This window comes from Bradyrhizobium sp. ma5 (assembly GCF_042258955.1).
Lineage (GTDB): Bacteria > Pseudomonadota > Alphaproteobacteria > Rhizobiales > Xanthobacteraceae > Bradyrhizobium.
In genome coordinates this window covers 3702840-3760510 of the sequence record NZ_CP170156.1, presented here as the reverse complement: position 1 = coordinate 3760510, position 57671 = coordinate 3702840, and the positions used below count along the sequence as shown (strand labels likewise).

Genomic DNA, 57671 nt, shown 5'->3' with positions numbered 1-57671 from the left:
GAACTGGGCGTCGCTCTGGTCGAACAGCCGGTGTCGGCACAGCAACTGGAAACCATGGCGCGTGTCGCGGCGCGCACCTCCATCCCGCTGCTTGTCGACGAAGCGGCCTTCACCAAGGAGGAAATCGCCCGCGTCGCGACGATGGGTTGCGGCAGCGTCTATTCGCTGAAGCTCGTGAAGAGTGGCGGCCTGTTTGAAATGAAGCGTGCCGCCGCGGTCGCCGGCGCGCACGGCCTCGAGCTCTATGGCGGCTGTCTGCTGGAGAGCAGCATCGGCGCGGCCGCGCATCTCGCCGCATTCGCCACCCTGCCCAGGCTCGAATGGGGCACCGAGCACTTCGGTCCGCGGATCCTGGTGGAGGACCTCGTGGTCAACCCGATCAGGTTCGACGAGTTCGAGATCTGCCTCCCCGATGGCCCGGGCCTCGGCGTCGAGGTCGACGAGGACAAGATCCGTGCCTTCGCCCGGAAGGATTAGCGAGATGGCGTCGGCCAGGCGGATAATTGACAATCCAGGGACGCCCGCCCAGTCTTCGCGCCGGAACCACTGTCTCGATCATGCGCCGATGACCACGCGATATCAAACCCGGCAGGCCTTTCGCGCAGCTTCCGCGGAAGCGCGCGGACCAACGTCCGGCTGACCGTGACCGATCGCGACGACGTCATGGATCTGAGGCGGCTGGTCTACTTCGTGGCCGTCGCCGAGGAATTGCATTTCGGCCGTGCCGCATCGCGGCTCGCGATCGCCCAGCCGCCGCTCAGCCGGCAGATTGCGCAGCTGGAGAGCGATCTCGGCGTCGTGCTCATCGACCGGAGCCGGAGCCAGATCCGGCTGACCCAGGCCGGCAGCGTTCTGCTGGAACGTGCGCGCGATGTGCTGGAGCGGCTTGACCGCACGCATCGCGAGATCAAGCGGATCGGGGAAGGCTTTTCGGGGCACCTGCGTGTCGCCTTCGTAGGATCCGCGACCTATGGCGTGCTGCCCAACGTGATCAAGGCGTTTCGCTCGGCCTATCCTGATGTCGAGCTCGCGCTGTCGGCGATGAACAACGCCGAGCAGAAGCGCGCGGTGATCCAGCGCGAGATCGATATCGCGGTCGCCCGCCCCTCGCTCGACGACGAGGAATTGAAGTCGGAGCCGCTGCTGCAGGAGCCGTTGATCCTCGCGCTATCCGACACCTCGCCGCTGCTCGAGCAGAAGGTCACGCTTCTGGCGGCGCTCAAGGCCGAGACATTCGTGCTCTATCCGCGCAAGCCGCGCCCGAGCTTCGCCGACCACATCCTCAATATCTGCCTCGAAGAGGGTTTCATTCCGAAATCGCAGGTGCTGGCCCAGGATTACCAGACCGCGATCAGCCTGGTATCGGTCGGCGTCGGCATCTCGCTGGTGCCGCAATCCGTCTCGCAGGCGGACCGCCCCGGCGTCGCCTACCGCGCCTATGAGGGGCATAATCCCGGCACCGCGCTGTCGCTGAACTACCGGCGCGACAACCGGATGCCCCACCTCTTCAACTTCCTGAAGATTGCGCACGACGTCACGCGGCGGCAGCGCAAGCAGTAACCGCGGTCTCAGGCCGCGACCGCCGCAGGCGCGCGGTCGTCAACGCGCGCGATCGCGTCGCGCAGCACGTCGATCCCGGCGCCCGGCCGAACGCCGTTCTCCGCAAGATGCCTGCGAAATGCGCGCGCACCGGGCACGCCATGGAAGGCGCCGACGAAGTGGCGCGTGATCGAATGCAGCCGCGTGCCTTCAGCCAGTTGCCGCTCGATATAGGGCAGCATCGCCGCGAAGACGTCCTTCATCGCGGGGTACGGCGGCGTTTCACCGAACAGCTCGGAATCAACTGACAGCAGCCGCCACGGCTCCTGATAGGCCGCCCGCCCCAGCATCACGCCATCGACATGCGCCAGATGCTGCTTCGCTTCCGCGATACTCGTGATGCCGCCGTTGATGATGATGGGCACGTCCGGCAGCGCCGCCTTGAGGCGATAGACGCGATCGTAGTCGAGCGGCGGGATGTCGCGGTTCTCCTTCGGCGACAATCCGTTGAGCCAGGCCTTGCGCGCATGCACGACGAGCGCATCCGCGCCGGCTGCAGTCACGCCGCGCGCCAGCGCATCGAGCGCGACTTCCGGATCCTGGTCGTCGATGCCGATCCGGCACTTCACCGTCACGGGAATCTTCACCGCGCGCTTCATCGCCGCAACGCCTTCGGCGACCAGCGCGGGCTCTGCCATCAGGCAGGCGCCGAACCGGCCGTCCTTCACCCGATCGGACGGACAGCCGACATTGAGATTGATCTCGTCATAGCCGAAATCCTCGCCGATCCGCGCCGCGGTCGCGAGATCGCGCGGATCGGAACCGCCGAGCTGCAGCGCCACCGGATGCTCGCTGGCATCGAAGCCGAGCAGCCGCGCCCGGTCGCCATGGATCACAGCACCCGTGGTCAGCATCTCCGTATAAAGCCGCGCCCGCCGCGACATCAGGCGATGGAAGACCCGGCAATGCTTATCCGTCCAGTCCATCATGGGTGCCACGGAAAAGCGATAGTCTTGCGATTTCAATTGATTACCGTAAGCTCTCAATGGGATGTGCCAAGAACGAACCACCTTCAAACTTGCCGAATTTGCACACGTTTGTACCCGTTTTGACCTCTCAACACACACATATCGCACACGATCTGGGGAATGCACACGGCCATGGCCAGCTTTACTCAGTTGCCGTCTGGGAACTGGCGCGTCCAAGTTCGCCGCAAGAAGCGATATGTGGCAGAGACTTTTCGACGCCGCAAGGACGGCGAGGAATGGGCGCTCGACATGGAGCGCAATATTGATCGCAGCGGGTCACCCAAACCGCGCGCTGCCGTGAAAGCCAAAACCTTTGGCGACATCATCGATCTTCACATCCAGGACATGCATGAAGTCGGCCGCCCACCCCGCCGATCTAAGGCAGCTGTGTTGGAGGCTCTCAAAGAGGATCTCGGATCCACTAAGCTGCCTCGGCTCGACCGTGAACGACTGATCGAATATGGCAGAAAGCGAGCGAAGGAAGGCGCCGGCCCGGCCACGCTGGTAATCGACATGTCATTCATCAGAACACTCGCAACGCACGCCGCGGCGATCCATGGCATTGAGGTTTCGGCCCGGCCGCCAGCGCTATCCTCGCTCATGCCTTGAGATACAAAAAGCTCGACCGCGAAACTGCGGTTGGGTCAGCGATGCAATCAAGTCAACGTTCATGCCCGACATCCAGCGAGGGCGTAGTCTGGTCCCTACTGCAGCCCTGTCCTCGTCGAGGTGACCAATCGTTTCGCGAGGTTGCGATGATGATAACCATGCTGCCGAACATCGTCCCGAATACTGTGGCTGACAGACCGCACGACGCGCTTCTGCTTGCGCCACCTTCCGGCGATTGCGGGAGGTATCGAGTCGCCTCGAGCAACAACCAGGAGCTCGTTGCTCCTGTTCAAATAAATATCGTACATAAGATATCCCACCTTGTGTCCGAACGCGCAGAAGTTCGGATCGGGTTTGACGGGGGGAAGCAGACCCGGCCTGGCGCAATTAGGCCGGGCGGCGTTCCAGCAATACGTGCAGCGCCTTTCGCGCAACGTACTCGAGAGCTCCGAGCGTCTTCCTCCCTTGCCGGGCCGCCCGCAGCAGCCTTCGCGCAACGAATTTCCTGGTTTCGTGGTCGCCACTACCGTTCGGAAGATCACGGCAAACGTCATCCAGAACAACGTCGAGGTTAGCAGTCGTCCGGTCGTCAAATTTCTTCATGGAAATACCCACCACGAAAACAAGAAAGACAAAACTGGCAAGGACCCGATGGCCTCAACCTGGAGGCGGCGTGGCCGAATTCCGATAGCAAGTCCGGGAAGATGACGCTTGCGGCGTCCAGCGAACCAGTTCGGAGCGTGACTTTTCCCCGCTTTCCCCGCCGTTCCCGCACATCGAAGCGTTTGATATTGTCTGCCAATGAGTTCGCCGGACCCGGCGCGGGACAGCGACAATGCCCCACCGCGCAAGATCATCCATATCGATATGGACGCGTTCTACGCGTCGGTGGAGCAACGGGACAATCCCGCCTTGCGTGGCAAGCCGCTCGCCGTGGGCGGCTCCGCAGAACGCGGCGTCGTTGCTGCCGCGAGCTATGAGGCCCGCAAGTTCGGAGTTCGCTCGGCGATGCCCTCAGTCACGGCAAGGCGTCAGTGTCCAGAGCTGATTTTCGTCAAACCTCGCTTCGAGGCCAACAAGGCCGTCAGCCGGCAGATCCGGGACATTTTCGCGGAGCACACGGAAATCATCGAGCCGCTGTCGCTGGATGAGGCATATCTCGATGTCACTGAGAACTTCCAGAAAATCGCGCTCGCAACGGAGATCGCTACCGCCATCAGGGCCAAAATCCTCTCGGAAACCGGCCTCACGGCTTCTGCCGGGATCTCCTACAACAAGTTCCTGGCGAAGCTCGCGTCCGACCATCGCAAGCCCAACGGTCAGTTCGTTATCACACCGAGGATGGGGCCCGCCTTCGTGGAGAATCTCCCCGTCGATAGATTCCACGGCATCGGCCCGGCGACGACAGCCAGGTTCAACGGCCTCGGTATCTTCACCGGGCTAGACATCCGCAATCAGACGCTCGAATTCATGAACGCCAGTTTCGGCAAATCGGGTGCCTACTACTACTGGATCTCGCGCGGCGTCGACGAGCGTCCGGTCAGAGCAAACCGGATACGAAAGTCCATCGGCGCAGAGAATACATTTTCGACCGATTTGACGACGTTCGACGCCCTGGCAGTCGAGCTCCAACCGCTCATCGACAAAGTCTGGCGGCATTGCGACAGCACCGGCAACCGCGGGCGCACCGTAACGTTAAAGTTCAAGTTCTTCGATTTCGAGGTCATTACGCGCAGCAAATCGGTCTCGACCCCGATATCTAACCGGGCTCACCTCGAGCATTTGGTTATCGACCTGTTACGGCACGAGATGCCCCTGCCGAAATCGGTTCGTTTGCTAGGCATCTCGTTGTCCGCGCTCCATGACCAGGGCCGTGAGGAACCTCAACTCGATCTGCCGATCTAGGCGTCCCCTGATAGATGCAACCTTCAAAATCGCGCCGGGTTGCGCAGGCGGTCGCCGGTGAACTGACAGAAGCGGGAACTGCCCTTGCGGAACGGGTTTGTCATGGATAGGAAATTCCAGCAGGTTCCGCGCTCAAGCCATCGAACGACCTGCGCTTGCCACGGAACCACTTCGAGCGCTTCCAATTCTTTTCCCGCTGGACACCGGGCAGGAATTGGGCCGATTCTGGCGATGATGAGAAGTCACCATCCCCAGTTCGGCCAATGGACATGAAAACGCAAAAGCTCGCGGCCCTTGGTATTCTCGCGATGTTCACCGCAATCCCGGCAGCGTCCGCTCTTACCTCGGATGATATCAAGGCAAGGCTTGAGGCCGCCGGCTATTCGCAAATACGCGAAGTGCCATCCGGCAAGATCAAGACGTTCAAGGGAACACGGGCTGGGAAGGAACGATCCATCCTCGTCGACAGCACCGGCCATATCCAGGAAATGCAATAGAGCTCCTGAGGCGGGCGTCATCGCAGGCATCACACGCGCAGCAGCAACGAGATCTCTGTACTCGTAAATGTCCTCTCTGGCGTCAGGACGACCATGTCTGCGACAGTCATCGAGCCCGGGTGGCTATACACATACTTGACGTGCCAAAGCGGCCCGATGTCGGGCGAGATAGTAAAATCTCCGGATTCGAGCGCGCGGGCAATCGCCCGAACTGCGGCGCTATTCTTGATCGGCAGCGAGAGTACGGCATCGACAAGCGCCGCAAGGGTCACGCCATCGGCCAGAAAGATGCGAGCGACCTCATCCCCGTGCGCCTCCCGGAGGGCCGACACGATTGCGGCGACGGCTTCCGGGTCCTTCACTCTGCGTGCCTTGTTGAGTCATGAGACGGTCAAAGCCACCCGGACTTAGCCGGAGACCTGATGGTCTTATAGGCCAAGACTGTTCTCGTTGGTAACGCAAGGCTAATCAATCTCAGTCCGTCCCGCGTACGGACTTTTTGCCTGATTCTGGAATGGCCCTTGTTCTGGAATGGCCCTTGCCGGCCGCAGCGTTCGTAAGCATCTATCATCCCCAGGCAACTCACTATCCTGGCGGTAACAAGATGGACCTGACCGAAATCGAGGACTACGCGATACAGGCAAGGATGGCTCTCATGGTCGGCGCGGCAACATTTGACCGAGTGTTTACTGGCATCCGCTTTGCGGAGGTCGACGGGTGCCTTCTGTATGTCTACGTAAGTGACGAGTCGACCGCAGCGGAGATCGAGGACAAGTTCGCCCTTCAAATCGCGATCGTCGCTTCGCAAATTATTCGGCCGGGAAATTGATGTCGTTGTCGTGTTGCCGAAGGTCCTTCAATGACGATGCCCCGCCGGGTGCCCGCTAATGCGCGTCGCCGCGGTGGTCAGAGGGCAGCATGAACGGCCCGCTGCATGTCGCAGATTCGCGGCCTCGACGGCCTGAACACCGTATTGATCCGGATTTCGGGAGAGACAGGACGGTCACAATATAATCCCTGCCGATGTTACCGTGACTTGCGAAGCATTTTTCACCGTTGAGTTTTTGCAGGCCTATTGCAGCCGGCGGAAAAGGACCGCTCTTCGGACGGTCCTTTTCGATTCCAAAGCCCGATTCAACGGTCATTGCGGGGACTCGCTTTTGACGAAGGAGCAACTTGCTCGAGATGCCTCAGAGATATTTCGACTGCTGCGAGCATTCCGCTCGATCAGAGACCGGGCAACGCGGCAGCACGTTATCGAGGTTGTCGAGGCAATGGCCGATGGCCGCACAACCGACGAGGGTCCCGACAAGGACGGAAAGGACAGGGGCCGAACGCCGTCACGAACCTGAGAACCGACCTCATTTTGAGATGGTGCGCCACGACGTCATTCCCGCTCATGTACAGTTTCAGAATGCTATCGTCGAGCGATGAAGACCTTTCAGCCTCGTGAGCCAGGTTTCAAGCTTACCGATTTGGGCGTTGGCCTGCCTGAGGGAAGCCGTGTGACACTAGAGCTTCTGGATTTCGGCCGGTGGCCGGCCGGCCCGCAGGCCTTCCCGAGCTGAGGCTGTCTTCATGACGGTGGAGAAGCTTTTGCGCTCGTCAGCCAGGCCTTCGGCCAACGGACGGTCGAGAGCAGACCGGGTAAGGCGCTTGGCGAAGGCCAGGCCCTCGGCACCTCGGCTCGACAGCTCAGCCCCGATCTCAAGGGAACGCGCGAGCGGATCGGCGACGACCTCATGCACAATTCCGATTTCGTGCGCCCGCGGTCCCGTCACGGTCAGGCCACAGAGGATCATCTCGAGCGCCCTCGCCTCTCCGACAATCCTGGGCAAGCGCTGTGTACCGCCACCACCAGGAAAGATACCGATGCGCGTCTCCGGTAGCCCGATCGCCGTGACGGTGCTTCCGGCGATACGCAGGTCGCATGCCAGCGAAAGCTCGAAGCCTCCCCCCATGCACAGGCCATTTATAGCCGCAATGACCGGCTTGTCGACGGCTGCAATCGCATCCGTCAGCGCGTGGAAACCAGGTGGTCGAGGACCAGGCGACGGCGGGGCGCGAGGCGCGAGGCGCTCAATCGCATCTGCGGCCTCAGAGAGCTCTTCAACGTCGTAGTGACGGATGAAGATGCCAGGTAAGCCCCCTGTAATGACAATGACTCGTACCGATGGGGCTATCCCTGCAGCGGTGACCGCATCGAACATCTCGGCCGCCCCGGCGGCCGTCATGGTGCCGAACGGGGCGTTGGCATAGGTGATAACACGGACCGCGCCGCGATCCTCGCTGGAAACAAGAGACATGGCCTACCCTCACCACGACGGCTCGCCGGACAGTCACGCATCGGCGGCGTACCGCCCAGGATGCGCTCGGGCTCCGGACCGATCAAGACTTGGAGCGCCAATATTACCATTGCAGCCGAGCTGATTAGCCCCAGACTCCTGCTTCCCGGCATGCGTTTTTCCGACGCGCGGGAGTTTCTGGAAATCGGACAACAGGCTCGCATTCTCGTAAGACCCGACGAAGAGTGCTTCGTTCTGGTCGAGGATCTTCAGCGGCTCGAGGCAAAATAAGGTCACCTGCCCATTGATCGACATCGACCCGGCAGATGATCCCGGATCGGCATTCGTATGGATGACCGCGAGCAATGCGCGGCCATCCTTCATGTTTCCCCTACTTCACCTCGTCCCAACTGGTGCCGTTGAACTTCTGCAGTACCACGTATGTCACCACGCGATAGTCCGTCGGGCTTGTGTTGATCAGGCTGCCGGGCAGCAGTAAGCCAAGGCGGAAGTTCTTCAGGTTCGCGGCCTGCTTCATGATGTTCTCCCGGGTCAGGTCGTCGCCGCACTGGCGCAGCACCTGCTCCAATGTTTGAGCTACGGCATAGCCGGCCACGGTCAAGCTGTCGTTGGTATCGGTGCCAGGCATGTTCTCCTTCATCCAGGCCCTCCACGCAACGATATCAGGATCGTTGGCCCAACGGGGATCGGTGGCATCCTTGATAAACCCCGCGGTCATGATGCCCACCGATTTATCGATCCCAGCGGGCTTGAAAGTCGCTCCGATTGAAGCGGCTCCAAGATGCAGGAAAGTCTCCGGCTTCCACTTCAGATCCCACATCTTGCTGATCGCCTGCGCCGCCTGCTTCGCGTACGTGAAGAGAAAAAGGGCATCGGCGCCCGCGTTCTGCAGGATCACCATCTGACTGTCGATGGTTGGATCAGTCGGCTGAAAACCCTGGACGCTGACAATCATCTTGTCGGCGTCCGGCCCAAGCCCGTCCTTGAGGCCGGCGATCAAGTCCTTGCCGAAATCGTCGTTCTGATAGAGGATTCCGATTTTCGGATGGGGGTTATGGGCTAGCAGGCTGCTGGCATAGAATTTCGCTTCGTCGTGGAGGTTGGGCTGCCACCCCATCGTCCAGTGAAAATGCTCGGGGTCGTTGAGCGCCGACGAGCCTGCGGCCGGAAACAGTTGCGGCACGCCCTGCTTATTGAGATAAGGACGGATCGCCATGTTCAACGGCGTGCCGAGGACGCCGAAGATCAACGCGACCTCGTCACCCTCGACCAGGCTCCGAACGTTCTCGACCGCTTTCGGCGGCGAATAGCCGTCGTCCCGGCTGATGAAAGTGATCTTGCGGCCGTTGATACCGCCCTTGGTGTCGTTCAACCACTTGAAGTAGGCCGCTTCGGTCTTGCCGAGCACCCCATAGGCCGAGGCGGGTCCGCTGTAGGCGATCGTCTGCCCAACCTTGATCTCGCTATCGCTGACACCGGGACCATACTTTTTCTCAGCCAGAGCCTGCTGAGCAAACAAAACGAACGCCGCGCCGATCAGCGCGGTGACGCGAATGGACATTGGCTTCCTCCCGATTTTCTTTGTTTTAGCGCAGCAATTTTGACCGAACGCCACCGGCTTGGCAATGACCGCGCAGGCTCACATCGCCCCAGAGCGACAGCTAGTCTTTCGCGAATCTTGAACCGGCCTCAAGCCAACCGGAAGCATCTAAGCGGTCGTCGGAAAACAACTGGAGTAGTGCAAGATTGGTTGGTGAGCAGCGGATGAGCTTCCCCCGCCGACCGCGTCTCATTGGAAACCAAGTACCACGACCGCGACGGCGATGCGTACTTCGCGATGATGTTCAGGGTCGAAGATACCTGCGGAACGGATGCGGACGCGATAGCGAACTCGAACGTCGGCATGGATCGTCTCACGTTCAAATCGCGAAGCCGCCCCCCGCTCCGGCCTCAAGCGGCTTGGGCTATGCATGCTGTGCAAGATACGTCCTACGGCTTGCACGGCGACTGGTTTATTGGACAAGCAGTGGAGCGGAGAGAGTGTGTCAATCCCCATTGAAAGATAACGGACTTTTCGACCTACCGGACCAAGGCCTACCATTGGACCAACGGCCAAATGCGGAGGTTTCGGCTCCAACAACAGCCAATTTGATCTTGAGCCGGGCGAGGACGGCCGGAGAGGCCTCAAGATGTGGCTTGGGTCCTGTCCAATTAGCCTGCAACAAGAAAATGGCCTCAGCGTATATGCTGACTCGGTCTCGGTGCGTCATCGAGACGGCACGAATGCCATCGCCTCGATCTCCACGCGCGTACCGATACCGAGGAGCGACCCGGCTCCGATGGCGGTGCTGGCCGGCGGCTCCCTGGCGTCCATGAATATTTCGACGCGAGCCCGGTTGAAGCCGTCATAGTCGGCGAGATCGGCCAGAAAGGCCGTGGTCTTCACGACATCCGACAGCGAGGCGCCATACTTGCCCAGCACGCGCGCGATGCGCTCGAAGATCCTGCGGGTCTGGAGCTCGATGTTATCGCGTGCGTCCTCATCGACGCAAAGGCTTCCCGACAAGAACAGCAGATCTCCACTCGGTCCGAGCGGGACGCGGCGGGCTGGTGAAAATCGCGGTCTGTTTTCCTGTGACGTCGACATGAGACTGAACCTTCCTTTGATGTCGTCTACTTTTCAGCTGCTGTGGCGTTGGCAAAGGCCGGAGGCCGCCGTTCAGCGAAGGCACGAAGCCCCTCTTCCGCATCGGCCGTTTGAAGCAGTTGCCTTTGCAGAGCGCCTTCCAGAACCAACCCTTCCTCCAGCGAGCCGTCCAATCCGTACTGGACGGCTCGCTTCGCGGCCTTGACTGCGAGCGGCCCGTTCGCCGCGATGCGCTTGGCTACCGCAAAGGCGCTATCGAGTAGCGCGTCGGCAGTGACCACGCGGTTCACGAGGCCGATCCGCTCGGCGCGCTGCGCATCGATCGGCTCACCGGTCAGGATCATCTCCAGGGCGCAGCCCATGGGGACGAGCCGCGGCAACCGCTGGGTACCGCCGCCGCCCGGCAGCACACCCCACCGCACCTCCGCCAGGCCAAACCGCGAGTCCGGTGTGCAGACGCGAATGTCGCACGCCATCGCCAGCTCTAGCCCGCCGGCGATGCAATGGCCCTGGATCGCAGCGATGACCGGCTTGGTGATCTCGCCAGCGAGCGTCATGCCGCCGAAACTGATGGTGCTTTCCGTGCCATGCAGGGCGTGCTCGCGGCGCCACGGCATATACGTCTTCAGATCGCCGCCGGAACAGAAGGCACGGCCGCCCGCGCCGGTCAGGACAGCAACCAGCAAATTCGGGTCCGCCTCGAACTCCTTCCAGACCTCGGCGAGCGCACGATCGTGCTCGACATCGAGGGCGTTCATGGCGTCAGGCCGGTTGATCGTGACGAGGGCGACAGCGCCCCTTCGCTCAAAGTCGATGGACATGATCTGTTTCCCTTAGGACCGCCCCTGAGGCATCAAGGCCCAGGATTCGAACGCGGCAAGCACCGCGTTGATGATGAAGCCGAACGAGCCGACGACCGCCAGCAGGCCGAAGACCTCGGCCGCGTTGAAATTGCGCTGCGCCATCAGCAGCAGCGCGCCGAGCCCCGGCATCAGTGTCAGCATCTCCGCGAGCAGCGATACGATGATCGCCAGCGGCGCGGCGACGCGCACGCCCGTCAGGATCGACGGCAGCAGCGCCGGCAGGAAAATCTTGGTCACCTGCGCGATCGCACCGAGCTGGAGCGATCGCGCAACCTCGAGCAAGGTCGGATGCAGCGACCGCACGCCGGAGGTGGTATTGAGCAGAACCGGCCAGAGCGCCGCGAATACGATCACGAACAGCTTCATCTCTTGATTGACGCCGATGAGCAAGGCCGCCACCGGCACGATGGTGGGCGGCGGCAACGTGCGCAAGAATTCCAGCGTCGGCCCGAGACAGCGCTCCAGAGCCGGTGAGGCGCCGATCAGCCCGCCGATGCCGACGCCCAGTCCCGTGGCAAGAACGAGGGCCGCGACGACCGACTGGAACGTCGCCAGCACCGCGGGAGCAAGATCTCCCGCGGTGGTCCGGTCAATCAGGGCGGCCGCCCACGTCGACGGCGGCGGAAAATACGGTGAACGCGGATCGCCCAGCACCTGCCAGAGCAACAGCAAGACGATCAGCGGCAGCAACCCTTGCAGGGCCGACCATGTGTTGGCCGCCGCATGGATAGCCCATCGGCGTCCCCTGCCAGCGGCAATGGCTTGTGCGGGCGCGTTGGTTGCGATCATGATTGCTGAAGCTCCCGAATGCCGGGAAACAGCCGCGCGAAGGTCAGTCGCAGGCACGCGTTGAGGAGAACGCCGAGCGTGCCCGTCGCAACCAGATAGCCAAACATCAGGCCCGGCTGGAGGGCCTCCTGCGCGGTCACCAGCCCCCAGCCAAGCCCGGCCGGATTGCCGACCATCTCCGCGATAACAGCGACGACGAGTGCGAGCCCGAGCGCGACGCGCGCGCCGACCATGGTCGCCGGCAATACTGCGGGAAGGATGACCTTGCCGAGCCGCTGTGTTCGCGACAGATGCAGCGTCGCGGCCGTATCGAGCAGCCTCGGGTGAATCGCCTTCGCCCCGGCGACGGCGTTGACGATGACCGGCCACACGCTCGCGAAGACGATCACGGCGATTTCCGTGGTGACGGTGAAACCGAACAGCAGAACCGCAACCGGAACGAACGCCACGGCCGGCAAGGGCCGGAGCAGCTCGAGCGATGCGCCGAAGAAGCGATGGACGATCGGCGAGAACGCGAGTGCGAAGCCTATGGCCGCGCCAAGCACGCTCGCGATCGCCCATCCGGCCAGCGCGCAGGCGACGGTGTGCACGGAATCGGCGATGATCTGGCCGGATCGGATCGCGCTGTAGAGCGCCTGGGCGATCTCCGTCGGCGCCGGCAGGAATTCGAACCGGGTCGCGGCAGCCCTGACGCCGACTTCCCAAGCCGCGAGAAGAACCAAAGCGGTCGCGAGCGCAGACGGGTTGAGCGCGCCCCTTGAGCGTCTAAGCATGGATCTCATGGCGAAACGCCTCGTAGAGCTGATGACGCAGCCGGAGATATTGGGGAAGCTCCTTGGTCTCGATCTGGTCGCGCGGCCGCGGCAGGTCGACGCGGATGCGCCGCGCGATGTGGGCCGGACTGCCTCTCAGGAGAATGATCGTATCGCTGAGATAGATCGCCTCCTCGATATCATGGGTTACGAACAGCACGGTCGCGCCGGTTTCGGCCTGGACCGCCAGAAGCTGGTTCTGGAGCGAGGCCTTCGTCATCGCGTCCAGCGCGCCGAACGGCTCGTCCATCAACAGCGCGCTCGGCTCCATGGCAAGCGCCCGGGCGATCTGCACCCGCTGCTGCATGCCACCCGACAGCCGCCACGGGTATTCATCCTTGAACCGGTCGAGGCCGACCATGCGGATGGCATTCTGAACCTTGTTATCGAGCTCAGCGTCGCGCAGGCGCCCTTCCACGCCGAGCGCGACGTTTCTTCGCACGGTTCGCCACATCAACAGGGCGTGCCCGTAGTCCTGGAACACCATGGCCATGCCGGGCACCGGTGATCGGACCTCCCGTCCCTCGTAAGCGGCACGACCGGAGCTGTAGGGCGTCAGCCCGGCCAGCGTCCGCAAAAGGGTGGTCTTTCCAGTGCCGGAGCCGCCGAGGATCGAGACGAACTCGCCTCGTCTGACCACTAGATCGAGATCCTCAATGATGCGGCGAACACCCGGCGCACCGGGCAGATCGATGCAAAGGCTCTCGCACTGAAAACTGGGTTGGGTTGTCATGATCGCCGCCAGCCGTCCGGGGTCACTTCAGCACGAGGCTGGATGGGTTCAATTCTGCGGAGAGTTGCCCGGTCTCCCGCATCGCCTCGATCCACGCCGAGATGTGCGTTGCCGTCAGAGCTGTGCTGTACGTCGGCAGCACGATGCTCTCAATCACGTCCTTCGGCAGCCGGGTCCATTTGGCGAGGACCTCGCGCGCTTCGACTTCGTGAGCTGCGATATATGCTCTCGCCTCTTCGAGGGCGGCGACATACCGCGCGATCGCTTCGGGATTGGCCCGCGCCCAGGTGCCGTTCGCCATCCAACTGGTCAGCGTAACGGGATCGCCGACCTGTAGCATCGGATCGCCAAGGTCGACGTGGCCCGCCTTGTTGAGCGCGCTGACGAACGGCTCAACCTCTTCGACTGCGTCGATACGTTGCGCCTTGAGCTGGTCCACCATGTTCGGGAACATCATCTCGATGAAGCGAACGCCTTTCGCATCCACCCCGCCGCGCTTGAGCGCAAGCAGAGTTGCGATGTGGACGACGCCGTTGATCGACGGCGTCCCGATCGTCTTGCCGATCAGCTGGCCGATCGAGGTGACGCCGGATTGTTTGCCGGCGATGAGGCGCATCTGCCGGTTGGCGGCGGTCTCAAGCGTATTGCCACACACGCCGACGACATCGAGGCCGCTGGCTGCCGCCTTCACGATATCGATTGCGGTGGCGCCCGAAATGTCCAGCTGGCGGCCGAGCGCACCGATCGTCGTGGAGAGGTTCTGGACCGACATGATTTCGACGTCGAGCCCCTTTTCCAGAAAGATGCCCTTGTCCTTCGCAACCCAGAGCGGAAGCCAGGCCGACGAGATCACCGAAGCGAGGCGGATCTTGATCGGTGCTGCGCCACCTTGCGCGAAGACACGCGATGGTTGGACTGCGGCCGTGCCGAGCAAGCCGAATATCATGGAGCGCCGCGTGGGCATCATGCTTTCCTCCGTGTTGTGCGTTATTGCTGTCGAGTGCGCCTGCCATTCAGGCCGAAGCAAGCGCGACGGCTTCGATCTCCACCAGCAATCCGAAATGAAGGGACGCCACGCCGGCAACCACCCTCGCGGGCCGGATGTCGCCGATCCAATCGGCATAGATCTGGTTGAACGCCGGCCAGGAGTTCATGTCGGTCACGTAGATGCGCACCTGGACGAGCCGGCTTCGATTGGTCGCGGCAGCTTCCAGGCAGGCATCGAGATTGGCGAGCACCTGCTCGGCTTGCTGCGCGAACGGCCGGTCGGTCATTGGCCTGCCATTCACGTCGACCGGAAGCTGCCCGGACACGAACACGAGGCCGGCGGCCGTGCAGGTGTGGGAATAATGACCAGCGGGCGGACGCAGCCGCTCACTGTTTGCGAATACGATACTCTGCTGCATGGTGCTGCCTTCGATGTCGGTCTTCAGTTCAGTAGAACTGCATCAGGACCTTGTTGTCCGCCAATGCTTCGGGACTGGTCTCGTGGATGATCGCGCCGGAGCGCATCACCAGCACGCGATCCGATATCTTGAACGCTTCTTTCACATTCTGCTCTACTAGCAGGATCGACAGCCCGAGCTGCTGCTGAAGTTGCCGGATGGGCTGGAGCAGGTCCTGGAACAGCTTCGGCGCCAGTCCGATCGACGGCTCGTCCATCAGGAGGCAGCGGGGACGGCTCAGCAGGGCGCGCGCGATGCTGACCATCTGCTGCTGTCCACCCGACAACGTGCCCGCGCGGCGGGCGTGGAATGTCTTGATGCGGGGCAGGATCGACATCACCCACTCGATCCGCTCGGGCCGTTCCCGCTGCGGCACGCCGGTTGCCCACATCGCGAGCTGGAAGATTTCATCGACGGTGAGGCCCGGAAAAATTCCGCGGCCTTCGGGCACAAGGCCAATGCCCAGGGCCGCCATCTTCTTCGGTTCCGGTTGATGCAGGCGCTGGCCGTCCACCGAGATCTCGCCGCCCTGGCGTGTGACCACGCCGAACAGCGCATTCATCAAGGTCGACTTGCCGGCGCCGTTGTGACCGACCAGGCAAAGCACCTCGTTCTTTCGGATCTGAAGGCTGATATCGTCGAGGACGACGCGGCCGCCGTAGCCGACGCGGAGATTGTCAACGCTGATGAGAGCATCGGTCATGAGTTGCGCTCGCCGAAATAGATGGATGACAACTCCGGATTTCCGAGAATCTCCTCGGGTTCGCCGTCGGCGAGAAGCCGCCCCTGATCTAGGAAGCTGATCCGGTCGGAGATGCTGACGACGATCTCGAGGTTGTGCTCGATGATGCAGATCGTGATGCCGCGGCGAACCTCGCCGCGCAGCAGCGTCACGAAGCGCTCGTAGGATCTCGGATCGAGCCCGGATGCCGGTTCGTCGAGAAGCCACATTTTGGCCTTCGTGGCCATGATCCGCGCCATGCTGAGGAACTTGCGCTCCGCATAGGCGAGATCGTTCGCGCGCACGCCGGCGTTGTGCTGCAAGCCGGTCGCCTCGAGGATCTCGTGGACGCGCTGGTGGCGCTCCGCGCCGCTGCCGGCCTCGGATTGCCAGAACCAGGCGCTCTTCTCCATCACCGTAAGCACGTTCTCGAACACCGTCATGTGCGAGAACAGGCGCAGATCCTGGAAGGTCCGGGCGACGCCGAGGCGCGCGATCTTCCACGGTGCGGTACCTACGATCGATTCGTCCTGCCAGCGGATGTCGCCCGAGGTCGGTCGCAGATGTCCGGTGATCAGGTTGAAGAGCGTGGTCTTGCCTGCCCCGTTCGGGCCGACCAGCGTGGTGATGATCCCTTCGCGCAGACGCAGCGAGACATCCTCGACCGCCTTCACGCCGTCGAAACTCTTGGTGAGATTGGCGATCTCGAGAAGCGTCGCCGGGGAGCCTGGAGCTTTCGACACTTGCAGCACCTCAGACCTCCCCTCGCTTTGCGCCCATGAGGCCGTCCGGCTTGAAGATCATCAGCAGGACCATCGCCAGCCCATAGACCATCTGCTGCACGGATCCGATTTCGGTGCTGGGGAGGAACGGCAGATAGGTCAAGGCGGCTGGCAGCAACGTGAGAAGAACCGCGCCGACGATCGGTCCCCACACGGTTCCGATGCCGCCCACGATCACCATCGCCAGGAACAGCGTCGAGGCATCGATGGTGAAGCTCTCGACATTGATGAAGCTGAGATAGTCGGCATACAAAACGCCCGCCACGGCGCAGACCGCGGTCGAGTAGAACACTGAGAGCGTCTTGATCAGCGCGACATTCTTGCCGAACGCCAGCGCGGCCGATTCGCTGTCCCTGATGGCCTTGAGGCTGCGACCGAAGCTCGAACGGACGATCGCCCTGGTCAGCACGACCACCAGGGCCAATGTCACGCCGGCAAGGCCGAGGAACTGGACGGGATCGCTGAACGCGTGTCCTGCGATACTCGCTGGCGGGATGCCGACCAGGCCGCCGATACCGCCCGTGACGGACTTCCACTCCGAGAACACCGTTGCGGCGAGAACCTGGAAACCGAGCGAGGCCGCCACGAAGTAGTCGCCCCGCACCCTCAGGGCAGGCAGGGCAAGCGCCGCCGAGATCGTTCCAGCGATGAGCATCGCGGCCGGCAGTTGAAGCAGCAGCGCGTCCGTCCACTGCAAGGCAATGAATGCCGCGACATACGCGCCGACGCCAAAAAACACCGCATGGGCCAGCGAGAAGATACCTGCATATCCCATGATGAAATTCAGAGTGATCGCCAGAATGGCGTTGATGCAGACCAGCGTTGCAAGGTTTACGAGATAAGCGATCACGACACAGATCCTTCAGCTAGTCACGACGCGGCCGAAGAAGCCCGACGGACGCAGCACGATGAACGCGAACAGGATGAGGAACGTGACCGCCTCGCTCCACTGCGGATCGAACCGCCACAGCGCCAGGTTCTCCGCAATGCCCAGCAACAGCCCCGCGCAGGCTGCTCCGCGCAGGCTGCCGACGCCGCCAACGATGGTCGCGGCGACACTGATCAGCATCACGCGGCCGCCGATTGCCGCATTCAGCCCCGAGGTCATGCTGGTGAGCACCGCGGCGGGAACCACGAGCAGCGAGCCGAGCGCGAACGCGCATGTCGACACCGCCTTCGGATTCAACCCAAACGTCCGCACCAGCGCGGGGCTCTCGGACAGAGCCCGAAGCGCGATCCCGATATTGGTTCTGCCGAGAAAGAGCTGGAGCGCGACGAAACACACCACCGCGGTGACGACGGCAATCCCTGCAGTCGGCGCCACGTAGAGCCCAGGCAATGTCTCGACGCTCCTGCTCAATGCCGAAGGCACCGAAATGAAGCCGCGCCCGAATACGGTCCCGATCAGGTTCTGAATGACGACGGCGACGCCGAAGGAGCCGACGAAGATCGTGAAGAACGATCCGTCGGTGCTCTGGATCGGCCCGTAGACATAGCGGTCCAGAACAACTCCGAACAGCACGACCAGGATGCAGGCCGCAAGGATCGCGAACGGCCACCAGACCAGGAGAACCGCGAAGAGATAATAGAATACGTAGGCACTGATCGCGAAACTCGCGCCGTGAGCAAAGTGGAAGATCTTCGTGGCCCCGAAGATCAGCGAGAAGCCGACCGCGGTCAGGCCGTAAAGCGCCCCGACCTGAATCCCGTTGATGATGAGTTGGAGTAGCAGCATGGGTCCTCGCACCGGCGCCAGAGCTAGTGAACCGCAACGGTCTCGACGACGGCCGGCTCGCCAGCCACTTCGTTGATCTGCATAGCCGATCGGATCGTGCCGTCCTTCTCGAAGGTGACACGCCCGCCGACCAGATCGAACGCGCCGATCTCGCGCCGCTTCGTCAGGAGATTTTCGCCCGTGATCGGCAAGCCAGCCTTCTGCAAGGCCGACGCCAAGGTCCCGTAGAGGAGCACGGCATTGTAGTAGTTCGCGGCGTAGGCGGTCGGCGCCCGGCTGGTCCTGGCCTGGTACTCCCGCGTGAAGCGCCTTGTCACCGGATCGTCGGAATTCCAGTCGATCCGCTGCGTCGTGAACAGCGCCCCTTTCGCTTCGGGAAGGCTGGCGATGGCAGGGATCGCAAACCCCGAGTAGCTGGCGAGCTGTTGCGTGACGCCGTTGTCGCGCAATTGCTTGATGATCTGCGATTGCTGCGCGCCGAACGAGGCGACGTAGACGACGTCCGGCTTGGCATCGCGCACCCGCGCCGCCACTCCGCTGAATTGTTGGGCATTGGACGACACCGACAGCGCCTCGGCCAAGGTTGCGCCGAGCGAAGGCAGGCTGGATTCGAGTTCGCGCTTGATCGATTGGCCAAGCGGGTCGTCGACATAGACGAGGACAAACCGCTTCAATCCCCGCTTCCGCACCAAATAGGGCGCCATTGCCCGCACCTCGAAATTGGCGAGCGGGATGACGTTCCAGAAATACTCACCAAGCTCGGCAAGGTCGGGGCCGACCCCGCCGCCATTGACGGCAACCGTACGGCTCCGCGTCGCGGTGGTCGAGATCGCCTTGGACACGCCTGTGAACGCCGAGAGCACGTAGCTCACCTTCTCGACGTTCACGAGCTTGTTCATGGCGATCACGCCCTGCTGCGGGAGCGCCTGGCTGTCCTCGTAGGCGATCGATAGCCTCCCGCCGAGGGCTTTTGTGTCGTTGAGATGCGAGACCGCAAGCTCAGTCGCCCCCATGTAGAGATCGCCGTAATCGGCGTTTGCGCCGCTCAGGGGGAAGATCGCCCCGATGCGAAGATCCTGGGCTGAGGCCCGTCCGGCGAGCGCAACAAGCATCGAAAACGCAAGAACCGCGACTTTCCGCAGAGGCCACATCGCAAACTCCCGATTTACGAAAACGATTTCGTAAACTAGTTCGCAGCAACCCGGCTTGTCAAGCGACAGATGTCAGCTTTCAGATTTCGCCGGCCGCGACCAGTTGGCTGCCGTGAGACGAGCGCAGAATCAGCTCGGGCGACCAGATTTCCTGCAATTCCTTGGCCGAACGGCCGTCCATGAGGGCCAGAAGCAGATCGACCATGCGGCGCCCTGCCTCGAATGTCGGCGCGGAGAACGTGGTCAGGGGCGGGTTCAGATAGGGCCCGAGCGGGTGGTTGTCGCAACCGATCACCGGAATATCGACGCCTGGGCGCCTGCCCGTCTCCGCGATCGCTTGCATCGCGCCGGTGGCGATCAGGTCGTGACCGCACATGATCGCCGTCGGCGGATCGCTCAGCGCAAGGAGCCGACGGGCGCCGTTCAGCCCCCCCTCCTCGCTGGTGCCAGTCTCGACAACGAGATCGGCATCGAACGGCAGCTTCGCCGCCTTCAAGGCCGCGCGATAGCCTTCCTGCAGCAGATGGCTGATCATGAGGTATCCCGGCGTGCTCAACAGCCCGATCCGGCGATGTCCAAACCCTATGAAACGCGCCGTTCCATTGCGGCCGGCGACCGTTCGGTCGATATCCACGAAGGGAAACGGCTTGCCGGTCTCGCTGCGGCCCAGCGCGACAAACGGCACGTTGCGCTCCTGGAGATAGCGGATCCGGGGGTCGTCGCGACGCGTGCGGCCGAACATCACGCCATCGACCCGCTGCCGCTCGACCAGGCGGCGGAAGCTATCGAGCTCCGTCTCCAGCGTTCGACCTGCGACGATGATGAGCTGAAACGGGGTCTGACTGAGATTCTGGTCGATCCCCATCAGCAGATCCAGGAAGAACGGATGCGCAAAATGGGTCTGCGGCGGCGACAGCACGAAGCCGATCGTCTCGGACGTTTGCGTGCGAAGCCGCCGCCCCGCCGGATCCGGAGAAAAGCCAAACTTCTCCGCCGCTTCCAGCACGCGCCGCTTCGTCGCATCGCTCACGTCGCCGCGGTCATTGATGGCCTTGGAGACCGTCGACACGGCCAGCCCCAAGTGCCGGGCAAGTTCTACGATGTTGATCCGCTGCTTCATTCCAGCCTCTTGCTGCCAACACTTGACACAGGAGCTCGCCGGCGTCTAGGTTGTTTACGAAATCGTTTTCGGAGCTTTCCATGATCGACCTTGCCTCGCATGAGATGACGATGCTCCGCCAGACGGTGCGAGGATTTGTCCGCGACCGTCTGGAGCCGCTCGAACAGCAGATTGAGACCGACGACAACGTGTCTCCGGACTTGCTGGCCAAGCTGCGCAGCGAGGCCGCAGAGCTCGGGATCTATGGCTTCAACCTCCCGCCCGAGCTCGGCGGTTACGGCCTTCCGGTCGCGGCACAGGTCGGAATCCTGGAAGAGGTCACCCACACCTCCGTTCCGCTGTCCGAGGTGGTCGGGTTCCTGCCGCTCTCGCTGATCCACCTCAATGAGGAGCAGCGCGCCCGCATCCTTCCCGATCTCGCGTCCGGTCGCGTGACGATGACGTACGCCCTCACCGAGCCGGATGCCGGGTCGGATTTGAGCAGCATTCGAACCAGGGCGGTGAAGGTCGATGGCGGCTGGCGCCTCGAGGGGGCCAAGCAGTTCATCTCCAACGTCGAGACTTGCGACTACGTGATCGTGCTGGCGGTCAGCGATCACACCGCTTCCCTCAAAGGGCGCCTGACCACGTTCATCGTCAAGCGCAGCAATCCGGGGCTCGTCGGCATGACGCGCTACAAGAAGATGGGGTGGCACGGCTATCATCTGAACGGCTTCTCGCTCGAGGACTGTTTCGTTCCGGATGCGGACGTTCTCGGGTGTCCCGGCGACGGCTTCATGGTCATGATGGCCTCGATCAACCACGACAGGATCCTTTCTGCCTGCCGGTCGCTGGGACTGGCGCAACGCGCGCATGACATGTCGATCGCCTATGCGAAGGAGCGTCGCGCCTTCGGCTCGCAGCTTGCGAGCCATCAGGCCATCCAGTTCATGATCGCGGACAATGACGTCGAGATCGAAGCGACACGGGCACTGATCTATCGTGCCGCCGCCTTGTGCGACCAGGAAGATTCGTCGTCGCGGATCGCCGTGTCCAGGGCCAAATTATACGCCAGCGAGATGGGATGCCGCGTCGTCGATCGCTGCCTCCAGATCTTCGGCGGGATGGGTTACATGTGCGAGCTCCCCATCGAGCGATTCTATCGGGATGCCCGCGCATTCCGCCTGGGCGAAGGCACATCCGAGATGCAGCGAATTCAGATCGCTCGCCAGGCTCTCTCAAACTGACACGCAGGGGATTACAATGATTGGCGCGCCAAGCCCGTTTTTCGGGCTGCTCGATAACGATGTCGAAGCGCCGGCGATTTATCTCGGCGAATATGTCGCTACGCGCCGGGAACTGGCCGAGGCGTCGAAGCGCGCCGCAGCGTTTCTGCATAGCCTCGGCTTGACGCGCGGCGACGTGATCGCGCTGTGGCTCCCTGATGGCCCGACCTGGTTGCAATTCCTGTTTGCCGCCGCGCATCAGGGGATTCTGGTGGTTCCGATCAGCACGAGATACCGTCGTGCCGAGGCGCTCCATGTGATTGCATTGTCCCGTGCGAAGGCGGTCGTGGCTGCGAGCAGCTTCCTCGATGTGGCCTTCGCGCAGATCGTGCGTGATATCCAGGGCGAGGTCCCTACGCTCGCCCACGTCATCGAGATAGCCGACCCGGGCCGTTTCCATCCGGGTGCCGATGGCCATGTGGAAGCGGGGGGCCGGCCGCAAGACCTGCTGTGCACGTTCAGCACCTCCGGAACCACCGGTGCGCCGAAGCTCGCCGTTCACGACCAGCATAGCTGCCGCAACCACGCGCATATCGTCGCTTCCGCATTCAACATCCATTCCGGCGACACGACGCTGTGCGCATTGCCGCTCTATGGCGTGCTGGGATTCGTCCAGGCCATCGCCACGCTGGCGGGTGGCGGCGCCTGCGTTCTGCTTCCGGTCTTCAAGGCCGCCGAAGCCGCCTCGGCGATCGAGCGACATGCGGCAACCCATGTGTTCGGCTCCGACGGGCTGCTGGATGCCGTCTTCAACGTGCCCGCGGCGAAACTCTCGACGCTGCGCGCCGGAGGTTTTGCCGATTTTGCCGGCCTGACCGACCGCGTGATGAGGACCGCCGAAGACAAATGGGGATTGCGCCTCGTCAGCGTCTACGGCTCGTCCGAAGGCTTTGCTCTCATGGCCGCGCGCTCGCCCTCCGAACCGATCGAGGTCAGGTCGCTGCCCGGCGGCCGTTTGCTGTCCGGCGAGATGGCTTTGCGCATCGTCGAGCCTGAGACGGCAACGCCGGTGGCATCCGGCGCAACCGGCGAATTGCAGATCCGCGGCTACAATGTGATGCCCTGCTATCTGAACAACGAGGCCGCAACCGCGCAGGCGTTCACCTCCGACGGCTGGTATCGAACCGGCGATTTCGCCTATGCGGACGAGGACGCTTTCGTTTTCCTGTCGCGCATCGGCGACGGCCTCCGCCTGCGCGGCTATCTGGTCGATCCCGGCGAGATCGAGAGCTTTCTCTGCCGGCATCCGGAGGTGTCCGCCGCGCAGGTCGTCGGCGTGCGCCTCGAGGGCGAAGGCGACGTTGCGGTCGCCTTTATTCGCTCCGACCGTGAACTCGGCGAGACCGAGCTGCTCGCCTACTGCCGCGAAGGCATCGCCAACTACAAGGTCCCGCGTCGCATCGTTCAGGTCGACGCGTTTCCGGTCATCGACGGCCCGAACGGCACCAAGATCCGCAAGGCGGCGCTGAGGGAGCACGCCTCCCGGCTGCTCAGCTCCGCTCCCATCACCTGACGAGGTTGACATGAAACGCCACGAGATCAAATCCGACATCGCCTGGGCGACTCCCACGCAGATCAAGGTCCACGGGCTCGATCTCTGCTCCGAGATCGTCGGTGTCGTCGATTTTGGCCAGATGGCCTTCCTCGAGATCTTCGCCCGACTTCCGGACGCGAATGAAGCGCGCATGTTCAATGCCATGATGGTGATCCTGGTCGAGCATGGAATCACACCCTCCTCCCTCGCCACACGCATGACCTATTGCGGGGCGCCGGAAGCCGTGCAGGCCTCGGTCGCCGCTGGACTGTTGGGGCTCGGCTCCGTGTTCGTCGGCTCGCTGGATAACGCGGCGAAGATGCTCCAGGAGGCCTTGCCCGACCCGCAGGCGTTCGTCAACCTGAAGCAATTGGCGGTCGACATCGTCAGCGCCCACAGGAGCCGGCGCGAGATCATTCCGGGGGTCGGCCACCCCTTCCACAAGCCGATCGATCCACGCACGCCGGCCCTGTTCAAGGTCGCGCACGAAACCGGCTTTGCGGGCCGCTATGTGGAGCTGATGGAGAACATCGGCGCGGAGGCAAGCCGGCAATATGGCCGACCACTGCCCCTCAACGTCACCGGCGCGATGGCAGCCATCGCTTCGGAGTTCAAGCTGCCCTGGAAGATGTGTCGCGGCCTCGCCGTGGCAGCTCGCGCAGTCGGGCTCGTCGGGCACATCATCGAAGAAATGCGTCAGCCGATGGCCGAGGAGATCTATTACCGGATCGAGCACGAGGCCACCGAACACTCCCGCCCGCGCGAGTGAGGAGTGACCGATGCACGAGGACCCGGTTTCACGCCCCCCTTCAACGCCACGGCTCACGCCGGAGCACTTCCGGTTCTGGAGTCTGGAAAAGCTGCGCAATGCCGACACCGATCAGTTCCGGCACGTCAACAACGCGGCGATCGCCAGCTTCCTCGAAGGCGGCCGCATGGAGCTGTTCGCGGAGCCCGCGATCAGCCGCCTCATGGACGGCCTCAACGTCGTGGTCGGACGGCTGACCATCGAATTCCACAGTGAGGTCTTCTATCCGGGTGAGGTCAACATCGGCTCGACGGTCACCTCTGTCGGCCGCTCCTCCTTCGAGGTCCTGCAAGGCGTCTTCCGCGCCGGGGCATGCGTAGCCTCTGCTACGGCCTCCTGCGTGCTGCTCCAGGCCGGGAAGCCGCATGCCATTCCGGACGACATCCGCCGGCACCTCCTCGGCGACTCCTCCAAATCCGCAAGAGCCTGACCATGCCGGTGCTCTACAGCCGCAACGGCGACGTCGCCATTCTCACCCTGAACGAGCCGCAGCGACGCAACGCCCTGTCCAGGGCTTCGGTCGCGATGCTGCTCGAGCTGATCGCGCGGGCACGCGCCGAGAAGGCGCGGGCCATCGTGATCGCGGCGAACGGTCCGGTGTTCTGCGCGGGCGCCAACATCGACGATCTGAAGGCCGGATGGATGAGCGGCGCTTCCGATCCGACCGATCCTGCCCTGCTGTTTCGCGCCCTGGCCGAGGAGAAGCGTCCGACCATCGCGGCGGTACAAGGCGGCGCGCTCGGCGGCGGATTCGAGCTGACGCTCTGCTGTGATCTCGTCGTCACGGGAACGGAGAGCTATTTCGCTCTGCCGGAATTGGGCCACGGCGTCATCCCCAACACCGCGCTGGCGCGTCTCCACCGCGTGGTGGGTACGAGGCGTGCGGCCGAACTGATACTGACGCGCCGCCGGCTGAGTGCGGCGCAGGCCGTCGACTGGGGGCTGGCCAATCGCCTGGTGCCGACGGGCGACGTCGTTTCAGGCGCGATCGATCTCGCGCTTGGTATCGTGCAGTCGGCACCACCGGGCGCCATCGCTGCCGCGAAACGTAACCTCACCCATCACGGTGAGACGGATTGGGCGCGCGTCCTGCTTTCGCCCGCGGATGTTCCGCCGGCCGAGTGGCGCGAAGGATTGCGATCCTTCGACGAGCGGCGCAAGCCGAGCTACGATCAATTCTGGCAGGACGTGTGAACCATGGAGCCCACGGCAACCCGCGCCGCGTCGCGGGACATCCACTTCTACGAGCCGTCGAAGGGGCACGGGCTGAAGCACGATCCCTTCAACGCCATCGTCGCGCCGCGACCGATCGGCTGGATTTCCTCGCGTGACGCAAAGGGCAACGTCAACCTCGCGCCGTACAGCTTCTTCAACGCCTTTTGCTACACCCCGGCGCTCATTGGCTTCTCTTCGACCGGCTGGAAAGACACCGTCGCGAACGCCCAGGACACCGGGGAGTTCTGCTGGAACCTCACAACCATGGATCTGGCACGGCGGATGAATGCTACGGCGCTCCATGTCAGCCGGGAGGTCGACGAGTTCGCGATTGCCGGACTGACGCGAGCGCCGAGCAAGTTCGTCAGCGTACCGCGCGTGGCCGAAAGCCCGGTGTCGTTCGAGTGCAGGGTCACGGACATCATCCGGCTCAAGGGGACGACGGGTGAACCGGCGGAGGCCTGGCTGACGCTCGGCGAAGTCGTCGCTGTCCACATCGACAAGGCCTTCATCAGGGACGGCGTCTATCTCACCGAACTCGCGCGCCCGATCGCGCGCGCCGGCCGGCGCGGCGATTATTTCGAGATGACCGCCGACACCATGTTCGAAGTGGTCCGGCCGGACTAGCAGTCGCCACAGGATTCGCTCTCACCATCAACCCGCCGAGTTGTCTATCCGGCGGGATCACCTGGAGTTTGATATGTCTACCTCCGCCCTCCTGCCCGACGCGCGATCGTTTCCCGCGGCCGGTCCAGACGCACGCCCGGCGCTGGTGCTGCCGCCCGCGCCTGACAGCCTCGCGCCCTTCGAGGTCCATGTTCCGCAAGCCGCCATCGACGATCTGCGGTTGCGGCTCACCCTCATCAGATGGCCCGATCGGGAGACCGTGCGTGACTGGTCGCAAGGTGTGCCGCTCTCTGCAGCAAAGTCGCTGATCGATTACTGGCTGCATGACTACGACTGGCGACAATTCGAGGCGCGCCTCAATCGCTTTCCGCAGTTCCGCACGCGCATCGACGGCGTCGGCATCCATTTCATTGATGCCCGCTCGCCGCATCCGCAGGCCCTTCCGATCGTTCTCACTCATGGATGGCCGGGCTCGGTTGTGGAATTTCTCGATGTCATCGACCGCCTGACCGACCCGACACGGTTCGGCGGACGCGCCGAGGACGCGTTCCACGTGGTCGTGCCGTCGATCCCTGGCTACGGCTTCTCCGACAAACCCACCGAGCCGGGCTGGAATCCGGGTCGCATCGCGCGAACCTGGGCGGTGCTGATGCGCGAGCGGCTCGGATATGAGCGCTGGGTCGCGCAGGGAGGAGACTGGGGCTCGGCCATCACCCACGCCATGGCCAGCCAACGCCCTCCGGGTCTACTCGCCGCCCATGTCAACTTGCCGCTGGTGGTGCCGAAGTCGGCACCGGTGCGGCCGACCAGGGAAGAACAGCAAGCACTGGACAACATCGAGCACTATCTTAATCAGATGGCTGGCTACGCCGACCAGATGAACACGCGGCCGCAGACGATCGGCTATGCGCTGCACGATTCGCCGCTGGCGCTGGCGATGTGGATGTACGAAAAATTCTGGGAGTGGACAGACAATCGCGGCCTTCCGGAGGACGCCCTCACCCGCGATCAGATGCTCGACGACATCTCCCTGTACTGGTTCACTGGCACCGGTACATCGAGTGCGCGTCTCTACTGGGAAGGCGTCGGAAGCACGATCCGGGAGAATAGCTTCTTCTCGAACTCGCGTGCGTCGTCAGAACCAATCGACCTTCCGATGGGAGCAACCATCTTCCCGGGCGAGACCTTTCTCGCTCCGCGCTCCTGGGCGGAGGCCGCCTGGTCCAGGTTGTTCTACTGGAACGAGGCAGACAAAGGCGGACACTTCGCCGCGTTCGAGCAGCCCGAGGTTTTTGCGCGGGAGATGTGGCAGGCCTTCGCAACGTTCCGAGGCTAAGTCGCGTACTGACGAAACCATCTTCGAAGCCAACCCGCTCCGCAGACCGCCCACTCGGCTCCTCCGCCAACCTGAGTGGTCAAGGCCTGCTCGTGCTAGCGGTGATAGGATTTTTCTTGAACTACCGGTGCACACATCGTGCACACGCTGCCTTCTTATCAATTGAAAAACTGAACTCTCGCTCCAAATCCATCATAAGCCCGTTTGAGCTAATTTGAGGAAGTGTCGCCGAGCAAGATCAAATAGCAGCACGAATTCAATTCGCGTGAGACGGCAACGCCCAGGTTCAAATCACGGAGGTGCAAGCACCGGTCCCGACATTCGCTGCAAATTGAAATTTGACCGACCTGGCTCTCGGGGCCCGCATCCTAGTTGCTGTCAAAAGCGATTCCGATCGCTGCCGTAGTCTCCCGATTGGATACGCTGGGTCGCCTCCACGCTCGATCACAGAGCGGCGTCGAATAGCCATGGCTACCGGCCGCATGGATGCCCAGGACAGCGCCGCAGACTTGCCGATGCTGCGCCGCACCAGTCAAACGAGCACTTGCCCGGATTCTTGGATAGACCGAGCCAGCCGCCCCCCCGGTAAGTCGATCGCTGTAGCGGAGCACATATCTGAACCCGCTACTTGACCGGTTCCATCGCGGCATATCAAAACTTCGAACCGCCACCTTTGCTAGAACTATTCAAAAAGTATACGCTAGGCTCGTGAACGGGCTCGAGAGAAGAGCCCGGAACGTTGGGGAATGGCAAGCCGAAGGGGTTGTTTGATCGCGCGGCGCATCCGGCTTCGCAGCGGGTGCGACGGGCATGGGATCGATGCGGGCGGCCATTCGAGCAGCCTGGACCGGCTCAGCCGTTGCGCCTTGCATGATCGAAACGGCAGTTGCGACAAGCAGTCCCCGCACACAGGTGATTGATCGAATGGCCCGTCACGACCGCGGCTGGCCGCTTTTCAGCTCGGAGAAGCTGGGATGGACCAACGAGAAGTGCTGGCGGCGTGGGAGAAGTTCGTTGAGCGCGGAGCGTTGTCGTCCGATTTGAGATCTTCGGTCGCAGCTTCGTGGCAGAGATCCAGGAACCATCATGTCACCATCGACCGTGCGCGTGCGCCACTCGTCGGCGACGCCGAATTGTTTCGCCATCGCTCCAAACACGCCTCGCTCCGTCATGCGGCCCGGTGCGCGCTTGAGAATTCGAAGACATTCCTGCGTGACGCAAATTCAATCATGATCCTCACCGATCCCGGTGGGCTGATCATCGACACGCAGGGCGACGATAGGGTCATCGACGCCGGCCGTGCAGTTCATCTCGAACACGGAGGATGTTGGAGTGAGGCCGACATCGGCACCAACGCGATCGGCGCCGCGATAGCGGAATCGAAACCGGTGCAGATCCGCGGTGCGGAGCATTTCTGTTCGCAGGTCCAGCGGTGGACCTGCGCTGCCGTTCCGGTTCACGATCCGAGCGACGGCGAACTGCTTGGCGTGGTGGACATTTCGGGCCCCGCGAGCACCTTTAATCCGCAAAGTCTCGCTTTAGCTGTCGCGGTCGGCCATCATGTGGAAAGCGTTCTGGCGCAATCAGTGCGGCAAGAACATGAGGAATTGTTGTGCCACTTTCTCGCCAAGAGATCGCAATGGTTCAACGACGAGTGCATCTTGCTCGACCGCCGAGGCACGATCCTCCACGCCACCGAACGCGCCTTGAAAGCCCTTCGGCGTGACCACCACAGCGTTCAAGGCGACGCGCCAACCCGTTTTCTGAAGACGGTTCCCTTCGCCGAATGGCCAAGCAAGTTGAAGGAGTTGCTTCCAAACGCGAGCTTCAATTTCGTTGAGAACGAGCGCAGCGGCATCGGCGCTATCGTGGTTCTGCATGCGCGACAGCGCCAACTCATCACGCCTCGCGACGCTTCGAAATCGAGACCGGATCCCGAACACCGCACGCCCGGGAGCTTGCCGTCCGCCGTAGGCGATTTGCAGCCGGCGCCGCGGTACCTTCACGGCACCGCTACCGGCTTCGTCGCCCGCGATCCCGTTGTAAGCGCCATCGTCCGTCAGGTTGAGACCGCAGCGGCACGCAAGATGCCAATCCTGATCCGCGGTGAGACCGGAACCGGCAAGGAACAGCTTGCCCGCCACGCGCATCGGGCAAGTGGGCGGGCTGGCGCATTCGTTCCCGTTAATTGCGCCGCCCTCCCCGAAAGCCTGATCGAGACCGAGCTGTTCGGCTATGCCGAGGGTGCGTTCACCGGGGCGCGGCGCGGCGGTGCCGTCGGGCTGGTCAAGGAGGCCGACGGCGGCACACTGTTCCTCGACGAGATCGGCGACATGCCAGTGGCTCTGCAGGCCGTGCTTCTGCGGCTGCTTGACGACTGGACCGTGCGCCCGGTCGGCGGCGTCAGATCCAAGGTCGACGTGTTCCTCATCTCCGCAACGAACGCCAGGCTCGACAAGGCCATCGCCGAAGGCGGATTCCGATCCGACTTGCTCTACCGGCTCAACACGCTCGAGGTGACGCTGCCGCGACTGCGCGATCGCGACGACTTTGACGCCATCGTTCGCCATCTGCTCGATACGATCGATCCGACCTGCGAAATCACATCGGCGGACGTTGCGCGTCTCGCCGGGCGTCCCTGGCCCGGCAATATCCGCGAGCTCCGCAACGTGCTGGCACGCTTCACCCTCGCGGCTGCGAACGGTCTCACCAACGACGGCGGCGCCGCCGCTGTCGCTCAACGTCACGGGAACGAGGTCGGATCGCTCCACGACATTCATCGGACGCGGATCCTCGAGGTGTATGCCGAGACTTCCGGCAACGTCAGCGAAACTGCACGGCGCCTTGGCGTCTCCAGAAATACCATCTACCGCGCGCTCGGACAGAAGAAGCCCGAATGACACTTTTGGTGTGCTGACTCCGCAGATGCTGCGCACCTCGCCGTATCCGCCGTCTCCAAACGAACGCCGGTCACAATGGACCGGCAATCCGCTCCGATCAAAGCAGCTCGGCGCCGCCGCCTCGCGCCGGCCCCGCGGTCGGGTCGTAGTCATCCGGCTTTTTGGCGATCAAGGTCTGCGTCGTCAGAATCAAACCGGCCACCGACGCCGCATTGCGAACCGCGCTGTAGCAAACCTTGACGGGATCAATGATCCCGGCTTCGACGAGATCAACCTGCGAGCCGTTGCGTGCGTCGAGTCCGTGGCCATTGCTTGCCGTGGTGATTTTCGCGACCTCCGCCTCGCCGTTCAGGCCCGCATTCGCCGCAATGTAGAAGAGCGGCCGGCTGAGCGCGCGCTGCAGGAGCTCCGCGCCCTGCCTGGCGCCACCGTCCAGACGATGGACCAGCTCATCGAGCCGCGCAGCGATCCGCAGCAGCGCCACGCCGCCGCCCGGCACGATGCCCTCTTCGATCGCCGCCCTCGTCGCATTGATTGCATCCTCGATCAGCTGGGTCCGGCGCTTCTGCTCGACTGGCGTCGCGCCGCCCGCGAGAATCATCGCGGTGCCGCCCGACAGTTTCGCGATGCGTTCCTGGAACTTGTCCCGTTCGATATTTTCGGGCGCGGCATCATATTGGCGCAACACCTGCTCGCGTCGCGCCGCGATGGTCCTCTGGTCGCCGGCGCCTGCCGTAATCAGGGTCTTCGAGGCCGAGATCCGCACCTGGCGCGCGGATCCGAGGTCGTGCAGCTCCGCCTTCTCCAGCCTGCCGCCGAGATCGGCGGCGATGACGCGCCCCCCCGTCGTGATCGCGATGTCCTCGAGCATCGCCTTGCGCCAATGTCCGAACTCCGGCGGATGGATCGCTGCGACCTTGAAATTGGCCTTCTCCCGGCGCGCCAGCAACTGCATGATGACGGCGGGCATCACCTCCTCTGCGATGATCAGCAAAGGCCTTCCGCTTCTCTCGATGAGCGAGATCACACCGGCCAATTGTTCGCCGGTCTGGATCTTGAGATCGGTCATCAGGATGAAGGGGTTGTCGAGCACCACCTGCATTTTCTCGACATCGGTCACCATGTGATGCGAAAGATAGCCGCGGTCGAACGCCATGCCTTCGACGATTTCCAACGTCGTCTCGACGGTGCTGCCATATTCCACCGCCACGATCCCGTGATTGCCGGCACGCTCGAAGGCCTCGGCGACCATGTCGCCGAGCGCAGAGTCGTTGGCAGCGATCCCGGCGACGGCACGCAGGCCGGCGGAGCCCTGGAGGGGCTTCGCCGACCGCCGCAATGCCGTGATGGTCTCGCCAACCGCCAGCTCCAGCCCCTCGACCAGTTCAACCGGGTTGGCGCCCGCCGCGAGACACTTCAGGCCTTCCTGTACCAAGACGTCGGCGAGCACCGTGGCCGTGGTGGTTCCATCCCCTGCCACCTCATTGGTGCGCGCCGAAACCTCCCGTAGCACCTGCGCGCCCATGTTCTCAAACGGGCATTCGAGCTCGATCTCGCTGGCAATACTGACGCCATCGCGCGACACGATCGGCGTACCGATCGGTCGGTCCATGATCGCGTTCATGCCCTTCGGACCAAGCGTTCCGCGCACCGCCTTCGCGAGCTTGGCGACACCCCGGCCCAATGCGGCCCGCGCCGCTTCATCGTGCATCATGATCTTCGGCATCTCAACTCCCCGACATAGCCTTGAGGTGGTCTGATTTGGACTCGGTCTTGTCGCTGCGCTTGCACATCACGGCACCGGACCTGCACCTGGCGATGCAGCCCTCGTCTTCGATCTCGGCACGAACGGCGTTTCGAGATCGAAACGCGCCGCAAGCAGGCCACGGCACAACGCGCCGTTGAATTCGGCGTTGACGCAGACCCGCCGCAGCCTCGAGACGTAACCGGGCACGCCATCGGCCTCCAGCCGCGCTCCCCCGGCATCGACAAAGGCCGGCGTATTTGCGTGGACCGGGCCGACGACAGCGCGGCGTTCGAGATAGCGCCTAACCAGCTTCGCACCGGCATCATCCAGCGGCATGTTGCCGAGTTCCGCCAATGTCAGGCTAACGATCTCTCGCGGGGTCTGCCCCAACGCCATGAGATGACTGAGCAGCGCGACCTGCCGCCGCTGGAAGGCTTTGACCAGGAAGGTCTGACGCAGTTCGTCCAGATTGCCGTCGGCCTCGGCGCCGAACGTCTCCTGGAACGAACGCCCCTCGGCGAGGCCCGCATTGATCTTGTCGGCATACATGTGCTCGCCAAGTACCACGTGGACGCCCTTGACCCAATCGAGCTGGCTGACCGCCTGGCGCATGTCATCCGCCATCAGGAAGGAAAAATTGGCGGCGCACCAATAGGTCGGCAAGCGAAACTCGATGTGAATCCGGTCCTTAGAATCCACGTCGGCCCTGGTCACGAAATTCAGCTCGACCACGGACTCGTCGAGCTCGGGATCCATCACGGTCTGCAGGCAGGCCCATATCTGGGCCTGCCTGTCATCCGACGAACGGCGTACCGGCCGCACCGCGTCGTCATCACCACCCGTCATGGCCATCACCTTGGCGCATGAACGGCTTCGGGCAGATGCGCGTAACCGCCGCCGGCCCGGATCTTCTTCTTCTGCGCCTCGACATCGATGCCATAGATGCGCGCCGCGTTGAGGCCGAGGATCTTGGTCTTGGCCTCCATCGACAGTACCGAGCCGGTCTCCTTGGTGACGTCGTCCGGAATTTCGAACGCCATGAACTTGTCAATCAGCCATTTCGGGGTCCAGATGCCGTAATCGCTGCCGTACAGGATCTTGTCCGGACCGAGCCAGAACAACAGCTCGGAGATAACGTGGGCAAAATATCCCGGCCGCGAATGGATGAACGGTAAGGCGACCGCGAGACCGGCATAGACGTTGGTTTCCTGGGTAGCGATCCAGCAGAAATCATCCAGCCGCGGCAGGCCGCAGTGCTCGACGATGAAGTTCAGATCCTGGAACGAGGTGGCGACATCGTCGATGTCGGCAACATCGAACGCATCCCGGTTCAACGGGATGATGGTCGGGCCCTTGTGGACGTGGATGTTCTTGATCCCGAGCTTCTGCGCCGCCTCGAGATACTGGTAGGACGCCTTGTCGGTCAGCTTGTAGCCCTTGGATTCACCACGCCATTCCGCGGTGTAGAGCTTGACGCCCTTGAGCTTGTGCTTATCCGACAGCGCGTGAAGCTCCTCGATGCCCCTGCTGCCGTCCCGCGGATCGAACGCGCCGTTCAGGATGAAACGATCCGGGTGGCTCTTCTTCATCGCCGAATTTCGCTCGGTGGTGTTGAAGCCGTTCTTGTAGAAATCGGTGAGATAGGTCGGCTGCAGGATCGCCATGTCGTCATAGCCGGTGACGAACAGGTCGTCGAACATCGTCTTGGCGTCGTATTTCTCGAACTTCTCCTTGTCCCACTTCTCCGAGGGCGGGCTCAGATTCGAGTGATAGGCATAGAAGCACTCGATGAACTGCTTGCCGTGGATGTTCTTCTGGTTTGCCGGACTTCCGTCCCAGAAATGGGTGTGTCCGTCGATGACGAAAATCTCTTCACCCTTGGCCGTCCTGTACATGGCGTTCCTCCCGATCCGGCTGGATTTGTCTGTTGTTATGACGCGCGGTGATTGATGCCGTCTGATGGCCCTGGCCGGCTTCGCGCCGACCGGGGCCTGGTCACAGGCAGCCGTCAGACGATGTATTTCATCATCTCGTTCATGTCGCCGAACAGCATGACGGTGTTGTCGTCGGTCATGACCATGCGGCCGTAATGCGTCGAGGTCGAGATCTCGAACAGATGCGGGGTCATGACCCGGCCGAGCTCTTCGGAAATCTCGTCCATCTTGAATTCCATCTTGCCGTCGCCATCGATACGGATCATCGCCGGCATGTAGGTCACCTTGATATGCTCGTGACGGCCCATGACTTCGGCGATGGCGCGCGCCTCGACGCTGTCATTCATGGTGACGCCGCATTGATGGGACACCGTGTCGTCGAACGTGATGTCTTTCATCGATTTGAAGATGTTGTCATTCTCGTGCAGCATGTCGATCTCCTGAAGGAATGGGTTGTGACTGACGTTTAACGTGCCGGTTACGAGGCGATGTTGACCGGCACGGTCAGGCCGAGCTCGCCAGCGATCCCCTTGATGCGGTTCTTGGCGTGGGCAAGGGCATCGGCGTATGCCGCGACCTTGACACGTGGCTGCGACCAGATCGGCTGCAGATGGTTGGCGGCGTCGAGCGCGAGATCGGCGTGCTTGACCAGCCACCTGTTGAACAGCGCGACGTTCTGCGCCGCATAGGTCGGATCGGTGCCGAGGATGTGGAACAGCTCGACGGTGTTGGCGAGGTTGCGTTCGTAGTCGGCCTCAGCCGCGGACACGACGGCCGGCGTGATGAAGTCGTTTTGCGCGGAGGCCGCCTGCATCAGGAAGCCCGAGCGGAACAATTCGCCGACCAGCGGCTCGAACACCACGTTGGTAGCAAAATATTGCTCTAGATAGTCGTTCGAGCCCATCACGGATTCGACCGACTTGCGCACACCCTGCCAGATCGGATCTTCGAGCCAGTGTTTCTTGCCTGCGGTGATGTCGAAGCCGGGAAGATCGAGGCCGACCTCGCTCAGATAGAGCGTGATGTCTTGGGCGAAACGGAGCTTGTAGGACGAGTTGGTCAGGATCGCGTTGTTGACCATCTGCGTATAGCCGTAGCGCTGCGCCTGCATGGTCGACGTCCCGAGGCCGAACTCGGCATGCTTGTAGGCGCCAAGGTGGTTCTGCAGGATCTTGACCCAGGCGGGGTCGAAGCGAGTCGGCGCGCCGGACTTCCGGCCGTTCTCGATGGTGTTCTGCACCATGCCGCAGATCGTCGACTGCCGCTGGTAGTGCGTACGCTCCCATTCCTGGTCGACGGCTCTGAACTTGTGCCAGTTCGAGCTCTTGGCGGCTGTCCAGTCCTTGGAATAGGTCGGCGTTCCGTCGGGGAAGGAGATGATCCAATCCTGCAGCAGATAGCGCTCCGGATCGGGCTGCACGTCGACCGTCATATCCTCGTAATGGGTGGCTTTGCGACCCTTGGGCTCGAAGTAGTTGTACTTGCGGCTATCGGAACCCGGGAAGACCGCTGCCCCCGCTGCGCCGGATTTGGCGATCGCGACGGGTTTGGCTGCTGCTGCTCTGCTTGTCTGTGCGCTCATGTCTCACTCCCTTTTGCCATTCTGTTCTGCGACGAACTTTTGAACGCCGTCATCGCACCGCCGGCGTAAACTTGTCGAAGTAGATGTGCTCCGGTTCGACGCCATTCATTTGCAGGATGGGTAGTACCGCGTCGATCATCGGCGTCGGCCCGCACGCATATGCGTCGATGGCACCGCTCAATTTCTCCTGGCGCAGATGGCGCTGCACGACCTCGTGAATCAGCCCGGTCTCGCCGTCCCAGCCATCGCTCGCCTCGGCATGCGATAGCGCCGGCACGAATTTGAAGTCGTCGAGCCGCGCGGCAATCGCCGCGAGCTCCTCGAGATAGAACAGGTCGGCACGGGTGCGCGCGCCGTAGAAGAACCGCACCGGCCGCTGCTCGCCGCTGCCGATGTGATCGGCCAGGATCGACCACAGCGGCGACATGCCCGAACCGCCGCCGATCAGCAGCATCGGTCCCGGCCGCTCCTCGCGCCGGAAGCAAGTGCCGTAAGGTCCCTTGGCGGTCACCGCATCCCCGACGCCGAGCTTCCCGTCGAGCTGGGCCGAGAACGCGCCGTTCGGGTATTTCTTGATGATAAAGCGGAGACGGGTTGCTTCAGACGGCGGGTTCGCCATCGAGAAGGCGCGCGTGATGGTGCCATCCTTCAGCGTCAGATCGACATACTGGCCGGCCCAGAACTTCATCGGTTTGTCGATGTCGATCTCCAGTAGCCTGATGTCGGACGTCAGCGCCGCCACATCGGCCACGCGGCCGTCAAACGCCTTCACCGCGATCGAGCGGCTGAGCAGGTCCTCGTCGTAGTTGAGCAGCTCGACGCTGATGTCGCTGTAGACATGAGTCCGGCACAGCAGCACGTGGCCGGTCTCGCTTTCGTAATCCGGCAAGGCAAAGGTCGAATATTTCAGCAACTCGATGTCGCCGTCGACCAGCCTGGACTTGCAGCTCCCGCACTGGCCTTCCTTGCAGCCATGCATCAGCGAGATGCCCTGGCGAAACGCCGCGTCGAGCACCGTCTCGCCCTCTTCCACTTCCATCTCGATGCCTACCGGCTCGAAGCGAACCTTATGAACCACCACGTCGGTCATCGTCCCCGCCTTGTCGTCACGGCAATTGAACAGAACGGCCGGACCTTCGCCGGCCGCCGGCAGGAGGGACCGCGAAACGCGGCCCCTCCCGTCGTCACGTTTAGTGGCAGGGGTTGATCTTGAAGCCCTTGCGATACTCGGTCGTCGCGACCTCGCGTTCGGCCGGCGAGAGCGCCCGGAAGCCGCGCAACGGACTGCCGAGCGTGTGGCCGCGCACGTGATCGAGCGTCCACATGTCCTTGGCGTCGAAGCGCAGATGCGGCTGTGCGATCATGGTCTTGCCGTCAGGCCTGACAAAGCCGAGATCCTTGATCGCGTCGGCGACATCCCAGCCGTGGTAGCAATCTTCCCATTCGCGGCGGCCGCTGAAGCGGCCCATCGCCGGCGTCGCCCGCCCCTCATATTCGGCGGCGAATGCCACCTTGTGGGTCCAGCGGCACCCTTCCGAGCAATAAGTGTAGATCTTGCCATCGACCTCGTCGCAAACGAAGTCTTCGCGGATCAGGCACGGCACCATGCAGCTCCAGCACCGGTGCGGGTACACGTAGCCCACATCGCTGTTGAACAGGATGTTGGTCTCGCCGGGCACGCTGAGCTTGGCGTGCCACTTCCAGAAGTCGCCGAATTCGGCGTACCAACCCGGATATTTGTGCTCGAACCACTCGAAGTCACGCTCGGTCTGGGCCTCGATGCGCCAGAAGTTCACCGACCAGCCGACCGTGAAGAACTGCGCGGTCTTGTGAACGTAGTTCTTCTTGACGATCCGGTCCCAGGCGGCCGCGACGTCGTCGTGGTGGATCTTGATGCCGTACTTCTCGAGCGGCAACATGTAGGTCCGGTAGTAGTCCTCGTAGATCCAGCGATGCCAGAGCTCCGCGTAGGACTCCTTGTTCTTGTCGCGGTTGGTCGTGCCGTACTCGATGAAGGTGCCGATCGCGGCGTCGACGATCGCATGGTTCTGCCAGAAGGCGTATTTCAGGTCACGTTCCAGCAATTGATGGTTCGACGGATCGTTGATCATCGCCATCAGCATCGAGTGGCCGTTGCCGATATGGCGGGATTCGTCCGACTGAACCGACAGGAACACGGTCGGCAGCGCGTAGTCACCGTTACGCGCGGCTTCCGAGGGCATCGCCACGAACAGGGTGTTGGTGAAGGCGGTCTCCGCGACCACGGTCAGGTAGACGTTGGCGGCGGTGATCGCGTCACCGGTCAGGAAGCCTTCGGCAAACTGGCGGCCGATCGTGGTCGCATAGCACTTGCCGAACGCAGCTTCGGTGATATCGAACCCGGCGGGATCGATATAGTTCTCCATGTACCACTTTTTGAGGTTCATCTGGATCGTCGAGTGGCGGAACTCGTCGACCATCTGCATGGTGAAGCCGGTGCGGAGTTCCTCGCCGGGCGCCAGCCGCCCGACCATCGCCATCGAGCGCGCCGCCGAGATCTCCGGGAACGGGATGATCGCCAGGAACAGTTTCATCCACTCGACCCAGCGCGGCTCGACGTTGCGGAACATGTCGCCGCGCAATGCGGCATCCAGCGCGCCGTAGACGCGGTTGTCCTTCTCCTCCTGCATCGGAAAGTAGGACCGCAGCACCTGCTTCATCGGGTCACGCGGCGTCTTCGAGATCTTGTAGTCGGTCGGGAAGGTCATCGCCTCCTGCACGTAGCTTGGCGTCCAGCCAAGGTCCGCGACGCGGTTGGCCGCTTCAGCGATGCTGATGCCCTTCTGCGCGGTTATCTTGTTCAGTGTCAGACTTGCAGTCATTTCCAGCTCCTTTGAACGTTGCGTTGCTTCCGGCATTCTCGCTTTTGATCAGAGGTCAAAACCTCTGGTTCGTTCCGTGAAATCCTCGGCGGCAAAACTCACTTTGAGTCCGTTAAATGGATTGATCGATCTGCTGACTTCGTCGTTCCTCGTCACCCTCCGCTGGCCGGTTTGATGAGAGGTTTTCCTTCGGCGACGAATTTCGCCGAGAGAACCAGTGCGCCCGTGGCGAAATCCTTGCCGTGAGCGGCGATCATCGCCTCCGCGATCTCGGCAAGCTGGATGAAGAAGGCGTCCTTCGACCTGTCTTCCTCGCTCATGACCGGTTGCGGAGACGGCATTTGCCTCTGGTCTTCTGATGCAATCATGGTCGCCTCGCTTGTCATGCGTGCCCCGAACGTTCGTGTTCGCCGGGCGACGGACCGTCGTCGATCTCGCGCAGCGACGTGTTGAGCCACTCGCGCTCGGCCAGCAGGCGCCGATGCTCCTCCCGGAGCACCTCCAGCCGTGCGATCGCCCGTTCCAGCTCCTCATGCGCTTCAGGCCCGGCTTCGGCCCGCGCCGCGCCACGCACGGCGCAGGCGAGCTCGATTTCGGCACCGCCGCGGGCGTGTTCGTTGGTGATCTGCCGCTCGTTGTTGTCGACCATCTCATCGATCACCTTGTCCCGAGCGATCATCCGATCGCGGGCGCGCCGCAGTTCGGCCGCTTCCCCGGCGGTGATCTGCGGCCCTGGCGGGCTGTCGTCTGTCACTCGCGCCACTTTCGCTCCACGATCCGGACTGATGTTCTGCATCTCGCGGCACATGCCCTAGGGGATCAGCACCGCGCGGCCATGGATGCGTCCATGATGCAGATCATGAAGCGCCTCGTTGGCCTGGCTGAGCCGATATTCCCTGGTGTGGAGTTCTACGAGGCCGCGATCCGCGAGCGCCATCAGCTCGACCAGTTCGGCATAGGTGCCTACCAGATTGCCGACGATCGTCTTCTCCGAGGTGATCATGTCGATGGTCGGGATATCGATCTTCCCGCCATAGCCTACGATGTAGTAAGAGCCGGCGTTCGCCGTCATCGACAGGCCTCTGGCGACGGCCTCACCCTCCCCGACGAAGTCGATCACGGCTTCTGCGCCACGCCCACCCGTCAGCGCCAGAACGGCCTCAACCTCGTTGCCGTCGGCCTTCACGAGATGATGCGCGGCGCACTTCTTGGCGAGCTCGAGCGAGTCTGCGGCGCGATCGATCACGATGATCTCTGCCGCGCAGAGCGCAGCCAGAACCTGGATGCCGATATGGCCTAGCCCGCCCGCGCCGATCACGGCGACATATTCGCCCGGCAGCAGATGTCGGGATGCCTTCTTGGCGGCGCGATAGGCCGTGAGGCCGGCGTCGGTGTAGGGAGCAACATCCTTTGGCGCGAGCGACTTCGGCAGCTTGATCAGGGAGCGCTGACCGGTCAGCAGATATTGCGCATAGCCGCCATTGGCGTTGATACCGGGGAACGAGCTGTCCAGCGCGTGCATGTCGTCGCCGCGGCGGCATGCCAGACAATGCCCGCTGGTCACGAGCGGATGGCAGATCACGCTGTCGCCAACCTTGACCCCTTCGACCCCCGGCCCGATCGCTTCGACCCAGCCGGCGTTCTCGTGACCCATGATGTAAGGCAGCTTGACGTCGACCTTGCTGCGCCAGATGCCTTCGACGATATGCAGGTCCGTGCGGCAGACGCCGGCGCCGCCGATGCGCACGATCACGTCCATCGGGCGCGAGATCTTCGGATCGGTCACGTCTTCGAACCTGACGAACTCCTTCGCCGTCAGCTTCTCGTCGAACTCATGAAGCACCGCCGCTTTCATTGAAAACGCCTCCCCGAAAATTTTTTATTCTGTCGATCGGATGCGATCGCCATCCCGCCGAAGAAGTCAGCAAGGGCTGTGCCAAGCGAACAAAGGCCTGATCTTCCTATCGTTCTTGCGATCGCCGGCGCGCGCGCGCCGATCCGCCTCGGAGCAAGCTTTGCGTGCAACTGTTCCGAGTCGGAACAGTTCGATGAGCGCGATGACGACTGCACCGAAATTTGGATTTTCAACTGCTTGATCTATGATCGTCAAAACTGCGTCGCGCGAACGGCACGAGCCGAGCGACGCAACCAAGAGGAAATCGCCAAGCCGCACTCCGGGAGGAGCCAGAATGCTGACATCCGGCCGACGCATGGACAGTGCTTGGATGACGCTTGAGCGGCGCGGCGCGCTGCCGGCCGAACTTCTGTCCGCCGACATCTACGACAGTTGGATGCGCTGTATTTCGCTAGGACTTGATACCTTGCGTCCTCCGTCTCCCGAACTCGTGAGCAGCGCCGTGCTGCGCCAGGAGCAGCAGCGCTGCTCACTGATCCGCGGCCTGGCGCTCGCGGAAATGCACACCCTGCATCAGCAGATCGCCGGCTCGAACTTCATGATCGCGTTTGCGAACGCCGACGGACTGCTGCTCGACATCATCTCGGATTCGAGTTTCAGCGACACCTCCGACGCCGCCAGTATCCGGCCTGGCACGGTGTGGAGCGAGGCCAGCTGCGGCACCAACGGCCTCGGAACGGCGGCCTATCTCAAGCGGGCTATCGTCGTTCATGGGCGCGAGCACTTCTTCCCGCGCTACAGCAACCTCACATGCATCGCAGCTCCGATCTTCGCGCCCGACGGTGAACTCGCAGGGATCCTGGATGCGTCATCGGACTGCATGTCGCGCCAGGCTCACACCCAGGCGCTGGTGGCGATGGCGGCGACCCAGATCGAGAACGGCCTGTTCCGCGAATATCACCGCGGCAACATCCTGATTGCCTTCCACAACCGCGGCGAATATCTCCACACCCTGAGCGCGGGCCTGCTCGCAGTCGACAACGAGGGCCGCATCCTTGCGGCGAACCGCGCCGCAAGTGTCCTGCTGCATGGCCTGCCCGCGTCGCCGGGGCGGCGCTTCGCCGACGTGTTTCGCACCAAGTTCAGCGTCTTTGTCGATGAAGGGCGGCATAAGGAACGCCAGCGCCTGCAAGACGAGGTCGGCAGCCAGTTTGTCGCAACGATCGAGAATGCGCGTCAGTTCTCGATGATTCAGGCCGTCTCGCGGCCCCGGCCGCCGGCACCCAAGGGCGTCGCAACGCAATTCGTGTCCGCCGATCCCGCGATCGCCTCCGTGGTCCAGCAGGTCGGCATCGCGGCCGTCCGGAAGATGCCGATCCTGATCCGCGGCGAAACCGGCACCGGCAAGGAGCAGCTCGCCCGCCACGCCCATGTCGCCAGCGGCCGCAGCGGCGCCTTCGTTCCGGTCAATTGCGCCGCGCTTCCCGACAGCCTGGTCGAGGCCGAGCTGTTTGGCTATGCCGAGGGTGCGTTCACGGGCGCCAAGAAGGGCGGAGCCACCGGGCTATTCAAGGAGGCGGATGGCGGCACGCTGTTCCTCGATGAGATCGGCGATATGCCGGTCACGTTACAAGCCGTGCTCCTGCGCTTTCTCGACGATTGGACGGTGCGTCCGGTCGGCGGCACCAAACGCCAGGTCGACGTTCTTCTGGTATCGGCCACGAATGCCAATCTCGACGACTCAATCGCCAAAGGCCGATTCCGGTCCGATCTGCTGTTTCGGCTCAATATGCTGGAGGTGACGTTGCCGCCGTTACGCGAGCGCTCCGACTTCGCCGAAATTGCCCGCCACCTGATCCAGCAAATCGACCCCTTGATGGATCTGACCGATGGGGCGATCGAACGTTTGGCCGAGCTGGACTGGGACGGAAACATCCGCGAACTGCGCAATATCCTTTCCCGATTGTCCCTCGCCGAACCGGGCGACTTGATCGACGAGGCCTCGGTCGAGTCGGTTCTCGTGCATTCGGGCGGCGAGCGCCTGGCTGGCAAAGGAACCGGCAGCGGCAATCTCAAGCCCAATTTGCACGAGATACAGCGCTCGCATGTGCTGACGGCCTACGCCGAAACAGGCAACAACATCAGCAAGACCGCGCGCCGCCTCGGCGTTTCGCGCAATACGATCTATCGAGCCCTGCGCGGCAAACAGGATTAGTACAATCGCCGCGAGGGCTCCAGGATGCCGGCGCGATCTGGCTTTAAATGAACGCGATGGCGTCCTGTCCCTCTTCGCGTTCAATTGGGAGAATCGTGATGTTTGAACCGGACAACAGTCTCGAAGCCCTTATGCAAGCCGCGGCACGCGATGCCGGCATTATTCCGGCATTCTATCGCACATTGCTGGAGACCGAACTTTATGTTCTGACGCCGGAAGCACCTATGAAGCCCGGACGGCGCCGTTCGCTGAAGTTTCAAGAAGAGATCAATATTGCAACGGTCGACTTTCAGAATATGAGATGGCTTCCTGCCTTTACCTCGAAGAAGCGAATTTACGACTACATAAAGGAGCCCGAAGTGTGCCTTGGCGCCGCCGCGCGCAATCTATTCGAGATGTTGCCTGACTCCAATTTCTGGCTCAATCCGTTGTCGGAATGCCAAAAGCCGCTGCCGGCTACCGAGATCGCTCTACTGATGAGTGGCAAGATCTTTGACCTATCGATGAAGATCGCGCGATAGGCACAGTGGCGGTCGCAATGATCGTAATGACTACGTTGTCAGGTCACGAACTGCCCCCCGAACATGTGGTTAGGCATCCGGATGATCTCGATTCGCCAGCCGCACCGCGTGGTGCAATCATAGGTGTCACCTACCTCGCAATCACCCTGCGCATCGCCGCTTTCTCAGAGTAGTTTGAATCGCCGCTCCAATTCATCATGAGCAAGCTTAAGCTAGCTCCAGCAATCGATGCCCGATTGGAGCTATCCGGAAAACGGTTCGTCCAACCAAAGACAGTGCAAGAGGCCGTCTTTCACCCTGCTCCGCGACTACGCCGCGCAGCTCACGTTGGCTGTGGTCAGATTTTCTTGATTTCCCGGTGCGCACGACGTGCACACGCCGCCAGCTAGCTGACTGAAAACGTTGAATTCTCGTTCCGATCCATCATGAAAAACTTTGGAGCTGTTTCAAGCCAAGATGCGAAGGGTGGGTCAAAGGACGTCAGCATGCGCCATGAGGTACCGTGGGGCTGATACCATCAACCGCTGTTGCGCAGGAATACGTAGTCCGCCGAATAGGGCGCGCTACGGTAATCCCCGACTCTCTCGCACGAGCCCCGCGCGACCCCGCCCTCGGTGTTGATGCGCTGGACAACGGTCGCGGCCGACAGCACACCGTTACCGCGCCGATCGACCACTTCGAGCTCGAGCGACGGAATGTCGTTCGAGGTCGCGCCGGGCGCGCTGGCGACGACCTTACCCTTCACGGCGCTACCGTCCGTGAGCTCCCAACTCGGTCCGCCGTAATGCCGTCCAATCGACTTTCCGTCCAGCATGAGCGTCGCAATCGGCTCGCGCAATTGCCAAGTCAGCGCGCGAACTCTCGATTGGGATTTCCCGACGTCCAGCTTGCATTCGTAGACCTGCGCGCCCTCGGCATGGAGGGTAGTGATAACGGTCCTGTCGCGCACCGCAATTGCCAACGGCTCTTGCGCCGCCGCCCTGCCGATGAGGGCGGCAAAAGAAACGGCGCTAACGAACGCTGTCGGAATCTTCATCGGTTTTCCTCGACTTGGTTGCAGCTGTAACGTGTGGGCTGACGGCGGCGAAGCCGGAAAGCTCGCCAGGTCTAGCGCTCGCGCAAAACTTCCTGGCGGTAGCGCAGCAATGGCGAAAGCAGATAGCTCAGGACCGTCCGCGATCCCGTCTTGATCTCCACGGTCACCGCCATGCCGGGCGACAGGTTAACGACTCTGTCGTCGATCTGCATTTTTGCGCGATCGAGCGAAATGCGCGCGCTGTAGTTCAGTTCCTGGCCCTTCGGCTCGCTGGTTTCGCTCTGCGTCCCCAGAGTGCGATCGCTGGAGCGATCCTGCTGGCGATCGCGGATCACGGCGTCCTGCGAAACCAAAAGCACCTGACCATGCAGTAGCCCGTAGCGGGTAAAATTGAAGGTATCGATCTTGATCTCGGCTTGCTGTCCGGCATGGACAAAGCCGATGTCGTGATTCGACACCATGGCTTCGATTTCCAGCCGGCTGTCGCTCGGCACGACCACCAGCAGCGACTGCGCCGGCGTAACCACGCCGCCGACGGTGTGGATCGCGAGCTGCTGCACCACGCCGTCGACGGGGGCCGTCAGCTGCTGAAGCCTGGTCCTCTGCTCGGCCTTGATCAGGTCCTGCGCGAGCCCGTTCGCCTTCTGCTCGGACTTGGCCAGTTCGTCGGAAAGCGTATGCCGATACTCCGCCACCGCTTGCCCGCGGGTCTCGCGGATCGCTGCGATCGCCGCCTCGGTCTCATGCAGATGGCTGTTCTGCACGTTGTATTCTTCCTGTTGCTCGACCAGCAGCTGGAGCACCTCGAAATAGCCGAGCTTCGAACCCAGCTCCTTCTCGACCAGCGTCTTACGAATGTCGACGCGCGACTGGATTACCGGAATAATCGTCTCGAGCTTGTGGATTGTCGCCGATGCGGTGGCTTGTTCGGCCTCCTTCTGCGCTTGCTGGCGCAGGAGTGCCGCGATCTTGGCGCGATGCTCGGTCACCTGGTTCAGCAACAACTGACGCTGGGCCGCAACCAGTTCCGGGTCGGCCCCGGCGGGCGGCATGAAGTCGGCAGCGGGATCCTCGCTACCGGTGAGCGCCGCGCGCACGCGCGCGATGTTGAGCCGCTCGGCCAGCAGATCGTTGCGCAAATGATCGCGCTCCGCCGCGTTCACGGTCGGGTCAAGTTCGATCAGCACATCGCCGGCCCTCACCGCCTGCCCGTCCTGTACCCGGATCGACCGCACGACGCCGGTCTCGAACGGCTGCACCACCTTGGTGCCGTCGCCCGGCAGGATTTTTCCGGTCGCCGAAGCCACGATATCGATGGTACCCCACCAGGCCCAGAGCAAGGCCGCGCAAAACATCAGGGCGATGCTGGCCGCGGTCGCCCGGCCGACCGGCGACGGTGGCGTCTCCACGATCTCGAGCGCCGCCGGTAGAAACGCCAGCTCCTCAGTGCTCTTGCGTTGCGCAGGGAGGAACGAGATCACGCGTGGCGCGGATCCGGCGGCAACAGCCGCTTCAGACGACTTCATGGAATCCTCCTTGCAACCGGTGCAGCGACGCGTAGCGGCCGCCGGTCTTGATCAGCGTGTCGTGGCTGCCGTCCTCGACCAGGCGACCGCGATCGAGCGTGACGATGCGGTCCGCCGTGCGGACGGTCGAGAGCCGGTGTGCGATCACCAACACCGTCCGCCCCTTGGCGATGTCCTTCATGTTCTGCTGAACGATGCGTTCGCTCTCGTAGTCCAGCGCGCTGGTCGCCTCGTCGAAGATCAGGATGCGTGGATCGCCCACCAACGCACGCGCAATGGCGATGCGCTGCCGCTGGCCGCCCGAAAGCGTCGAACCGCGCTCGCCGACCACGGTGTCGTAACCCTCGGCAAGCTCGAGGATGAAGTCGTGCGCTCCCGCGAGCCGAGCCGCCGCAACGATGCGTTCCATCGGCATGGTCGGATCGGCGAGCGCAATATTGTCGCGCACCGAACGGTTGAACAGCACGTTCTCCTGCAACACGACGCCGATCTGACGGCGCAGCCAGGCCGGATCGGCCATCGCGAGGTCCATACCGTCCACCAGCACGCGCCCGCGCTCCGGGACATAGAGCCGCTGCACCAGCTTGGCGAACGTGCTCTTGCCCGAGCCCGAGGGCCCGACGATACCGACGGTCTGGCCGGCCGGCACATCGAACGAGACATCGTGCAGCACCTCCTGTCCGTCAACGCGGTAGCGGAACGAGACATGGTCGAACCTGATGTCGCCGCGGATGGCCGGCAGCCGCGCCCGCCCGGCCGAATAGGTCGGCTCGGCGGTGGTGTTGAGGATGTCGCCGAGCCGCGCGATCGACAGCCGCGCCTGATGAAAATCCTGCCAAATCTGCGCCAGGCGCAGCACCGGCGCGCTCACCCTGCCGGCCAGGATGTTGAAGGCGACGAGCTCGCCGACCGAAAGATCGCCGTCGATGACGAGCCTGGCGCCGCAGTACAGGATGCTCGCCGTGACGATCTTGCTGACCAGCTGCACCGTCTGGCTCGCGCTGTTGCCGAGACTGAGGACGCGGAAGCTCGCCGCAACATAGCCGGCCAGTTGCTCTTCCCAGCGGCGCTGCATCTGCGGCTCGACCGCCATCGCCTTGAGCGTCTCGATGCCGGTGACGCTCTCGACCAAAAACGCCTGGTTCTCGGCACCGCGGCGGAATTTCTCGTCGAGCCGTCGCCGGAACAGCGGCGTCGCTCCTGCCGATATCACGATGTAGAAGGGAAACGAGCCGATCACGATCCACGTCAGCAGCGGTGAATAGAAGAACATCACGCCCAAGAAGACGAACGTGAAGAACAGGTCGATCAGCAGGGTCAGCGCTGAGCTGGTGAGAAAATTGCGGATGTTCTCCAGCTCGCGCACCCGCGCCACCGAATCCCCGACGCGACGGGCCTGGAAATAGGCCATCGGCAAAGCCAGCAAATGGTGAAACAGGCGCGCGCCGAGTTCGACGTCGATCCGATTAGTGGTGTGGGAAAACAGATAGGTGCGGAGGATTCCGAGCACGGTCTCAAAGACCGAGATCGTCACTAGTCCGAGAACCAGGACATCGAGGGTGGTCAGCGACCGGTGCACCAGCACCTTGTCGATCACCACCTGGTAGAACAGCGGCGAAACCAGGCCGAACAGTTGCAGGAAGAACGATGCGACCAGCACCTCGCCCAGCAGATGACGATATTTGTGAATCGCGCCCATGAACCAGACGATGTCGAAGCGGCGGGTGATGTCCGACAGACCGGCGCGGCGGGTCATCAGGATCAATTGACCATCCCAAATCGAAACCAGCTCGTCCCGCGTCATGAGCGCGGGCCGCGCCGCCGGCGCCTGCACCAGAACCTTGCCCTCGGCGGCCTTGGCAACCACCATGAATCCACCGTCGCGCAGCGCCGCGATGGCGGGCAAGGGCGTGCTGCCAAGCCTGGACCAGTCGGTCCGGCAAGCCCGTGCCTTGAGCCCGAGGCCTTTGGCGCACCGGATCATCTCCGCTGCGCCGATCTTATCCGTGCCCAGCCGATGCGCGATCTGTCCGGCATCGGCCGCAACCCCCTGGAGATGCAGCAGCGTCACGAGGGCTTCGAGACCTTGGTCAACGGGTCTCGTGCTGTTGGTTTCGTTGCTCATGTATGCTCTCCAGGGTGATGTTGCGTCAGGCTGCGTGCGGCTGCGCCAGCAGCGGTTGCTGGCCGGGCGCAGGATCGGCAAGCGGGCCGCCACCGAAACCAACACCCGTCGAGACCAGACTCGAGGCCATGAACTGGCCCAGCAGGGCAGCACCCGCCACAGGCTGAGTGTTACTCCCGGCGCCGCCGGGATTCGCCACCGCGTGGAACACGAAGTTGTTGCCGGTGCCACCGTCGAGGACGTCGGTACCGCCATTGCCAATCAGGGTGTCATCGCCTGCGCCGCCGCTCAGAGTGTCGTTGCCGCGGCTGCCGATAAGGATGTCGTTGCCGTCGCCGCCATTGGCGATGAACTGCATCGCCCCTCCGAGCCCGAAGGCGTTGATGACGTCATCGCCACCGAGGCCGTTGATCACGATGCGATCGTTGGCCTCGAAGCCGGTGATCGTGACGTCGGTGGCCAGGCCCGACACCGTGATCACGCCGTTGTTGTCGTTGATCGAGATCGCGTCGTCGCCATTGGTGGCGTTGATCACCACTGTGTCGACCTGACCATCGCCCTGTCCGCTACCGACAGGCGCTGACAAGTCGATCGCAACACGCTTCACGTCGGTCTTGGACAGATCATTGACCGTGATCGTGTCGGCGCCGCCCAACGCGTTGACATCGATCGTCTCGATGCTCTTCAGGTTCATGCTGACGGCGCCGACGTCACGGTTGAGGGTCGCCCCCTTGCCGTTCGCCGAGATGTCGATGTTCTCGTTGACGTTGGCACCATTGAACAACAGGGTGTCGTTGCCTGCCCCGCCGTCGACCGTGTCGCTGCCGTCGCCGGGGTTCCAGACGAAGGTGTCGTCGCCCGCCCCCATCGATGCCACGTCGTTGCCGCGGCCACCGATGACAAGGTCGTTGCCCGCGCTGCCGAAGATGGTGTCATTGCCATCGCCGCCGTTGAGCGTGAGGTTGACCTGGCCGGCGCGAACCGCCGAAGCATTGATGATGTCGTTTCCAGCACCGCCGTTGACGACAACCGAGTCGATGCCGGCATCGACGCCACTGACCGTGACCTGCGCTGCCAATCCGTTGACGACCACCGACGAGCCGTTGCTGCCGACACTGATGCGGTCATCGCCTACCGTGCCATTGACATTCACGGTGTCCGCCACGCCGTCACCCTGACCGCTGCCCGGCGTCGCCGACAGATCGATCGCGATCTGCTTTGCGTCGGTTCCGGAGAGATCATTGACTGTGACGGTGTCGGCACCGCCGAGGGTCGCGAGCTGGATGCGCTCGATACCGCCGAGGTCCATGGTCACATTGCCGACATCGCGGAACAGCCGCACCCGCGAGCCATTGGCCGAGATGTCGATGTTCTCGGCGACATTGGCGCCGTTGAACACCAGGGTATCGGTGCCTGCCCCGCCTTCGACCGTGTCGCTGCCGTCGCCCGGATTCCAGACGAAGGTATCGTTGCCGTTGCCGAGCAGCGCGGTATCGTTGCCGCGACCGCCAACGACGGTGTCGTTGCCGTCGCCTCCGATCAGGATGTCGTTTCCGGCGCTGCCGGTGATGGTGTCGTTGCCGGCACCGCCGTCGATGGTGAGCCCGATCACCCCGGCAGCAAGGCCGGCAGCGGTGATGACGTCGTTGCCGGCGCCGCCCTCGACGGTGAGTTGGTCGTTGGCTCCCTCGGCGCCGGCAAGGGTCACCGCTGCGGGCAGGCCGGTGACGGTGACCGAGCCCGCCGCTCCCGCCACCTGAATGTTGTCGCTGCCGTTGGTGCCGTTGACGGTCACGCTATCGGCCGCGCCGTCGCCCGCACCGCTGCCGGGTTGGCTCTCTAGGTCGATCGCGACCTGCGTGACGCCGGTACCGGTGAGGTCGCCGACATTAACGGTGTCGGCACCGCCGAACGCGTTGAAATCGATTTTCTCGATTCCGTTGAGATCCATCGTGATGTTGGCGACATCGCGGCTGAACCTCACCCGGCCGTGGTTGGCCGTGATACTGACGTTCTCGCTGACGTTGGCGCCGTTGAACACCAGCGTATCGGTGCCGTCCTGACCTTCGACCGTGTCGCTGCCGTCGCCCGGGTTCCAGATGAAGGTGTCGTCGCCGGTGCCGCCGAGCAGGGTGTCGTTGCCGCGGCCGCCGGTGATGATGTCATTGCCGGCGCCGCCGATCAGCATATCGTTGCCGTCGCCGCCGGTGATGGTGTCGTTGCCGTCGCCGCCGTCGACGGTGATGTTGATCAGGTTCGCGAGACCGTTGCTGGCGGTGAAGACGTCGTCGCCGCCGTTCATGTTGAGCACGAAGTTCTCGGTGGTGCCGATGTCGAGCGAGAACGGCGCCGGGCTGATCCTGTCGAAGCGCACGCGGCTGCCGTTGGCCGTGAGCGTGAAGACTTCGGCCCCGTTGCCGCCGTTTACCTCGGCGGTATCGATGCCGTCGCCGCCTTCCATCAGGTCGGTCCCCTCACCCGGGTTCCAGATCATGAGGTCGTTGCCGGCCCCGCCGAACATCTGGTCGTTGCCGGTGCCGCCGATAAGGGTGTCGTTGCCGTCACCGCCAAACAGGAGATCGGCGCCACCCTTGCCCTGCAGGATGTCGTTGCCGGCGCCACCGAACAGCTGATCGTTGCCCGAGCCGCCGATGAGGGTGTCGTTGCCTGCACCGCCGAACAGCTGCACGGCCGGCATTGCGCCGTTGCTCTCGTCGACCGCGATCGTGTCGTTGCCGGCCTGGCCGAACACCTGGATCGTGGCGGTGTTGGCAACCGTCGGCCGGCCGCCGAGGATGGTCACGGCGCCGCCGTTAATGAGAATGTTGCCGGCCGCATCGCGGCTGGCGACGATGGAGTTATCGAGGGAGTCGTCGAACACCGTCAGCACGCCGGAGCCTGCCGAAAAACTGGCTGTGATTGCCATTGTAGCGGTCCTTTCGAGGATTGATGAATCAGCGCGAACGCTCATTCCTGGGGTGGGTGGTTTCTTTGGTGCCAACGCCCGATCTGGTAGCCATTGTCACCTCCGTAATCTTGACGCGCGTATGCACGGCTGCGGGCCACCAGAAATGGCGGCGCTGCGCTACGGAAGTATTTCAGGCAACGGTATTCGTGTTACGGCTGTAACTTGGCCGGCGTTCGCAGGCAGCGGTCCAATGCCGCAGCAAGTTCGGTGTTATCCAGCGGCCAGTGCAGCACCTCGGAGATGCCGGCGTCCGTCAGCAAATCGACGCTGACATCGGCGGCAGTCGCGACGGCAAGCAACACAGGCTGCAACGGCGACACAGCGTGCAGGGCTCGCGCCAATTCCACCCCGCCCTGGGGCCGTGAGGCGTGACCGACCAGGATGATATCGAATCGAGCAGAGTCAGAACGGCATGCAGCAAGGGCATCAGCCGCAACCTCAAATCCGACCGGCTCGTATCCCAGCGCCGCCAGCTTCTCTTCATCGCGTAGCAAGCGTTCTCGCTCGCTTTCGACGATCAGCACCGTCTCGCCGCGTCCGAGCGGAAGCGCCGGCAATCCGTCAGCCGCGATGGAAGCCGCCGCCACAGCGGGCAGCCAAACTTCGAACCGGCTACCACAGCCAGGTTCGCTCTGAACGTTGATGGCTCCATCATGATCGCGGACGATCTCGCGAACCGTTGCAAGACCAAGGCCAGTTCCTGCCACGCGCGTCGTGAAGAACGGCTCGAACATCCGCCGCGCCACGCGTTCATCGATTCCGCTCCCATTGTCGCTGACGGAGAGGCACACATAGTGACCCGGCGAGAGCCCCCCGTCGCTCATCTCCACGAAAGCGGCCGTCTGTTCCTGCTTCACAGCCACGCGGACCGAACCGCCATCGTTCGTCGCTTGCGCTGCGTTGGTGCAGAGATTGAGGATGACCTGCTGGAGCTGCGCCGGCTCGCCGGACACGGCGACGTCGGCCGGAACATCTTCGAAGACAAGCTCTACATCCGGCCGCAACGAGGCACGCAACAACGAGCCCGCTTCGTTGAGCAAAGTGCGCACCTGAACTGGACGCGCACGCCCGTCGGTCCGCCGGCCGAAGGTGAGGATATTGTCGACGAGGTCGCGACCGCGCTCGGCGGCCCGGCGAATCTCGTCGATGTGCTGTGCCGGCTTGGAGCCGCGGGTGATTTGCGGCTCCGCCATCTCAGAATAGCCAAGAATGGCGCCGATGATATTGTTGAAGTTATGAGCGATCCCGCTGGCCAGCGATCCTATCATCTGCATGCGACGTGCCCGCTCCAGCCGCATGGCAAGCTTGGTCCTTTCGCGTTCCAGAAATTCGCGCTCCAGCGCATTAGCTACGGCGTCACCGGCAAGCCTCGCGAGCGGGATCGGGGAGATCTTGTTCCGTATCGGGCGGAAACGGTCAAAACCCATGATGCCCTGGACCCGACCAGGCCGAATCAGCGGCAAACAGGCCCACGCGCGCACGCCCGTTCCCGCCAATGCATCCCTGATAGTGCCGGGCGGCAATGCGCTCGCGTCGGCAATGGTGATCCCGTCCCCTGCGCCGAGTTGATCGGCTACTGCCAATGCCCGTCGAGGCCAACCTGGCGGAAACGTCACTCCATCCTTCGACCATGCGTGGACCCGGACCGGCCTCTCGTCCAAAACCACATACGCGCGATCCGCGTCGATCATCCGACCGAATTCGCCCAGCACCTGCTTCAATCGCATCCCGGTTTCGGTCGGCGCGCAATTGATCAGACGCGTCGAATTCTCGGCAATGACATGTTCGAATGCTGCCCGCCGACGCAACGCCACCGCCCGAGCTCGCAGCCGAAGGCCGAAAATGACGAGCACGACCAGCAACAGCAGAGAGACAATGTAGAGCAGCAGCCGATAACGCTGCTCACTGGATTCGACCACGGACCGATGGCGGGAAAACAGTTCGCGGGTCTCCTGCAGGGCATGCGTGCTGGCCGCGGCGATGAAGGTCTTCAACGTTTCATCGCCCGCCGGGATCTGCTCATGGAGCAGCCGCGCATGCGCCAGCATCGCGCGCGCTGCTTCCGCCTCCGGTCCAGCAGTGGGCGCTTGCTGCGCAAACTGGTCGATTCTTTCCTGAAGCGCCCGCAGCGCGTCGGCTGAGGTGTCGCGCGACAAATGAAGGATCGCAGCCGCCAATGCGCCCGTTGCCGGCGCGAGTTGCGCGTCGTGGGCAAGGAATGCTGGGCTCGTGCTGAGCAGGCCTACATAGGAAAGCGAATTCTGCAGCAACGCGTTGCTTGTCTTGAAACGTTCCAGCAGATCTTCCTGCTCGACAACCGTCGCTGCCAGTTGGTCAATCGGCTTCGGATCGAGACCTTCGGCCCGTGCTTGAGACCCGAGTCGATTGACCGCGTCCTCCATCGCCCGCGCGGCAGCGTTGAACGTATCGTAGTCACGAAGCAGGCCTGCCCTCGCCTGAAGTACGTCGCGGTGCAGCGAGGCCTCCGCAAGCGCATATTCGTCGAGTGTCTGGAGCGTCACCGCATAGGTGGACGCGTTGGTATCTATGCCGCGCACCAACAGCCAGGTGAGCAGCGCGAGCAGAAATGAAACCCCGAGAATAAACGGCAGGTTCCTCATGGGATCGGCGAGTCAGTATGTGGCGTGGCGGAGGCCGGTCTTACGGCTCGACCTCGATATGTCCCGGTCAGCGTGTTGAGGAAGGCGACGATGGCGGCTGTTTGCTGATCGGTTAAAACGCGGTCGAGTTGGGCGACGCCCATCGCTTTGACCGCATCCGGCAACGTGGCCGCGCTGCCATCATGGAAGTACGGCGCTGTCGTCGCCACATTTCGCAAGCTCGGCACGCGAACTAATTCCGGCTCCGGCGAGCCCAATGGATGGAAGATGCCGTGCCGTTGAAAGAGATTGCCGCCCACGTTGACACCCTGATGGCAGGCGATACAGCCGAGCGATTTGAAAACTTGATAACCCGACAACTCGTCCGGCGTCATCGCGTGGGTTTCCCCGTCAAGCCATCGGTCGAAGCGGCTATCTGGTGTGACTAACGTCCGCTCGTATGTCGCGATCGCATCCAGCATGGTGGCGACATCAGGCTCCCTTCCATAGGCATTACGAAACTGCCCCACGATTTCGGAATCGGCACGCAGTTTGCCGAGCGCTTCGTCAGGGCTCGACGCCATGATCGCTGGATTGCGAAGACTGCCGTCGATTCCGTCCTCCAACGAGCGGAAATTACCTTCCCAGTTGAGGCGGAAGTTCAGACTCGCATTGAAGACCGTTGGCGTATTGAGGGCGATCGGCTGGCCCTCACGCGTATCGTGGATACTGGCGCTGGCACCATTGGTTGCTATATCGTGGCAGGATAAACAGCTGTGTGTGTTATCGTGAGACAGACGCCGGTCGCCGAACAATCGCTCTCCGAGCAGCACACGCTGCGGGTCCTGGGCGCGTGGCACGGGAATTGGCGTGATCGGCTCTCGGTCGGCGCGCACCTCAAAGCCCGGCGATTGAGCGTCTGCCGTCGAGAACGCAGTGAGACAAACAAGCGCCAGCAGTAGACACGCGACACCGCAGCCGGCCTCGGCCGCCGTCGTCACCGACGGCGCCGTTGAAGGGATTGGACACAATGAGCGGCTCATCACTAAATGACCCGGGTCCTCGCGGAAGCGTTGATCGCCAAGTGTGTATCCTCGTCGTGGAAGATGATCCTGCCTTGCAGCGCATGATCCTAAACTATTTCGCAGAGAACAACATCCGGACGTTGGGAGCAAATAATCGGCAGGAAATGATCGGTCGGCTTGGCAGTGCCGAGGTCAATCTGGTGATCCTCGATCTCCGGCTTGGATTGGAAGACGGACTGGATCTTCTGCGGGAAATCCGCTTGAGCTCCGAAGTACCCGTGATCATCATCACGGGTCACCGCCGCGACGACATCGATCGAGTGGTCGGTCTCGAACTTGGCGCCGACGATTATCTGACGAAGCCATTCAACCTGCGCGAATTGCTCGCGCGTGTTCGCGCGATCTTGCGCCGGTTCGATGCCGGAAGGGCCGCGCAAGCGCGCGATCCAGAGCGAGGCCGATTTCGATTTTCTGGCTGGCAGCTCGACCGCAGGATCCGGCAGCTTATCGACCCGGCCGGTGCCGCCGTCGCATTGACCAAGGGCGAGTACGCGATGCTCCTGGCCTTTCTCGAAGCGCCACAACGTCCGCTTAGCCGCGAGCACCTGTTGCAGGCGACCCGCGTTCACGAAGATGTCTTCGACCGCAGCATTGATGTGCAGATTCTCCGCCTTCGACGCAAGCTCGAGCGCGACCCAAGCGCGCCGCGCGTCATTCAGACCGAACGCGGCGTTGGATATGTATTCGCCGTTCCCGTAGAGCGGGTCTGACGAGGCAATTGGCGACCGCCCCGGAACTTCACTCGCGGAAACTCATGTGATTTGCTTGGATTTTCTTTGATGTCTCGGTGCACACGTCGCCTTCTAACTATTTGAAAAACTTGAACCCTCGCTCCAATCCATCATGGGAGCTACGGAGAATTTCCATTTATTGTCAGTCACTTAATTCTCTTTTTTGACCCAACAGATCATCGGTGACACCGACCTTAGATATTGGTCCCGTTGATTTTCTTCAGCTCGTTTTTGGCTGGTCTGATCTTCATAACAGACGTTGCTACAAATTTGCCACGCATCCGTCAGGCGAAGGCCTGCAACGTATGGCGGACAGCTATAGTGAACCAACTACCTCTAAGCAGGCTTTCGCTACGCTCGACAGATGCTGTCAGCTCGCCTTCGCCTTGACGTATCGCCCGGGCGCAGCTTCACCCGGAGGAAACTGGTTGCTGCCGAGTTGCGTACGGGCGGGCACCTTGTCTTTAGCCCACGGCTTGAGCCAAGCAATCCAGTCGTTCCACCAGCTGCCCGGCTGTTCGTCCGCACCCGCGAGCCATGCCGCCGGATCGTCGCATCGCTCGTCCGACAGCCAATAGCTCCGCTTGTTCTTCGACGCGGGGTTGATCACACCGGCAATATGCCCGCTCGCGCCGAGCACGAAGCGGGTGTTGCCGCTGAATAGCCCCGTGGTGCGATAGGCCGATCGCCACGGCACGATGTGATCTTCAACGGTCGCCAGGACATAGGCAGGCAGGTCAACCCGCCCCAGATCGACGGGCGTGCCGCACATCGTCAACCGGTTCGGCTCCCGAAGATTGTTCTCCAGGTACATGTTCCTGATGTACCAGCAATACATCGGCCCCGGCAGGTTGGTGACGTCGGCGTTCCAAAACAGCAGATCGAAACGCTCCGGTGATTTTCCCTTGAGATAGTTATTGATCACGTTCGGCCAGATGAGCTCCTTGGAACGCAGGGTCTGGAACACGAACCCGAGCTCCGAGCCGCGGTAGATGCCGCCATTGCCGATCGTCTGCTCGCGTTGTCTCACGCCCTCCTCGTCCACGAACACGCCGAGGTCGCCCGGTTCGCGGAAGTCGAGCATCGTCGTCAGCAATGTCACGCTGGCGACCGTCTCGTCCCCGCGTGTCCGCAGGATCGCCAGCGCAGACGACAGGATGGTTCCCCCGACGCACCAGCCGACGACGTTGACCTTGTCGGCGCCCGAGATCGACCGGGCGACCTCGATGGCACGCATCGCGCCCCGCTCGACGTAATCGTCCCACCCAAAGTGCCCGCACGAAGCGTCGGGATTACGCCAGGAGACCATGAAAACGGTCAAGCCGTGCTCGACCGCAAAGCGGACGAAGGAATTGGCCGGCTGAAGGTCGAGAATGTAGAACTTGTTGATGCAGGGCGGCACGATCAGCAGCGGCCGGGCCGTCGCCTGCTCGGTCACCGGTTCATACTGAATGAGTTGAAACAGCTCGTTTTCGAAGACGACCGCGCCCCTGGATGTGGCGACATCCTTGCCGACCTCGAACGCCTCCTCGTCCGTGATCGTCAGACTGCCCCTGCCCAGATCGGCCATCCAATTGTCCAGGCCTGCCTTGAGGCTCCGACCTTCGCTATCCGCCGCAAGCTTGATGACATCAGGGTTGGAAGCGACGAAATTGGTCGGGCTCATCGCCTCGACAAGCTGACGCGTGAAGAAGCGCAGGCGATGCTTTTCCTTCTCATCGAGATCAAGCGCTTCGACGAAGTCGACGCAATAGCGCGCGTTCAGCAGATAGCATTGCTTGAGCAGGCTGTAGGCCGCATTGTCCCGCCACTCCGCCGCGTTGAACCTGCGATCACCGCGCGCCGGCTCGATGCCTCCTTCGCCCTGCGCGCCGGTCGCCGATTTGATGACGTGCTCGGTGAGCTGGTACAACCGCCTCAGATGGTCCGCCTGCAATTCGGCGAGGCGTCCCGACGCGTTCAGGGCCGAGCCGAGGCTCGCCCCGTCACGATCGCCATTCGGCGCCCACCCGAGCGAGCGCCACAGGCTTTCCCCCGCCTTCATGAAGCCCTCGACAAACTCATCAGGCATGTTGAATGGCCGATTCATGACGTCCCTCGCTTGGCAAGATTGATTGGCTTGATCGCTTCCGGTTTCAGGCCGCTTCTACATGGCGCCCTTTGCCCTCGCATGCACCAGAGCTTGCTGTCTCGTCGCCCGCGCGGAACGGCTGTCAGCCTGTCTCAACGCGTCACCATCGCCCGCCGCGGTCTTCAGGACGCGGAGCGGATAGTTGCGCCCTCCCTGATACCGTCGACGTTGACGGAGAGGCGCTTGATCTTGTCGTAGAGCGTCTGCTTCGGAATGCTCAGCAGCGCAGCCGTCGCCTGGACGTCGCCTTGCTTGCGTCGCAGCGCATCCTCGATGATCGACCGCTCGATATTTTCCAACTGCCGCGGCAACGACATGTCCGACGTCCCGAGGCCGGACTTGTTGATCGCCTTGCCGTCGAGGACACCAAGCACGAAACGGTCGGCG

55 protein-coding genes (2 of these 55 cut by a window edge) are annotated in these 57671 nt (G+C 62.6%); 17 read left to right on the top strand and 38 right to left on the bottom strand.

Features of this window, described 5'->3' with window-relative positions; translation table 11 throughout:
- Both ACE103_RS17060 and ACE103_RS17055 read left to right on the top strand, forming a co-directional pair.
- Nucleotides 1–477 carry the 3' end of a muconate/chloromuconate family cycloisomerase gene (locus tag ACE103_RS17060; RefSeq protein WP_223973464.1) on the top strand. The gene continues 702 nt to the left of window position 1, outside the view, so the window shows 477 of its 1179 coding nt (coding positions 703–1179); the start codon falls outside the window, past its left edge; its stop codon occupies nt 475–477.
- Nucleotides 478–663: 186 nt separating this feature from the next.
- A complete protein-coding gene (locus ACE103_RS17055; RefSeq protein WP_375780385.1) occupies nt 664–1560 on the top strand; it encodes a LysR family transcriptional regulator in 897 nt (298 codons plus the stop codon).
- Nucleotides 1561–1568: 8 nt separating this feature from the next.
- On the opposite strand, the gene dusA is transcribed toward ACE103_RS17055, so the two are convergent.
- Entirely contained in the window at nt 1569–2528 is a 960-nt protein-coding gene (gene dusA / locus ACE103_RS17050) for a tRNA dihydrouridine(20/20a) synthase DusA (RefSeq protein WP_375780384.1), read from the bottom strand.
- Nucleotides 2529–2699: 171 nt separating this feature from the next.
- Here dusA and ACE103_RS17045 point away from each other — a divergent pair, with 171 nt between their 5' ends.
- Complete coding sequence (locus ACE103_RS17045) at nt 2700–3176, top strand: hypothetical protein (protein WP_375780383.1); 477 nt, start codon at nt 2700–2702, stop codon at nt 3174–3176.
- A gap of 387 nt (nt 3177–3563) precedes the next feature.
- On the opposite strand, the gene ACE103_RS17040 is transcribed toward ACE103_RS17045, so the two are convergent.
- A complete protein-coding gene (locus tag ACE103_RS17040) occupies nt 3564–3779 on the bottom strand; it encodes a hypothetical protein (RefSeq protein WP_375780382.1) in 216 nt (71 codons plus the stop codon).
- Between the two features lie 198 nt (nt 3780–3977).
- On the opposite strand from ACE103_RS17040, the gene dinB reads away from it, so the two are divergent.
- Nucleotides 3978–5081 carry a DNA polymerase IV gene (gene dinB / locus ACE103_RS17035; RefSeq protein WP_375780381.1) on the top strand — a complete coding sequence of 368 codons (1104 nt, stop codon included), beginning with the start codon at nt 3978–3980 and terminating at the stop codon, nt 5079–5081.
- 23 nt (nt 5082–5104) lie between these two features.
- On the opposite strand, the gene ACE103_RS17030 is transcribed toward dinB, so the two are convergent.
- Nucleotides 5105–5266 (bottom strand): hypothetical protein, encoded by a 162-nt coding sequence (locus ACE103_RS17030; RefSeq protein WP_375780380.1) that lies wholly within the window; start codon nt 5264–5266, stop codon nt 5105–5107.
- An 84-nt stretch (nt 5267–5350) separates the two neighbouring features.
- Here ACE103_RS17030 and ACE103_RS17025 point away from each other — a divergent pair, with 84 nt between their 5' ends.
- Nucleotides 5351–5578: a hypothetical protein gene (locus ACE103_RS17025; protein ID WP_375780379.1), complete on the top strand. Its 228-nt coding sequence runs from the start codon at nt 5351–5353 to the stop codon at nt 5576–5578.
- Between the two features lie 29 nt (nt 5579–5607).
- On the opposite strand, the gene ACE103_RS17020 is transcribed toward ACE103_RS17025, so the two are convergent.
- A complete protein-coding gene (locus ACE103_RS17020) occupies nt 5608–5940 on the bottom strand; it encodes a hypothetical protein (protein ID WP_375780378.1) in 333 nt (110 codons plus the stop codon).
- Nucleotides 5941–6092: 152 nt separating this feature from the next.
- On the opposite strand from ACE103_RS17020, the gene ACE103_RS17015 reads away from it, so the two are divergent.
- Entirely contained in the window at nt 6093–6407 is a 315-nt protein-coding gene (locus ACE103_RS17015; protein WP_375780377.1) for a hypothetical protein, read from the top strand.
- Nucleotides 6408–7089: 682 nt separating this feature from the next.
- Here ACE103_RS17015 and ACE103_RS17010 read toward each other — a convergent pair.
- From ACE103_RS17010 to ACE103_RS16935, 16 genes are all read right to left on the bottom strand, one after another.
- Nucleotides 7090–7884: an enoyl-CoA hydratase/isomerase family protein gene (locus ACE103_RS17010; protein WP_375780376.1), complete on the bottom strand. Its 795-nt coding sequence runs from the start codon at nt 7882–7884 to the stop codon at nt 7090–7092.
- 33 nt (nt 7885–7917) lie between these two features.
- Complete coding sequence (locus ACE103_RS17005; RefSeq protein ID WP_375780375.1) at nt 7918–8247, bottom strand: hypothetical protein; 330 nt, start codon at nt 8245–8247, stop codon at nt 7918–7920.
- Nucleotides 8248–8254: 7 nt separating this feature from the next.
- Nucleotides 8255–9445: an ABC transporter substrate-binding protein gene (locus ACE103_RS17000; RefSeq protein ID WP_223973535.1), complete on the bottom strand. Its 1191-nt coding sequence runs from the start codon at nt 9443–9445 to the stop codon at nt 8255–8257.
- Nucleotides 9446–10150: 705 nt separating this feature from the next.
- Nucleotides 10151–10450 carry a RidA family protein gene (locus tag ACE103_RS16995; protein ID WP_375780374.1) on the bottom strand — a complete coding sequence of 100 codons (300 nt, stop codon included), beginning with the start codon at nt 10448–10450 and terminating at the stop codon, nt 10151–10153.
- A 107-nt stretch (nt 10451–10557) separates the two neighbouring features.
- On the bottom strand, nt 10558–11352 hold the full coding sequence (locus ACE103_RS16990; RefSeq protein ID WP_375780373.1) for an enoyl-CoA hydratase/isomerase family protein: 795 nt from the start codon (nt 11350–11352) through the stop codon (nt 10558–10560).
- 12 nt (nt 11353–11364) lie between these two features.
- The gene (locus tag ACE103_RS16985) at nt 11365–12183 is read right to left on the bottom strand and encodes an ABC transporter permease (protein ID WP_375780372.1); all 819 of its coding nucleotides are present in this window, start codon (nt 12181–12183) and stop codon (nt 11365–11367) included.
- Nucleotides 12180–12956, bottom strand: a complete 777-nt coding sequence (locus tag ACE103_RS16980) for an ABC transporter permease (RefSeq protein WP_375780371.1) — start codon at nt 12954–12956, stop codon at nt 12180–12182. Before ACE103_RS16980 ends, ACE103_RS16985 begins: the two co-directional genes overlap by 4 nt.
- Nucleotides 12949–13728 (bottom strand): ABC transporter ATP-binding protein, encoded by a 780-nt coding sequence (locus ACE103_RS16975; protein ID WP_375780370.1) that lies wholly within the window; start codon nt 13726–13728, stop codon nt 12949–12951. The genes ACE103_RS16980 and ACE103_RS16975 overlap by 8 nt, the downstream gene beginning before the upstream one ends.
- A gap of 22 nt (nt 13729–13750) precedes the next feature.
- Nucleotides 13751–14695, bottom strand: coding sequence for an ABC transporter substrate-binding protein (locus tag ACE103_RS16970; RefSeq protein ID WP_375780369.1), 945 nt, complete (start codon nt 14693–14695; stop codon nt 13751–13753).
- Nucleotides 14696–14741: 46 nt separating this feature from the next.
- The gene (locus tag ACE103_RS16965) at nt 14742–15134 is read right to left on the bottom strand and encodes a RidA family protein (RefSeq protein WP_375780368.1); all 393 of its coding nucleotides are present in this window, start codon (nt 15132–15134) and stop codon (nt 14742–14744) included.
- Between the two features lie 28 nt (nt 15135–15162).
- A complete protein-coding gene (locus tag ACE103_RS16960; protein ID WP_223973551.1) occupies nt 15163–15876 on the bottom strand; it encodes an ABC transporter ATP-binding protein in 714 nt (237 codons plus the stop codon).
- Entirely contained in the window at nt 15873–16637 is a 765-nt protein-coding gene (locus ACE103_RS16955) for an ABC transporter ATP-binding protein (protein ID WP_223973553.1), read from the bottom strand. Before ACE103_RS16955 ends, ACE103_RS16960 begins: the two co-directional genes overlap by 4 nt.
- Nucleotides 16638–16647: 10 nt before the next feature.
- Nucleotides 16648–17526 carry a branched-chain amino acid ABC transporter permease gene (locus ACE103_RS16950; RefSeq protein WP_375780367.1) on the bottom strand — a complete coding sequence of 293 codons (879 nt, stop codon included), beginning with the start codon at nt 17524–17526 and terminating at the stop codon, nt 16648–16650.
- 12 nt (nt 17527–17538) lie between these two features.
- Nucleotides 17539–18411: a branched-chain amino acid ABC transporter permease gene (locus ACE103_RS16945; RefSeq protein WP_375780366.1), complete on the bottom strand. Its 873-nt coding sequence runs from the start codon at nt 18409–18411 to the stop codon at nt 17539–17541.
- Nucleotides 18412–18434: 23 nt separating this feature from the next.
- Entirely contained in the window at nt 18435–19562 is a 1128-nt protein-coding gene (locus ACE103_RS16940; RefSeq protein WP_375780365.1) for an ABC transporter substrate-binding protein, read from the bottom strand.
- Nucleotides 19563–19641: 79 nt separating this feature from the next.
- The gene (locus ACE103_RS16935) at nt 19642–20682 is read right to left on the bottom strand and encodes a LacI family DNA-binding transcriptional regulator (protein ID WP_375780364.1); all 1041 of its coding nucleotides are present in this window, start codon (nt 20680–20682) and stop codon (nt 19642–19644) included.
- A gap of 80 nt (nt 20683–20762) precedes the next feature.
- On the opposite strand from ACE103_RS16935, the gene ACE103_RS16930 reads away from it, so the two are divergent.
- From ACE103_RS16930 to ACE103_RS16895, 8 genes are all read left to right on the top strand, one after another.
- Entirely contained in the window at nt 20763–21908 is a 1146-nt protein-coding gene (locus tag ACE103_RS16930; protein ID WP_375780363.1) for an acyl-CoA dehydrogenase family protein, read from the top strand.
- Between the two features lie 16 nt (nt 21909–21924).
- Nucleotides 21925–23460 (top strand): AMP-binding protein, encoded by a 1536-nt coding sequence (locus ACE103_RS16925; protein WP_375780362.1) that lies wholly within the window; start codon nt 21925–21927, stop codon nt 23458–23460.
- A 10-nt stretch (nt 23461–23470) separates the two neighbouring features.
- On the top strand, nt 23471–24250 hold the full coding sequence (locus tag ACE103_RS16920; RefSeq protein WP_375780361.1) for a citryl-CoA lyase: 780 nt from the start codon (nt 23471–23473) through the stop codon (nt 24248–24250).
- Nucleotides 24251–24260: 10 nt separating this feature from the next.
- Nucleotides 24261–24719: a thioesterase family protein gene (locus tag ACE103_RS16915; protein ID WP_223973569.1), complete on the top strand. Its 459-nt coding sequence runs from the start codon at nt 24261–24263 to the stop codon at nt 24717–24719.
- 2 nt (nt 24720–24721) lie between these two features.
- A complete protein-coding gene (locus tag ACE103_RS16910; RefSeq protein WP_375780360.1) occupies nt 24722–25483 on the top strand; it encodes an enoyl-CoA hydratase/isomerase family protein in 762 nt (253 codons plus the stop codon).
- Nucleotides 25484–25486: 3 nt separating this feature from the next.
- A complete protein-coding gene (locus ACE103_RS16905) occupies nt 25487–26131 on the top strand; it encodes a flavin reductase family protein (RefSeq protein WP_375780359.1) in 645 nt (214 codons plus the stop codon).
- 145 nt (nt 26132–26276) lie between these two features.
- Nucleotides 26277–27467, top strand: a complete 1191-nt coding sequence (locus tag ACE103_RS16900; RefSeq protein ID WP_375780358.1) for an epoxide hydrolase family protein — start codon at nt 26277–26279, stop codon at nt 27465–27467.
- A gap of 974 nt (nt 27468–28441) precedes the next feature.
- On the top strand, nt 28442–30367 hold the full coding sequence (locus ACE103_RS16895) for a sigma-54-dependent Fis family transcriptional regulator (RefSeq protein ID WP_375780357.1): 1926 nt from the start codon (nt 28442–28444) through the stop codon (nt 30365–30367).
- 97 nt (nt 30368–30464) lie between these two features.
- Here the strand turns inward: ACE103_RS16895 and groL are convergent, their stop codons facing one another.
- The 10 genes from groL to ACE103_RS16845 form a co-directional block, all read right to left on the bottom strand.
- Nucleotides 30465–32093, bottom strand: a complete 1629-nt coding sequence (gene groL / locus ACE103_RS16890) for a chaperonin GroEL (protein ID WP_375780356.1) — start codon at nt 32091–32093, stop codon at nt 30465–30467.
- A gap of 66 nt (nt 32094–32159) precedes the next feature.
- On the bottom strand, nt 32160–32960 hold the full coding sequence (locus tag ACE103_RS16885) for a metal-sulfur cluster assembly factor (RefSeq protein WP_375780355.1): 801 nt from the start codon (nt 32958–32960) through the stop codon (nt 32160–32162).
- A 5-nt stretch (nt 32961–32965) separates the two neighbouring features.
- Nucleotides 32966–34009 carry an amidohydrolase family protein gene (locus tag ACE103_RS16880; protein ID WP_375780354.1) on the bottom strand — a complete coding sequence of 348 codons (1044 nt, stop codon included), beginning with the start codon at nt 34007–34009 and terminating at the stop codon, nt 32966–32968.
- Between the two features lie 113 nt (nt 34010–34122).
- Nucleotides 34123–34479 (bottom strand): MmoB/DmpM family protein, encoded by a 357-nt coding sequence (locus tag ACE103_RS16875; RefSeq protein WP_375780353.1) that lies wholly within the window; start codon nt 34477–34479, stop codon nt 34123–34125.
- A 47-nt stretch (nt 34480–34526) separates the two neighbouring features.
- Nucleotides 34527–35630 carry an aromatic/alkene monooxygenase hydroxylase subunit beta gene (locus ACE103_RS16870; protein ID WP_375780352.1) on the bottom strand — a complete coding sequence of 368 codons (1104 nt, stop codon included), beginning with the start codon at nt 35628–35630 and terminating at the stop codon, nt 34527–34529.
- A 49-nt stretch (nt 35631–35679) separates the two neighbouring features.
- A complete protein-coding gene (locus ACE103_RS16865) occupies nt 35680–36720 on the bottom strand; it encodes an NADH:ubiquinone reductase (Na(+)-transporting) subunit F (protein ID WP_375780351.1) in 1041 nt (346 codons plus the stop codon).
- Nucleotides 36721–36820: 100 nt separating this feature from the next.
- Entirely contained in the window at nt 36821–38491 is a 1671-nt protein-coding gene (locus ACE103_RS16860) for an aromatic/alkene/methane monooxygenase hydroxylase/oxygenase subunit alpha (RefSeq protein ID WP_223973597.1), read from the bottom strand.
- A gap of 152 nt (nt 38492–38643) precedes the next feature.
- Entirely contained in the window at nt 38644–38859 is a 216-nt protein-coding gene (locus ACE103_RS16855) for a hypothetical protein (protein WP_375780350.1), read from the bottom strand.
- Nucleotides 38860–38873: 14 nt separating this feature from the next.
- A complete protein-coding gene (locus ACE103_RS16850; RefSeq protein WP_375780349.1) occupies nt 38874–39287 on the bottom strand; it encodes a hypothetical protein in 414 nt (137 codons plus the stop codon).
- A 15-nt stretch (nt 39288–39302) separates the two neighbouring features.
- Complete coding sequence (locus tag ACE103_RS16845) at nt 39303–40346, bottom strand: NAD(P)-dependent alcohol dehydrogenase (RefSeq protein ID WP_375780348.1); 1044 nt, start codon at nt 40344–40346, stop codon at nt 39303–39305.
- 334 nt (nt 40347–40680) lie between these two features.
- Between ACE103_RS16845 and ACE103_RS16840 the strand changes: the two genes are divergently transcribed.
- Both ACE103_RS16840 and ACE103_RS16835 read left to right on the top strand, forming a co-directional pair.
- Nucleotides 40681–42561, top strand: coding sequence for a sigma-54-dependent Fis family transcriptional regulator (locus ACE103_RS16840; protein ID WP_375780347.1), 1881 nt, complete (start codon nt 40681–40683; stop codon nt 42559–42561).
- Between the two features lie 98 nt (nt 42562–42659).
- The gene (locus ACE103_RS16835) at nt 42660–43082 is read left to right on the top strand and encodes an SseB family protein (protein WP_223973607.1); all 423 of its coding nucleotides are present in this window, start codon (nt 42660–42662) and stop codon (nt 43080–43082) included.
- Between the two features lie 517 nt (nt 43083–43599).
- Here the strand turns inward: ACE103_RS16835 and ACE103_RS16830 are convergent.
- From ACE103_RS16830 to ACE103_RS16805, 6 genes are all read right to left on the bottom strand, one after another.
- Nucleotides 43600–44118 (bottom strand): DUF3455 domain-containing protein, encoded by a 519-nt coding sequence (locus ACE103_RS16830; protein ID WP_375780346.1) that lies wholly within the window; start codon nt 44116–44118, stop codon nt 43600–43602.
- Nucleotides 44119–44189: 71 nt separating this feature from the next.
- A complete protein-coding gene (locus ACE103_RS16825; RefSeq protein ID WP_375780345.1) occupies nt 44190–45644 on the bottom strand; it encodes an HlyD family type I secretion periplasmic adaptor subunit in 1455 nt (484 codons plus the stop codon).
- Nucleotides 45631–47769, bottom strand: a complete 2139-nt coding sequence (locus ACE103_RS16820; protein ID WP_375780344.1) for a type I secretion system permease/ATPase — start codon at nt 47767–47769, stop codon at nt 45631–45633. The genes ACE103_RS16825 and ACE103_RS16820 overlap by 14 nt, the downstream gene beginning before the upstream one ends.
- A gap of 25 nt (nt 47770–47794) precedes the next feature.
- A complete protein-coding gene (locus ACE103_RS16815) occupies nt 47795–50695 on the bottom strand; it encodes a beta strand repeat-containing protein (protein WP_375780343.1) in 2901 nt (966 codons plus the stop codon).
- Nucleotides 50696–50886: 191 nt separating this feature from the next.
- Complete coding sequence (locus ACE103_RS16810; protein WP_375780342.1) at nt 50887–53358, bottom strand: two-component system VirA-like sensor kinase; 2472 nt, start codon at nt 53356–53358, stop codon at nt 50887–50889.
- Entirely contained in the window at nt 53355–54338 is a 984-nt protein-coding gene (locus tag ACE103_RS16805; protein ID WP_375780341.1) for a cytochrome-c peroxidase, read from the bottom strand. Before ACE103_RS16805 ends, ACE103_RS16810 begins: the two co-directional genes overlap by 4 nt.
- 29 nt (nt 54339–54367) lie before the next feature.
- Between ACE103_RS16805 and ACE103_RS16800 the strand changes: the two genes are divergently transcribed.
- Nucleotides 54368–55132, top strand: a complete 765-nt coding sequence (locus tag ACE103_RS16800) for a response regulator (protein ID WP_375780340.1) — start codon at nt 54368–54370, stop codon at nt 55130–55132.
- Between the two features lie 391 nt (nt 55133–55523).
- Here the strand turns inward: ACE103_RS16800 and ACE103_RS16795 are convergent, their stop codons facing one another.
- Both ACE103_RS16795 and ACE103_RS16790 read right to left on the bottom strand, forming a co-directional pair.
- Nucleotides 55524–57242, bottom strand: coding sequence for a PHA/PHB synthase family protein (locus tag ACE103_RS16795; RefSeq protein WP_375780339.1), 1719 nt, complete (start codon nt 57240–57242; stop codon nt 55524–55526).
- 164 nt (nt 57243–57406) lie between these two features.
- On the bottom strand, nt 57407–57671 hold the end of the coding sequence (locus tag ACE103_RS16790; RefSeq protein ID WP_375780338.1) for a sigma-54-dependent transcriptional regulator. Its footprint extends 1112 nt past the window's final position; only the last 265 of its 1377 coding nucleotides appear in the window; its start codon lies off the right edge, out of view; its stop codon occupies nt 57407–57409.

Bases quoted from the DNA above. Each gene is read 5' to 3' on its own strand.
- ACE103_RS17055 (WP_375780385.1), top strand. From the start codon at position 664: ATGGATCTGAGGCGGCTGGTCTACTTCGTGGCCGTCGCCGAGGAATTG.
- dusA (WP_375780384.1), bottom strand. From the start codon at position 2,528: ATGATGGACTGGACGGATAAGCATTGCCGGGTCTTCCATCGCCTGATG.
- ACE103_RS17045 (WP_375780383.1), top strand. From the start codon at position 2,700: ATGGCCAGCTTTACTCAGTTGCCGTCTGGGAACTGGCGCGTCCAAGTT.
- ACE103_RS17040 (WP_375780382.1), bottom strand. From the start codon at position 3,779: ATGAAGAAATTTGACGACCGGACGACTGCTAACCTCGACGTTGTTCTG.
- dinB (WP_375780381.1), top strand. From the start codon at position 3,978: ATGAGTTCGCCGGACCCGGCGCGGGACAGCGACAATGCCCCACCGCGC.
- ACE103_RS17025 (WP_375780379.1), top strand. From the start codon at position 5,351: ATGAAAACGCAAAAGCTCGCGGCCCTTGGTATTCTCGCGATGTTCACC.
- ACE103_RS17015 (WP_375780377.1), top strand. From the start codon at position 6,093: ATGGCCCTTGTTCTGGAATGGCCCTTGCCGGCCGCAGCGTTCGTAAGC.
- ACE103_RS17010 (WP_375780376.1), bottom strand. From the start codon at position 7,884: ATGTCTCTTGTTTCCAGCGAGGATCGCGGCGCGGTCCGTGTTATCACC.
- ACE103_RS17005 (WP_375780375.1), bottom strand. From the start codon at position 8,247: ATGAAGGATGGCCGCGCATTGCTCGCGGTCATCCATACGAATGCCGAT.
- ACE103_RS17000 (WP_223973535.1), bottom strand. From the start codon at position 9,445: ATGTCCATTCGCGTCACCGCGCTGATCGGCGCGGCGTTCGTTTTGTTT.
- ACE103_RS16990 (WP_375780373.1), bottom strand. From the start codon at position 11,352: ATGTCCATCGACTTTGAGCGAAGGGGCGCTGTCGCCCTCGTCACGATC.
- ACE103_RS16985 (WP_375780372.1), bottom strand. From the start codon at position 12,183: ATGATCGCAACCAACGCGCCCGCACAAGCCATTGCCGCTGGCAGGGGA.
- ACE103_RS16980 (WP_375780371.1), bottom strand. From the start codon at position 12,956: ATGCTTAGACGCTCAAGGGGCGCGCTCAACCCGTCTGCGCTCGCGACC.
- ACE103_RS16975 (WP_375780370.1), bottom strand. From the start codon at position 13,728: ATGACAACCCAACCCAGTTTTCAGTGCGAGAGCCTTTGCATCGATCTG.
- ACE103_RS16970 (WP_375780369.1), bottom strand. From the start codon at position 14,695: ATGATGCCCACGCGGCGCTCCATGATATTCGGCTTGCTCGGCACGGCC.
- ACE103_RS16965 (WP_375780368.1), bottom strand. From the start codon at position 15,134: ATGCAGCAGAGTATCGTATTCGCAAACAGTGAGCGGCTGCGTCCGCCC.
- ACE103_RS16960 (WP_223973551.1), bottom strand. From the start codon at position 15,876: ATGACCGATGCTCTCATCAGCGTTGACAATCTCCGCGTCGGCTACGGC.
- ACE103_RS16945 (WP_375780366.1), bottom strand. From the start codon at position 18,411: ATGCTGCTACTCCAACTCATCATCAACGGGATTCAGGTCGGGGCGCTT.
- ACE103_RS16940 (WP_375780365.1), bottom strand. From the start codon at position 19,562: ATGTGGCCTCTGCGGAAAGTCGCGGTTCTTGCGTTTTCGATGCTTGTT.
- ACE103_RS16935 (WP_375780364.1), bottom strand. From the start codon at position 20,682: ATGAAGCAGCGGATCAACATCGTAGAACTTGCCCGGCACTTGGGGCTG.
- ACE103_RS16930 (WP_375780363.1), top strand. From the start codon at position 20,763: ATGATCGACCTTGCCTCGCATGAGATGACGATGCTCCGCCAGACGGTG.
- ACE103_RS16925 (WP_375780362.1), top strand. From the start codon at position 21,925: ATGATTGGCGCGCCAAGCCCGTTTTTCGGGCTGCTCGATAACGATGTC.
- ACE103_RS16920 (WP_375780361.1), top strand. From the start codon at position 23,471: ATGAAACGCCACGAGATCAAATCCGACATCGCCTGGGCGACTCCCACG.
- ACE103_RS16915 (WP_223973569.1), top strand. From the start codon at position 24,261: ATGCACGAGGACCCGGTTTCACGCCCCCCTTCAACGCCACGGCTCACG.
- ACE103_RS16910 (WP_375780360.1), top strand. From the start codon at position 24,722: ATGCCGGTGCTCTACAGCCGCAACGGCGACGTCGCCATTCTCACCCTG.
- ACE103_RS16905 (WP_375780359.1), top strand. From the start codon at position 25,487: ATGGAGCCCACGGCAACCCGCGCCGCGTCGCGGGACATCCACTTCTAC.
- ACE103_RS16895 (WP_375780357.1), top strand. From the start codon at position 28,442: ATGGACCAACGAGAAGTGCTGGCGGCGTGGGAGAAGTTCGTTGAGCGC.
- groL (WP_375780356.1), bottom strand. From the start codon at position 32,093: ATGCCGAAGATCATGATGCACGATGAAGCGGCGCGGGCCGCATTGGGC.
- ACE103_RS16885 (WP_375780355.1), bottom strand. From the start codon at position 32,960: ATGACGGGTGGTGATGACGACGCGGTGCGGCCGGTACGCCGTTCGTCG.
- ACE103_RS16880 (WP_375780354.1), bottom strand. From the start codon at position 34,009: ATGTACAGGACGGCCAAGGGTGAAGAGATTTTCGTCATCGACGGACAC.
- ACE103_RS16875 (WP_375780353.1), bottom strand. From the start codon at position 34,479: ATGCTGCACGAGAATGACAACATCTTCAAATCGATGAAAGACATCACG.
- ACE103_RS16870 (WP_375780352.1), bottom strand. From the start codon at position 35,630: ATGAGCGCACAGACAAGCAGAGCAGCAGCAGCCAAACCCGTCGCGATC.
- ACE103_RS16865 (WP_375780351.1), bottom strand. From the start codon at position 36,720: ATGACCGACGTGGTGGTTCATAAGGTTCGCTTCGAGCCGGTAGGCATC.
- ACE103_RS16860 (WP_223973597.1), bottom strand. From the start codon at position 38,491: ATGACTGCAAGTCTGACACTGAACAAGATAACCGCGCAGAAGGGCATC.
- ACE103_RS16855 (WP_375780350.1), bottom strand. From the start codon at position 38,859: ATGATTGCATCAGAAGACCAGAGGCAAATGCCGTCTCCGCAACCGGTC.
- ACE103_RS16850 (WP_375780349.1), bottom strand. From the start codon at position 39,287: ATGCAGAACATCAGTCCGGATCGTGGAGCGAAAGTGGCGCGAGTGACA.
- ACE103_RS16845 (WP_375780348.1), bottom strand. From the start codon at position 40,346: ATGAAAGCGGCGGTGCTTCATGAGTTCGACGAGAAGCTGACGGCGAAG.
- ACE103_RS16840 (WP_375780347.1), top strand. From the start codon at position 40,681: ATGCTGACATCCGGCCGACGCATGGACAGTGCTTGGATGACGCTTGAG.
- ACE103_RS16835 (WP_223973607.1), top strand. From the start codon at position 42,660: ATGTTTGAACCGGACAACAGTCTCGAAGCCCTTATGCAAGCCGCGGCA.
- ACE103_RS16830 (WP_375780346.1), bottom strand. From the start codon at position 44,118: ATGAAGATTCCGACAGCGTTCGTTAGCGCCGTTTCTTTTGCCGCCCTC.
- ACE103_RS16825 (WP_375780345.1), bottom strand. From the start codon at position 45,644: ATGAAGTCGTCTGAAGCGGCTGTTGCCGCCGGATCCGCGCCACGCGTG.
- ACE103_RS16820 (WP_375780344.1), bottom strand. From the start codon at position 47,769: ATGAGCAACGAAACCAACAGCACGAGACCCGTTGACCAAGGTCTCGAA.
- ACE103_RS16815 (WP_375780343.1), bottom strand. From the start codon at position 50,695: ATGGCAATCACAGCCAGTTTTTCGGCAGGCTCCGGCGTGCTGACGGTG.
- ACE103_RS16810 (WP_375780342.1), bottom strand. From the start codon at position 53,358: ATGAGGAACCTGCCGTTTATTCTCGGGGTTTCATTTCTGCTCGCGCTG.
- ACE103_RS16800 (WP_375780340.1), top strand. From the start codon at position 54,368: ATGAGCGGCTCATCACTAAATGACCCGGGTCCTCGCGGAAGCGTTGAT.
- ACE103_RS16795 (WP_375780339.1), bottom strand. From the start codon at position 57,242: ATGAATCGGCCATTCAACATGCCTGATGAGTTTGTCGAGGGCTTCATG.